Raw genomic sequence first — 56817 nt, 5'->3', positions numbered from 1 at the left:
ACTTCGGACATGCGCGTCAACGCGTGCTCGACGCTGCTGCGCTGCTCGCGCGTGAGCATCAGCACCGCGGCGCCGAAGCCGATTGAAATGACCAACACCTGAAGCAGCGAGCCGTTCGCGAACGCGCCGACAAAGTTGTCAGGAAACAGCGTGAGCATGAAGTGTTCGAGCGACACCGGCGCCGCCTTGCCGTACTGCGCATGAGCGGCCGCGGCATCGGCGGCGTTCTGCGTCAGATGCATGCCGACACCGACGTTCGACAGATTCGCGATCACCATGCTGAACGCGAGCGCGATGGTCGACACGATCTCGAAGTAGATCAGCGCGCGCAGTCCGATGCGCCCGACATTCTTCAGGTCGCCGGCCGCCGCGATGCCGAGCACGACGTTCAGGAACACCAGCGGCGCGACGATCATCTTGATCAGGCGCAAGAAGATATCGCCGAGGATCTTCATATCGACGGCCAGCTTCGGCGCGATAAAGCCGAGCGCAATGCCGGCCACGATCCCGACGACGATCTGCACGCCCAGGCGCGCGTACAGCGGCGGCCTTTTGCGCGCGGCCGCAGATGGCGCGTGCGGACTGCTGTGGTTGGCGGTGTCGGTATGGAAAGCCATGCTCGTCTCCGTTTGCGGCGCTCAGGTCGCTCACAGGTGCGGACTATCGTTAAAATAAGTCCGTACATTTAAAATATGTACGGACTATATTTGCAGTATATGAGACGGGTCAACCTCGGGTTTACCTGTAACGCATCGCAGCGGATGCGCGGCCGCCCCCGTCTGGCTTGGCAAGGCGCGACGCGCGGGCTAGCATTAGCGGCCCGCGGCGCTGCCGGACAATGCAGCGGGAATACACGCCAGGCTTTGCCCCGTTTTGAACACCATTTGCCCCGAACCGCGCTTTTGAAACCCGCTTTTCAACCTGCCTCATTCCGCGAAAGGACTGTCGTGATCAAACCCCGATACGCCGAACTGGCAGAACACCTGATCGAGGCGATCGGCAATGGGACCTTCGAGGTCGGCGCGGCACTGCCAAGCGAACTCGATCTTTCCGCTCAATACGGCGTAAGCCGCGCAACGGTGCGCTCGGCGCTCGAACGGGTGCAGGAACTCGGGCTGATCTCGCGGCGCAAGCGCGCGGGCATCCGCGTCGAAGCGAGCAAGCCGCGCGTCGCGTTCGAGCAGTCGATGTCGAATGTCGAAGACCTGATCCAGTTTGCGGCCGTGACCGAGCGACACGTGCAGGCGATCAGCGAAGTGTCGGCAAGTCCCGCGCTTGCCGAGCGGCTGGGTGTCGAGACCGGATCGCGCTGGCTGCGCGTCGAACTGCTGCGCGTCGATCCGGCGAAGCCCGATCAGCCGATCTGCTGGACCGATGTGTATCTGGAAGCGTCGGTTGGCGCCGGCATCCGGCGTGAATTGCGCAAGAGCTCAGGGTTGATCTGCGAGATGGTCGAAGAGCGCTTCGGGCGCTCGGTGCGCGAAGTGCGCCAGGAAATTCGCGCGACCGGCGTGCCCGCGCGAATCGCGGCGCCGCTCGCGGTAGAAGCAGACGGACATGCGCTGGAAATCACGCGCCATTACGTCGATCAGCACGGCGTCGTGTTCGAGGTCACCGTCAGTGTGTTTCCGGCGGATCGCTTCACGTACGCACTGCAATTGCGTCGGCAACGGTGAACAACCCGTTGAACGCCCCGTTGAACAACCCCGTAGCCAACCGCAAGCTGGCCTGCAATCAGGCGCTGAACTGCTCACCGACAAACGACAGATGCTGCGCCATCGCGTGCGCGGCGCCATCCGGCGCGCGTTCGCAAATCGCGCGATAGATGCTTTCGTGCTGCGCAAGCCGCGCGATCGAGCGCTCTTTCGCATGCGGCAAATCGAGCATCGCCGCGTACGTATTGCGCGTGATGTGGTCGCGCAACTGATCGATCACCGTCGTGTAAAAACGCGTCAGCATGAAGTTGTGCGCCATCGCGGCCAGCGTCAAATGAAAGTTCGCATCGCTGCGCGCTTCGGCCTCGACGTCACCGGTTGACACCGCGCGGTTCATATCGCGCAGCACGGCACCCAGCCGTTCGTGTTCGTCCGCGCTCGCGCGTTCCGCGGCGAAGCGCGCGACGCAGCATTCGAAGATCTCGCGAAACTCAAGCGTTTCCTTGCGCTGCGGAGCGCCCTCGGCGCCGCGCTGCAGCCATAGCGAATCGTGCATCATCTGCGGCGCGGCGCTGACGAACACACCGGCGCCACGCCGCGTCTCGAGCGTGCCGCGCGCGACGAGCCGCGCCACCGCTTCCCTGACTGTCGAGCGCGAGGCGCTGAACGCTTCCGCCATCGCGCGCTCGGACGGCAAGCGCGCGCCCGGCCGCAATGCCGGGTCGAGCAGCTGGCTTTCAATCTGCTTGATCACATGATTCAGCGCGCTGTCCGGCGCGCCCCGCTGTCCCATCGGGTGTCTCCTGTTTCGATGTGGTCCGACCAATTTGCGGCCATCGACGCCGCTTCGCATACTCGAACCACCCCACATGATGCACGACGTCACGCACACCTGCACAACGCATGCATCGACAAAACACTGGAGATGAACATGGCTGATGTCACGGCCGCTTCGGCGGTCATCAAACTGCATCCGGACGACGACGTCGCCATCGCGCGGCAACCGATCGCGCGCGGCACGACACTCGATGAGCTGGGCGGGCTAACCGTGCTGGCCGATATTCCGGAAGCGCACAAGGTGGCCGTGCGTTCCGTCGCATCGGGCAGCGCGGTGCGCCGCTATGGCCAGATCATCGGTTTCGCGACGCAGGCGATCGAGCCGGGCGAGCATGTGCACGTGCATAACGTCGCGATGGGCGATTTCGAGCGCGACTACGCGTTCGGCGCCGATATGAAGCCGGTGCAAAGCGCGGCCGAACCGCTGACGTTCATGGGCATCAAGCGCGCCGACGGCCGCGTCGCGACCCGCAACTATATCGGCATCATCAGCACGGTGAACTGTTCGGCGAGCGTGACGAAAATGGCCGCGCAGCATTTCGAGCGGTCCGGCACGCTCGACGCCTATCCGAACGTCGACGGCATCGTGCCGCTGTCGCATAGCTTCGGCTGCTGTATCGATCACAACGGCGAAGGCATCCAGCAATTGCGCCGCACGATCGGCGGCTTTGTGCGCCACGCGAATTTCGCCGGCATCGTCGTGGTCGGCCTCGGCTGCGAGGCGAATCAGATGGGCGCACTGTTCGTCGCCGAAGGCGTCGCGCCGGGGCCGATGATCGTGCCGCTGGTGATGCAGGAACTCGGCGGCACGCAGAAGACCGTCGACGCAGTAATCGAAGCGGTCGAGAAGATGCTGCCGGTCGCGAACCAGGTGAAGCGCGAGCCGCTGCCGGTCTCGCACCTGTGCGTCGCACTGCAATGCGGCGGCTCGGACGGACACTCCGGCATTACCGCAAACCCGGCGCTCGGCGCGGCTGTCGATCAGCTGGTCAAGCACGGCGGCACCGCGATCCTGACCGAAACGCCGGAAATCTATGGCGCCGAGCACCTGCTGACGCGCCGTGCGGTATCGCGTGAAGTCGGCGAAAAGGTGGTCGAACGGATTCGCTGGTGGGAAGGCTACGCGGAACGCGAAAAGGGCAGCATCGACAACAATCCGACGCCCGGCAACAAGGCCGGCGGCCTGACGACGATTCTCGAGAAGTCGCTGGGCGCGGTCGCGAAGAGCGGCTCGACACCGCTGGTCGACGTCTATAAGTACGCGGAGCCGATCGACAAGCACGGCCTCGTGTTCATGGATGCGCCAGGTTATGACCCGATGGGTGCGACCGGGCAGATCGCGAGCGGCGCGAACCTCGTCGTGTTCACCACAGGCCGCGGCTCGTGCTTCGGCGCGAAGCCCGCACCGTCGATCAAGGTGGCGACCAACTCGAAGATGTATGGCCGGATGCGCGACGACATGGATATCAACTGCGGCGAAATCATGGATGGCACCGCGACCGTCGAGCAGAAAGGCGAGGAAATCTTCCGCGCGATCGTGCGGATTGCTTCAGGCGAACAGTCGAAGAGCGAAGCGCTCGGGATCGGTAACGAAGAGTTCGTGCCCTGGATGATCGGCGCGCAGATGTGATCAGGCGCGCGGCGCTGTTGCGCGGCGCTGTTGCGTGCAGTAACTGAAACGCGTGCTGTGCGTGGCGGTGGCGACTATGCCGCCGCCATGCGCTTCAGCCGGCCGCAGGTCATCGCGGTCATCGGTGGCCGTTGCCGATGCGGCTCACCGTTGCCGCGTTATGGCGCCGGCCAACGCCGCTGGCTGGCCACATCATCTTTCATATCGCTTTCGAGCATAGAGAAGCGGAAGGTCCCTTTGCCCGCTTGCTTCGCATCGTATAGCGCAACGTCGGCGCGCCTGAGCAACTGCTCGATCGACTCGCCACGCGCCGCGAGCGCAATCCCGATGCTCGTGCCGATACTGATCGCCTCACCGGTCGACAGCATGTACGGCTTCGCAATCTCACGGATGATGCGCGGCGCGAGCGCTTCGCTCGCCGCAGAAGTGCCGTTTTCGACGACGACCGCGAATTCGTCGCCGCCCAGACGCGCGACGAATTCACCGGTCCACAGCAATTCCTTCAGACGGCCGGCCACCGCGGTCAGCACTTCGTCGCCGGCGTGGTGACCGAGCCGGTCGTTGACCTGCTTGAAGCCGTCGAGGTCGAGGTACATCAGCGCGACGTCCAGCGCGCGCCCGCTGGCCGGTCTCGCAAGTATCCGCTCGAGACGCTCATACAGGTCGCGCCGGTTCGGTAAACCGGTCAGCGGGTCATGCCGCGCGAGATGCAGGATCTTCGCTTCGGACTGGCGGCGCTCGGTCACGTCCTCGATGATGATCACTGCGCTGCCGTCCGGCACCGGGTTGCGGGTCATCTCGAGCTGACGCCCGTCGCCGAGTTCGAGATCGAGCGGCCGGCGTTCGCCGGACAGCCACGTCGTGCAGCGCTCGACGAGTTGCTTGCGCAACGTCTCGCCGAACTTCGCGACGCCGACCTCACCGATAAATTCCGGCAGCGGCACATTCAGCCGCAGCATCTCGACGGTGGCGCCAAACAGCTCCGCCGCACGCCGGTTCGCGATAATCACCTTGCCGTTGCCGTCGATCGTGCATAGACCGTGCGGCATATGCGAGAGCGCCGCGTCGAAGCGGGCGGCCAGTTCCGCGTGCCGCTCTTCGGCGGTCATCAGCGCGACGAGCCCTTCATAGTGACGCCGCACCACCGACACCATCGCGACGAGGTAAGCAAAGAGCGGCGGCACGAGAATCCACGAAGCGCTGCGCGGCGCGAGCAGTGCGCCGACGCCGATCGGTATCGTGCCGCAGAAGATCTGCGTGATCGCGAGGCGCGGCAACGCGGCGTTTCTCGACGCGATGCCGCCGAGGATGCCGGCCGTCACCATCAGCGCGAGTGAAGCAAGCTGCATATCGCCGGCGATGATCGACGCCATCGTACCGAGGCCGAACGTCAGGCAAGCGAGCAGCGACACCGGTGCATAACGCGCCGCCCATGGCTCAGGGTGAACTGGACGGACCCGGTTGCGGGCCACGTACAGCCGGGCAATGACCATCCGCGCGGTGAGCAGCACGACTTCCGCCACCAGCCACAGCACGGCCCAGAAATGATCGACGCGGTAACAGGCCACCGCCGCGACGAATGCGCTGGCGAGGCCCGACATCGCGAGTGGGCGGGTGTTCTCGAACAGCGTCGACAGCAGAGACGCGCGGATCGACGCGGTGACGTAACCGTTGCCCGATGCCGGCGTGTCGAGGAGAAAGTTGAACATAAACGGCCTGGCTGCCATGAGGTCACCGCGCTGTCCCGGCATTCGTCCCCGCCGCGCGCCCGACGGGTGATCGATGCGACCGATCTTCGCGTTGATCCTTGCGTTGATCCTTGCGTTGATCCTTGCGTTGATCCTTGCGTTGATCCTTATTAACGGCGCACTGAAAGGCTTTCTTGATAGCCGCAGACAGCGGATGCAAGTTGAAGCGGCTTCACTTGCATCGCATGTGAGCATCGCCGTTTCGTCTGTGGATTGTAGCGGGAACTGCGGTCACGCGACCGGCAATCGCGCATCGAGACACGCGACGTGTTGGATGCACGACGAGGAAACGATTGCGCAAACGAGTGCGCGACGCACATGGTCGGCTTGCTTGAACACGACTGCCGCGCCACCTATCGTTTAGAACGACCTACGTTCAGGAGCCAGCCATGTACGCCGATGCAGTCGACGTGCGCTTCGATAGCGCGCACTTATTTCTCGAGCTGGCCGATGGGCGAGCGATCGAATTTCCGCTGCGCTGGTTTCCGGTGCTGGAAGCGGCGACCACCGATGAGCGCGAGCACTTTGCGATTTCGCTGGACCGTCAGCAGTTGTACTGGCCTGAACTGGACGAGGATATGAGCGTACCGGCTTTGCTTCTTTCGCTGCCGGATACGCTGCATTGAGTTGGTTGAGTTGGCGAGAGCCGCGATTGCATTGCGCCAGGTGCGCGGCAGCGGTGTGTGCGCCGGCGCTTAGCCCGGCTTCGGCTCGCCCTTCAGATTGCGCCGGACCACTTTCCAGCTTCCTGCGTGCCCGCGCGCATCACGTCGCGCGCCGACCTGCTCGGCGCGATGCAGCAGCTTTAAAAGCCTGGCATACCGTAATGGCTTGCGCAGAAAACGGAACACACGTACGCGCGGCGGCAGTGCACCGTTGTAAGCGAGGATGACCGGCACTGAAGCTAATACAGGGTCCTTGCGCATCTCGCGCACGAGCGCGGCGCCGCTCAGACCCGGCGTGCGGGAATCGGAGATCAATACATCGGGACGGCTCGCGCGCGCGAGATCAAGCGCGTCGTTACCATTGGTGGCCGTGCGGACGACGTAACCCTCCGCGGCGATCAGCAGGCCGAGCGTGCTCAGCACGCCAGTGTCGGCATCGACAATAAGGATGTCTGCCATATTGCCCTCCGTACTACTGCAGATTTTAGCAAGTGCTATTCCATCCGCGAGCTTTTTCTTCATGGTTGCGCGGCTAAACGCACAGGGTTATGCGTGTTGCTTTGCACCATCGAAGGTCGACGTGGTAGGGCTTTGTTTTCGAGCGGTCAATTGAAGCTGTGCGATTGAAAGTCCGCGATACGACATATGCCGAAGGTGACAGCGCCGTCATTGAAATGCCTTTGCGTATCGCATCCGGCTTCGTGGCGCGACCGGTTTCAAAGTACGCCGGATTTCCAGATCATCTGCGCCGCGGCGACCAGCACGCAGACCAGCACGACCCCGCGGAACGCGAGCGGATGCAGACTATCGCGCAGCGGCCGAGCCAGCAGCATCCCGGCGATCGCGGGCAGGCTCGCGGCGGCCGAGATCGCGAGGTCGACGCCATTCGCGCGCGCCGCACCGCCACTGAATGTCGTGATCAACGTGATCACAGATACGACCAGGATAATCGCGATTCGCTTGGTAAACATGCGGCCCGTCGAGCCGGACGCGATCAGATACATCGCGAGCAGCGGGCCGGGCACCGATGCGATGCTTTCCATCAGCGCGGCGCCGAAACCGAGCACGAAACCCACCGGCTTGACGAGCGACGGCGCGAGCGTGAACTTCGGCGCCGCGAGCATCAGCGCGGCCGCGACTATCAGCGTCACGCCGGAAACGGCCTGCGCATCGTGTGCCTCGAGCGTAACCAGCACCGACACGCCAATCACATTGCCGATCACGGTGCCGACGAGCGGCGCGGCAATCTCTCGCGCGGTTTGCAGCACTTTGCCGCCTTCGAGCGCCTGCGGAATATTGCCAAGGATGATCGGCATCGACAGCAGCAACACCGCCTGCTTCACCGGCAGAAAATGCGTGAGTATCGGCATCGCGACAAGCGGCACGCCAATGCCGGTGACGCCCTTGACCATACCGCCCAGTACCAGTGCAATCACGATGCCCAGTAACTCACCGACACCGAGCGTCTGCAGTTGGGGGGACAGGAGTCCGCCGGAGAGATGGAGGTCGAGCATCGGCTATCGATGGATTGAACAGCAGAACGCGCAATGGAACAAACGGCGACCCCCGGTCGGGCGAATCGCGCGGCACGCGGTGTGATCGGGCAAGCGGGCCAGCGCAATGCGCGGCGTCACGCAACGCCCGATCGCGGATGTGACCGGACAAGGCGTCACGCCCCTGCGCCGGCGCCGCCGCACTTACTCGACCGTCACCGACTTCGCGAGATTGCGCGGCTTGTCGACGTCGGTGCCCCGCGCGCATGCCGTGTGATAAGCGAGCAATTGCAGCGGCACCACATGGAGAATCGGAGACAGCAGCCCGTAGTGCTCCGGCATCCGGATCACATGCAGACCTTCCGCATTGACGATGCGCGTGTCGGAATCCGCGAACACATACAACTGACCGCCACGCGCGCGCACTTCCTGAATATTCGACTTGAGCTTTTCCAGTAGCGCGTCGTTCGGCGCGACCGTCACCACCGGCATCGCTTCGGTGACGAGGGCAAGCGGACCATGCTTCAGTTCACCGGCCGGATACGCTTCCGCGTGGATATACGAGATTTCCTTCAGCTTCAGCGCGCCTTCCAGCGCGATCGGATAGTGCAGCCCACGCCCGAGGAACAGCGCGTTCTCCTTGCGCGAAAACTCCTCCGACCACGCGATGATCTGCGGTTCGAGCGCGAGCACGCTGTTCAGTGCCGCCGGCAGGTGGCGCAGCTGCTTCAGATAGTTGCTCTCCTGCGCGGCGCTCAGATGACCGCGCACCTTCGCAAGTGTCAGCGCCAGCACGAACAGCGCAACCAGTTGCGTAGTGAACGCCTTCGTCGACGCGACACCGATTTCACGCCCCGCATGCGTGAGGAACGTGAATTCGGTCTGCCGCACCATCGCGCTGGTGCCGACGTTACAGACCGAAAGCGTATGCTGGTGCCCAAGCGACTGCGCATGCTTAAGCGCAGCGAGCGTATCGGCGGTTTCGCCCGACTGCGAAATCACGACCACCAGCGCATTCGGATTCGGCACTGAATCTCGATACCGGTACTCGCTCGCAATCTCAACCTGCGTCGGAATCTTCGCGATCGATTCGAGCCAGTATTTCGCGGTCAGCCCGGAGTAGTAGCTCGTGCCGCACGCAAGAATGAGCAGGCTGTCGATTTTCCCGAATACCTTCGGCGCGGCTTCGCCGAACAGTGACGGATCGAAGCCGTCGGCTTGCGGAATCGTGTCGCTGATCGCACGCGGCTGCTCGAAAATTTCCTTCTGCATGAAATGGCGATACGGGCCGAGTTCGACCGCGCCGCCATACGCGGCCACCTGCCGCACATCTCGCTGCGCCGGCTGACCGTCGCGATCGGCGATGCGCACGCCGTCGAGCTTCAGTTCGCAGACATCGCCTTCCTCGAGGAAGATAAAGCGGTCGGTGCTACCGGCCAGCGCAAGCGCATCGGACGCAAGAAAGTTTTCGCCATCGCCAAGCCCGACGACGAGCGGCGAACCCTGCCGCGCGCCGACCACCGTATGCGGCTGATCCTTGTGCAACACCGCGATCGCATACGCGCCGTGCAGTTGCTGCACGGCTTCGCGCACCGCCGCGAACAGATCGCCGCGGTAGAGGCTATGAATCAGGTGCGCAATTACTTCGGTATCGGTCTGCGAAACGAATTCGTAACCTTTGCCGCGCAGCACTTCGCCCAGCGTCTCGTAGTTCTCGATGATGCCGTTATGCACGATCGCGAGCGTGTCGCGCGAGAAGATCGGATGCGCATTGTCAGTCACCGGCGCACCGTGCGTCGCCCAACGCGTATGCGCAATGCCGGTCGCACCCGCGAGCCTGGTGTCTCGAACCTGGTCGTCGAGATCGGCCACCCGGGCGACACTGCGCGCGCGGCGCGGCTCGCCGTTTGCAAGCACCGCGACACCGCACGAGTCATAGCCGCGGTATTCGAGCCGCCGCAACCCTTCGATCAAAACGGGAACGATGTTACGTTGCGCAACCGCGCCGACAATGCCGCACATAACTGAAAATCCTTTTGCAGAGTTGGGTTGCCAAGGTCGATTGCGCGTGAAGCACGGCGCACCAACCCCGTCAGCCTTTCTTTTTGGTCGGGCGAACGTAGCCTTGCTTGCCCGTTTGAGTCTTGTCGTTCATCACGAGAACGCCTTCCGCGACGTCCTTCCAGACAGTCGTGCCCGCCGCGATCGTCGCGCCGCGCCCGACGCGCACCGGCGCGACCAGTTGCGTATCGGAGCCGACGAACACGTCGTCTTCGATCACCGTGCGCAGCTTGTTCGCGCCATCGTAATTGCAGGTGATGGTTCCCGCGCCGATATTCACCCGCGTGCCAACCTCGGAATCGCCGACGTAGCTCAGATGGTTCGCCTTCGAGCCGCGGCCGATTACCGCGTTCTTCACTTCGACGAAGTTGCCGATATGCACTTCGTCCGCGAGCGCCGCGCCGGGCCGCAGCCGCGCATACGGGCCGACCACCGCCTGTGCGCCGACCTCGGCCCCTTCGATATGCGTGAATGCATCCACCCGCGTGCCTGCGCCGATCGTCGCGTTGCGGATCACGCAGTTCGGGCCGATCGATACGTTGTCGGCCAGCGTGACGCGGCCTTCGAATACGCAGTTGACGTCGACCGACACGTCGCGCCCGCATTCGAGCGACCCGCGCACGTCGATGCGCGCCGGGTCCGCGAGCGTCACGCCGGCCACGAGCAATGCATCCGCGACATTGCGCTGATGAATCCGCTCGAGTTCCGCGAGTTGCTGTTTGCTATTGACGCCAAGCGTTTCCCACTCGTCATCGGGCTGCGCGGTGAAGATGTCGATGCCCGCATCGATCGCCATTTCGACGACATCGGTCAGATAAAACTCACCCTGCGAATTGTTGTTCTTCAGCGCGGCGAGCCAGGCTTGCAGTCGCGCGGTCGGCATCGCGACGATGCCGGTGTTGATCTCGCGGATGGCCTGCTGCTCGGGCGTCGCGTCCTTCTGCTCGACGATCCGCTCGACCTTGCCCGCCGCGTCGCGCACGATGCGGCCGTAACCGGCGGGATTATCCAGCGTAACCGTCAGCACGCCGTAGCCATCGTGCCCGGCGCCTTCGCAAAGGCGCTGCAGCGTGCTCGCGCGCGTGAGCGGCACGTCGCCATAAAGCACGAGCGTCGGCACCGACGAATCGAGCAGCGGCAATGCCTGCTGCACCGCGTGACCGGTGCCCAGCTGCTGCTCCTGCACCGCGAACTGCAGATCGGGCGCTGCGACTGCTGTGCGTACCGCATCGGCGCCATGGCCGATCACGACGACAAGACGTGTCGGCTCAAGTGTGCGGGCAGTGTCGATGACGTGCGCGAGAAGCGGCCGACCGGCCAGAGGATGAAGCACTTTCGGCAGCGCGGAACGCATCCGCTTGCCTGTGCCTGCCGCCAGAATCACGATGTTCATGTCGTGGGCGTTGGGACGAGTTTCGGTGCGAAATTCTAACATGCGGCATTGCCGCAAATTGGCGCACGGCACGCGCGAAAACGCCGACATGTCTATCAGTTTTGTCAAAAATCGAGCTAACCAGGTCGCAAACGTTTAGCGGCACACAATCGTCGGAATAGAAGATTCGCGCCGAACGTTCTTCGGAATTGAACGGCTCCCGAACTTGACCGAGCTGAGCCGACCGACTGCACCGCCGACGGAGAAATCCCTTTGCAAGCGCCAGCGCGACCCGCGCCCACCTTCCCGTCCGACGCCGATCGGCGTGACGCTCCGCTATTCAGACCGCCGATGCCCGAATTGCCTGCCCGTCCAGTGTCGGCGGCCGGCTTTGTCCGCGCGATGACGCATAACGGTCTTCAATTGTGGACGAAGGAAGCGTACGAGGCGGACTACGTCGAGGAACGTCTCGTCCATCAGAAACGCGTGCTGCTCAACAAGCCCGATATGGTCCACCACGTGCTGGTCGAAAACAATGGCAACTACGCGCGCACCGAGTATGCGATCCGCCTGATCCGTCCGATCGGGCGCTACAGCCTGATGCTCGCGACCGGCGATCGATGGAAGCATCAACGCCGCACGATCAGCCCGACGCTTGCGCCAAAGATGATGCCGATCCTTGCGCAACACGTCGCGCACTGCATCGACGACGAAGTGCGCGACCTGGCCGCGCAGGATCGCGTGCTCGACTTGCTGCCGATCATGCAAACGCTCGCGCTGAAGATCGCCGCGCGCTCGATGTTTTCGGTGGAAATCCGCGAATACGGACCGGCCGTGCGCGCCGCGGTGCGGGAATTTATCCAGAAACATGCGCGCGCAAGCTTCGCCGATCTCGTGATGCCGTACTGGCTGCCAACACCGCGCGACTTCAGCCGCGGTGGCTTTCGCAAGCGTTGGCTCGCGCTGATCGAGCAGATCATCGAGGTGCGCGAGCAACAGCCGGCCACCGACGCTCCGCGCGATCTGTTCGACGCGCTCCTCGCCGCGCGCGAACCGGACACCGGCGCCGCGTTCAGCCGCGTCGAACTGGCCGACCAGATCGGCACGATGATCGTCGCGGGCCACGAGCCGAATGGTTTGACGCTGCTGTGGGCGTTGTACCTGCTGGCTAGCGCGCCCGACGCACAGGCCGCGGTTGCGGCCGAAGTGCGCGAGCTCGATCTGAGTCCCGAACGGGTCGGCGACGCATTCAAAGCGCTGCCGTACACGCGCGCGGTGGTCGACGAGACGTTGCGCCTCTATCCGCCGGCGTGGGTGATCTTGCGCCGTTGCGTCGCGCCCGACCAGTTCGAGGGGCTGTCCGTCGCGCGCGGCACGCAGATGATGATCAGTCCATGGGTGCTTCATCGTCATCGCGGCTACTGGCAAAACCCCGACGTGTTCGACCCGGCGCGCTTTCTGCCGGGTGCGCCGCCGCCGGCACGCTTTACCTACCTGCCGTTCGGCACGGGGCCGCGCGTGTGCGTCGGCGCACAGTTCACGCTCGCCGAAACGACACTGGCGGTCGCGAAGCTCGTCCAGGCATTCGACTTCCAGCTCGCGGACAACGCGCCCGTACGGCCGGTTGCCCGCGTGACGACGGTTCCCGATCGGCCTGTGCTATTCCGCCTGAAGCCGCGAAAGCCCTGACGTCGCGGTGCCTTGTATGCGGCGCGTGCATTGTGCCGACTCGCCACGCCGCGCAAAGCCGCACCGAGCCACACCGGGCCGCGCCGCCCAGCAGACCATCCGGCGCAGCCGACGCGTCCGGACGGAACATCGTTTGGTTGTATCATCGTGGCTTGATTCCACAAGCCGCCGCGCAATTTCCCGTTTTTACCGCCGCGCGGCGCGCCATTCGATCCCGTTGCAGCCCCGCCATGAAAGCGTCAAACAACTTTTTCCGCCTCGAAACCCGTCTGCAGTCGCAAGTCGGCAAGGCCATTCACGACTTCAACATGATCGAGGACGGCGACCGGATCCTCGCGTGCATGAGCGGCGGAAAAGACTCGTACACGATGCTGTCCGTGCTGCTCGCGCTGCAAAAGCGTGCACCGGTCAAGTTCGAGATCATCGCGATGAATCTCGACCAGAAGCACCCCGGTTTTCCGGAAGAAGTGCTGCCGGGCTATTTCGAATCGATCGGCGTCGAGTACCGCATCGTCGAAGCGGACACGCATTCGATCGTCAAGGAGAAGGTGCCGGAGGGCAAGACGACCTGCTCGCTGTGCTCGAGGCTGCGCCGCGGCGTGATCTATCGCACCGCGAAAGAACTCGGCGCGAACAAGATCGCGCTCGGTCACCATCGCGACGATATCGTCGAAACGTTCTTTCTGAACCTGTTCTTCGGCGGCAAGATGAAAGCGATGCCGCCGAAGCTCGCGACCGATGACGGCGCGCACGTCGTGATCCGGCCGTTAGCGTATTGCAAGGAAAGCGATATCGCGAGCTACGCGCGCGCGATGGAATACCCGATCATTCCGTGCGACCTGTGCGGTTCGCAGGAGAACCTGCAGCGCAAGAAGGTCAAGGACATGCTGCATCAATGGGAACGCGAAACGCCGGGGCGCGTCGACAACGTGTTTCGCGCGCTATCGGACGTAGTGCCGTCGCATCTGATGGATACCGGCCTGTTCGATTTCCGCGGGCTCGCAACCGGGCTTGCGAAGATCGACGAGGAGTCGCTGTTCGGCGATTCTTCATACGCTCAGACAGCGCTGGTGTTCTCGCATTCGAGCGAGCACCGCATCGAATTCGTTCGTCCGTCGGAGCGCGCCGTACGCTTGTAATGCGTGTGCGCACGAATGGTTAGGCATGTTTTATGTGACAACGTCGTGATGTTCGTACGGTCGATTTGTAACGCCTTCGTTACACCATCCATTCAGCAGGCTACAGTTTGCGCGCGGCGCAAGTGATAACGGCCGCACTAGCCTGCGATGCTCAAATCTGTGCTTCGGAATGCACACGCAAGATGTAAGCTTTGCGCGGCATGGCATCATTGTTATTGCTGATCGCATGCATTGAAAAAAATCGGTTCCCTTCCCGGTGCACGCTGCATACAGTAGGTCACTTAGCACTCGCGCCGTCCTGACTGCATTCATTACACCCTCGAATCGCCAGGCTTTGCCTGCCCGACCCGGGCGACCTTGACGCGAGCTTGTCCGGCGCGGTCCGCTTACCCCAGTTGAATTCGCGCCATTCGTAGTCGCTGATGGCGTCAAAGGATCTGAAAATGGGAAGCGGCCGGCCGAACTCGGCATTACAGGCATTACTGCCTGAATTATGGATATTTGCGTTGCGTCTTACGTCGACGCCTGTAGAAGCGGAAAAGCTGGTCGGTGGCGTGTATCGAAGCATGCTCGCCGGTAAGCACACCCACGCGCCTTACATGTCGCTGCGCGTGAACCTGATGTCGACGATGCTGCGTTGCTGGCAGCAGAAGAAGCCCCGCTCGAACGAATGCGCGCTACGCACGGCTGCATCGATCCAAGCCGATTCGGAAGCGAGCCGCCGTCTGCTGCAGATCATCGCGACGCTGCCCGACGAACAGCGGATCGCCATCCTGCTGATTGAAGCGGAGCGCCTCACACCGAACGAGGCGGCGTGGGCGTGGGGTTTGTCGACAGCGGAGCTCGAACGTCGATTCACGCGCGCGAATGCCGCAGTGACCCGCGCATTCGAGAACGGCGCGCTGCCGCCGTGCCCGTATCGCCACACGCGCTGGGCGCTCAGAGGCAAGTCGCTCGCGTAAGTGGCCGAGCTTACGCGTCCTTGATCCGGAACACCTCGACGCCAACTGCATCGCAATCCGGATAGACATCCGGCTTTTCGGTGGACACGCGCGCCGCGCGCACCTGCGGATGCGCGAGCATGATTTTGACGAGATCGTCGCACAGCGTTTCCTGCAGATGAATGTGCCCCTGCTCGACACGCCGTGCGATCGTCGCGCGCATGAAGTCGTAGTCGACCACTTCGCGCAGTTTGTCCTCGACTGGCGTCGACATCGCGAGCGGCACGAACAGATCGACGTTGATCACCACACGCTGCTCGCCGCGCTTTTCGAAGTCGTGCACGCCGATGTTGATAAACACCTCGTAGTTGCGCAAGAACAGCCGGCGACAGTCGGCGAGACTCGGGTGGATAAGAGCGGAGTGCATGTTCGATCCTGATTTGATAGTAAGCGTGCGAACACGCGAAAACTGGCGTGCGTCCGTACCGCGCGACCTGTTAGCTGCCGGCCAGAAACATCACATCGCGCGGCAGCGGCACGAGGTGCTGGCCGCCATCGACGATGAGCGTCGTGCCTGTCACGCCCGCCGCATCGGCTAGATACAGCGCCGCGGCAACCAGGTCTTCCGGACGCGACGCGCGGCCAAGCGGCGTCATCCGGTGCGCGGCGGCAAAGCTCGCCGGCGTCTGCTCCGCGGACTGCAGCGTTAAACCCGGCGCCAGCCCGACGACCCGCAACTTCGGCGCAAGCGCCTGCGCCAGCGCGACCGTCGCGGCGTCGAGCGCCGCTTTCGATAGCGTGTACGACAGGTAGTCCGGATTCATGTTGTACAGCTTCTGATCGAGCACGTTGATCACCACGCCGCGCTGCGTTTGGTCTTCGTGCGCGCTATCGGGCGTCGCATCGTGCAGCATGCGCGCGAGCACGAGCGGCGCGCCGAGGTTGATCGACATCATGCGCAGCAACTTGTCGTAACAGACGTCGTGCGCGGTGTCTTCGTCAAACAGCGACGCATTGTTGACGATGCATAGCGGGTGCCCGAGCGCCGCGGTGCAGTCTGGCAGCAGTCGCGCGACTTGCGCTTCGTCCGCGAGGTCCGCGTGCAACGCGACCGCACGGCGGCCGAGTGCTTCGATTTCGGCAATCAGTTCATTCGCTTCGCTACGCGATGTGCCGTAGTGCGCGGCCACGTCCCACCCGTGTGCGGCGAAACCGAGGGCGAGCGCGCGACCGATGCGGCGCGCGGCGCCGGTGATCAGCACGACGCGCGCCGACGCCGCTGACGGACGAGCACCATGGTCGCGTTGATCGTGAACAGCGGGGCCGCGATCGGTCGGGTCGGTCGAGCCGCGCTCAGCCGCTTCAGTCGAGGAGATGTCAGGACGGACGGTCATTTACAATGCGGGAATGAATCCGAAGGCTCACCAACCCGATAGTTTACCTGCTCCAGACGCCGCAGCACTCGCGCAGTCCAACGCGCTCGTCGAGCTGATTCGCGCGGAGATCGACGCGGCCGGCGGCTGGCTGCCGTTCGACCGCTACATGGACCGCGCACTCTATGCGCCGCGTCTGGGCTACTACAGCGGCGGCGCGATCAAATTCGGCCGGCGCGCCGACGACGGCAGCGATTTCATCACCGCGCCGGAACTGTCGCCGCTCTTCGCGGCCACGCTGGCGCGGCCCGTCGCGCAAGCGCTCGAAGCAAGCGGCACGCGCGACGTGATCGAGTTCGGCGCCGGCACCGGCCGTCTAGCCGCGGGCCTGCTCAACGCACTCGACGCGCACGGTGCACTGCTCGACAGCTATTCGATCGTCGATCTATCGGGCGAGTTGCGCGAGCGGCAACAAGCGCTGCTCGAACAACAAGCGCCCGCACTCGCTGCGCGCGTGCGCTGGCTCGATGCGCTGCCCGCCGAATTTGCCGGCGTCGTGATCGGCAACGAAGTACTCGACGCGATGCCGGTGCGCCTCTTCGCGCACGCGAATGGCGCGTGGCGCGAGCGCGGCGTCGTACATCGCGACGACGCGTTCGTGTTCGAAGACCGCGCGCTGCAGTCGACGCACGATGCCGCGTTTCTCGACGAAATCGAAGCCGGCGACGACTACGTGACCGAAACCCACGAAGCGGCATGCGCGTTCACGCGCACGATCTGCAGGATGCTCACACGCGGCGCCGCGTTCTTTATCGACTATGGCTTTCCGCGTCACGAGTACTACCACGGGCAACGCACGCAAGGCACGCTGATGTGCCACTACCGTCACCGCGCGCACGGCGACCCGTTTCTGTATCCCGGCTTGCAGGACATCACCGCGCATGTCGAATTCACCGGGATTGCAGAGGCAGGCGTCGATACCGGCGCCGATCTGCTCGGCTATACGTCGCAGGCGCGCTTCCTGATGAACGCCGGCATTACCGATGCACTCGCCGAATTCGATCCGGCCGATGCCGCGCGCTTTCTGCCCGCCGCGAACGCGGTGCAAAAGCTGTTATCGGAAGCGGAAATGGGCGAGTTGTTCAAGGTGATCGCCTTTTCCCGCGGCATCGACGTGACGCTCGACGCGTTCGCGCGCGGCGATCGTTCGCACACGCTGTGACCTGGAGCACGCGATGATCCGCTGGCTACTCACCACGTTTGTCGCCGTCGCGGTGCTTTCCGCGTGCTGGCCGTGGCTACGGAAGATTGGCATCGGGCGCATGCCCGGCGATGTCACGTTGCGGATCTTCGGCCGCGAGTACCCGTTTCCGTTTATGTCGACGCTGGTGCTGTCGATTCTGCTATCGCTGATCGCGCGGTTGCTGTGAGTGCGCGGCCGGCTCGCCGCTAGTCGTTCTCGCGCGGCTCCGCGCCCTGCTCGCGCTCCTGCTCGCCGAGCGCCTGTGCGACTGCCCGCACGCGCGCGCGATGCACCGCATCCTTGATCGCCGCCGGCTGGTTCGCATATTCGCCGGCTATCGCGCCCGCATCGACGCTGCGCGCCGCGACAAGCGCGTCGCGCAGACGCTCGGCCTGCGGATAGTCATGCGTTTCGAAACCGAGCCGCCCGCGGGCGTCCGCTTCGCACGCCTGCAGTGCCTCCGCGAAACGCGCGGGTTTGCGCAGCGCGTCACTGCGCTCGAACAGCCGCACCAGCGCGGCAGCCTTCATGTCCATCACGCGATGAATATTGCCGTGCTCGCGCGCGACCAGCACCGCGAGATCGCGACATTCGTTCGGCACACGCAGCCTGTCACACAGTGGCTTGAGCAGATCGACGCTGCGCCCTTCATGACCGATATGGCGCGGCAGCACATGCTCGGGCGTCGTCGCCTTGCCGAGATCGTGCGTGAGTGCCGCGAAACGCACCGGCAGCGAATAGCCGCGCTTCGCCGCGTAGTCGACCACCATCATCACGTGCACACCGGTGTCGACTTCCGGATGGTAGTCGGCGCGCTGCGGCACGCCGTATAACGCGTCGATCTCCGGCAGCACACGCGCAAGCGCGCCGCCTTCGCGCAGCAGATCGAACATCCGCGACGGTTGTTTCTCCATCAGTCCGCGCGATATTTCCTGCCACACGCGCTCCGGCACCAGTGCATCGACCTCGCCGGCCGACACCATCGTACGGATCAACGCGAGCGTCTGCGGCGCGAGCGTGAAATCGGCAAAGCGCGCGGCAAAACGCGCGACGCGCAGAATGCGCACCGGGTCTTCGATAAACGCGTCGCCGACGTGACGGAACACGCGCGCGTTCAGATCCGCCCGGCCGTTGAACGGATCGACGATCGGTCCGGTCAGTTCGCCATCCGGGCTGACTTCCTGCGCCATCGCGTTAACCGTCAGATCGCGGCGCGCGAGGTCTTCTTCGAGCGTCACGTCCGGCGAATAGTAGAACTGGAAGCCGTGATACCCCGCCGCCGTCTTGCGCTCGGTGCGCGCAAGCGCGTACTCCTCCTGCGTGGACGGATGCAGGAACACCGGGAAGTCCTTGCCGACCGGACGATAGCCCTGCGCGACCATCTGTTCCGGTGTCGCGCCGACCACTACGTAATCGCGATCCTTTACAGGCACGCCAAGCAACGTGTCGCGGACGGCGCCGCCGACTGCGTAGATCTTCATTCGCAAGCTTCGTAGTAGCCGATTGGGTGCGTCTCACGCATCGCGTCGGCAATCCACGCCTGCACCGCGGGCGCATCGGTCAGGCGCCGCGCGTACGCCGCCGCCGGTTCGGACAACGCCGGCTGCCACGTGTTGAAGCGCATCGCCACCGGCGCGTACATCGCATCGGCAATACCGAATTCGCCGAACAGGAAGGGCCCGCCGTACGTGTCAAGACAGTTGCGCCACAGCGCATCGATGCGCGCGATATCGGCGAGCGCGCCGGGCGTCGCGCCTTTGCCCGGAAACGACGCGTGGATGTTCATCCACATATTCGTGCGTAGCTCGCCGAAGCCCGCGTGCATTTCCGCGCAGATACTGCGCGCGTGCGCGCGCGCCGCTGCATCGCGCGGCCACATCGGCACTTGCGCGAAACGCTCGGCGAGCGTCTCCATGATCGCAACGGATTCCCAGACCGATGCGCCCTCGTCGGTGATCAGGCACGGCACCTTGCCGGTCGGCGAATGTTTGAGGATCGACTCGCGCGTGTCCGGCTCGGCGAGCCATACCTGGACTTCTTCGAATGGAATGCCGAAATGCTTCATCAGCACCCACGGACGCATCGACCACGACGAATAGTTCTTATCACCGATCACGAGTTTCATGCCTGGTTCCAGGAAGAGGCGGGTTCAGGTTTGGCGTTGTTGCCTGCTTGTCTGCGTACTGATCTGCGTACTTCTCTGCGTACTTCTCTGCGTCATTAGCGGCCGGCGCTCGCGCGGAACGCATTGAACCTTGAACGCAGTGACGTGCCGGTCAGGTACACCGGCGCGATCGACTCGATGCTCGCGGGCTCGATATCGAGTTCCGGCGCGAGGGGCCCGGACAGCACGTTGTCGACTTTCATCGAATCGAGATTGTCGCGTGAAATGACCGGCTCGCCCGGCGCCATTTCAAAGGTCAGCGCCTGCAGCCGCGCAAACGCATCGGGCAGCCGGATGATACGTCCCTGCCGGCCGATCACCGCGCCGCAGTATTCGACCAGTTGCTCGAGCGTGTAGACCGTAGGGCCGCCGAGCTCATACACGCGGCCGTTCGCCGCGTCGAGATCCAGCACGTTGACGATCGCCTTCGCGACATCGCCGACGAACACCGGCTGGAACTTCGCATCCGGCATCGCCAACGGAATGACCGGGAACACGCGCTGCAAAAACGCGAACTTGTTCAGAAACTCGTCTTCCGGTCCGAACACGACCGACGGTCGAAAGACGGTTGTGGCCAGCGTCGACGCGCGCACCGCTTTCTCACCGTCGCCTTTCGAACGCACATACATGCTCGGGCCGCGCGAATCGGCGCCCAGCGCGCTAATGTGAATCAGCCGATGCACGCCCTTGCCTTCGCACGCGGCGACGATCTTCGTCGGCAGCTCCACATGGATTTTCGCGAACTCGGGTCCATACGGATCGCCGCGCCGTCCATGCAATGTGCCGACCAGATTGATCACCGCATCGGCATTCTCGACAAAGCGCGCGAGTTGCACCGGATCGAACACATCGACTTCGAGCACGTCGATCGGCAACAGCGTCAGATGCCGCGCGTTAAAGCGGCGGCGCGTCGCGACACGCACCGTCTTGCCGAGCTCGACGAGCGCATTGATGAGATGACTGCCAATGAAACCGGAACCGCCGATCACCGCAATGGTTTGATGTCGCATTTCCGACTCCCTCGTGGGCCAGACGCCTGGCCCATAAGCTGGACAGAAGCCGCGACAATGGCTGAAACCGGAACCGCGCCGCGCGCTGCAATACGATGCAAGGCGCGCGGCGGGCGTGGCGCTGTTTACGGTGCGATGTAACCCAAACGCGCCTTCAGCGATTGCGGACGGCCTTCGAACAGCGCCGCATAGTAGACCGTGTTGGACAACACGTTTTTCACGTAGTCGCGTGTTTCCTGGAAGGGAATGGATTCCGCGAAGATCGCCCCTTCGACAGGATGCTGCAACGACTGCCGCCAGTTCCGCGGGCGGCCCGGACCCGCGTTATAACCGGCGGTGGCAAGCACCGCGGACCCGTCGAATTCATTGTAGATCATCGACAGATAGTTCGTGCCGAGCAGGATATTCGTGTTGATGTCGTTCATCTGCTCGCGCGACAGCGGGCCCAGGCCGATCTTCTTCGCGACCAGTTGCGCGGTGCCGGGCATCAGCTGCATCAGGCCGCTCGCGCCGACCTCGGAGCGTGCGTTAAGAATAAAACGCGACTCCTGCCGAATCAGACCGTAAGCCCATTCGACATCGAGTCCATTCGACTGCGCATCGCGTTCGACGATGTCGCGGAACGGCGACAGGTAACGCAACGAGAAGTCGTGTTCGGCCTTCGTGCGGTCCGCGGTGTTCACGGCGCGGTCGTATAGCTCGATACGGCGAGCGTATTCGGCCGCCGCGAGCAGTTGCCGGTCGGTCATCGTGCGCAGCGGCCAGTTCCATTCGCGATTGCCTTCGAGCCGCAGATTCAGCTGATAGAAACGCTGAGCCAGCGCAAAGCCCGGCGTGTTGGCTGCCTGCTGCACTTCAGCGTCGCTGACCGGGGTCTTCGCCGGCACCGTGATCTTCCGGCCGAGTTCTTCCGTCGCAAGCTGACCATAGAAATTGAAGTTCGGCGCGATCTGCTCGAGTTCTTCGTTTGCCTGCGCAGTATCGCCCGCCTGCTTTAACGCCCGCGCATGCCAGTACACCCACGCGGGCTGGCTGCGCAGCGCCGCGGGCATCTGCTCGATCGACCAGCGCACCATCGTCCAGTCGCCGGCGAGCAGCGCGGTGCGCGTGCGCCATTCGTAAGCCGGGTTCGACAGCGGCGCGTTCGCCGACAGCCGGTACCAGTCGACCGCGCTCGGCATCTGTTTCGCCGCGGCCTGATACGCGATCGTGCCCCAGCCGATCGCGCGCTCCGGCGTGGTCAGAGACGGCGCGATCGACGAGAAGGTCGCAGCGGCCATCGCCGGATCGTTACGCGCCATCCGCGTGATCGCGAGCAACGCGAGTTGATGCGATTGCGGGTCGGGGCCAACGCCGCGTGCAAGCAACAGCGGCGGCTTGCTCGCCGCCTGATTGAAGAGATCCGGGTCGGGCCGCTGGTTGCCGAGCGCATCGACCAGCTTCGCGCCGGTATTGGTCTGATTCTGTTCGTAAGCGAGACGGATCTGCTGCCATACGTCGTCGCTCGCGAACTGCTGGTTGATGGCAAGCGCGGTGATCAGGTCGACGCAGCCGTCGCCATAGTTGCGCGGATCGACGAGCAGCGCGCGTGCCGCATCCGAGACGTTCTCGCCGTGCGCCGCACGCGATTCGAGCGCGTAGCACTTGACCTGCGTATCGTCGTTCAACACGAAGCGCGCGTATTGATCGTCGAAGTTGCGCCAGTCATGACGTGCGCCGAGCACGACCAGATAGTCGTTACGCATCCGGTCTGCAATCGCCTGTCCATCGTACTTCTGCAGGAACGCGAGCACCGGCGCATCCGGCGCATCGATACGCGCATGCCCCTGCGAATCGAACAGTTGCGGCTTTAACTGAAAGTATTCGAGGTAGGACGGCGCGGGGTAATCCGGAATCATCGCGGCCAGTTGCGCAGCGCGGACCGGATCGTTATTGCGCGCGGCTTCGCGCAGTTGAACGAAAATCTGGTCGTCGTTGGTGAGCTGCGAAAGCGGGACCGGCTTCACGGCGGACGCCGTGCTGCATGCGACAAGCGCCGCAGCGGCAAGCGCCAGGCCAACCGCGCGATATACTCGAAAGAGGCGTGTGGACATCGTTGTTTCTGGAGCGCGAATTGAACGAAAGCATAGCATGCAACCCTGTGGCCAAATCATCGAAAAAGGCGCTGCGCAGCGCATTGTTCGACGTTCGGTTGCATGCGAGCCGCGATCCTTCCATTAGCGATGCATTGGGCCGGCGGCTACTCGATATGTTGAAGCGCCATGCGCCGCGGCGTGTCGGCTTCTATTGGCCACTTGAAGGCGAGTTCGATGCGCGTGGTGCGATTGCGACATGGCTCGCGCTCGATGACACACGCGAAGCCTGTCTGCCAGTCGTCATGCAACGGCACGCGGCGCTCGCGTTTCATGCATGGACGCCCGATATGCTGATGAAGGTCGGCGAACATCGTATTCCGGTGCCCGCGACGGCCCGCGATCTCGTGCCTGAACTGGTGTTTGTGCCGTGTGTCGGCTTCGATGAGGACGGCTATCGTCTCGGCTACGGCGGCGGCTATTACGATCGCACGCTCGCCGGCTGGCGCGTCGCCGGTGTTGCGCCGATTGCGATCGGCGTCGCTTTCGAAGCGTGCAAGAGCGCTGCGCTGCCGCGCGAACCGCACGATCTTCCGCTTGACGCGATCATCACCGACGCCGGCTGCTATCCGCTCGGCAGCCGCGCAGCGAGTGCCTGAAAGGTCTGCTCTTCGCCGTTTCTGTCTTCTTACAGTGAGGCCGCCGCACGCGCGGCCGTGTCATAGAGTCCGGACGCGTTGCGCATCAGTTGCGCGGCTTCGCCGATCTGCTGATTGGTCAAACCGCTTTCGCGCAGGGTTGCGATCAGGCAGCTTTCGCGCACCTCGCGATACTTGAGGCAAAGCTCGCGTCCGGTCTCGGTCGCCGAGAAGAACACTTCCTTGCCGGTCTTTTCGCTTTTTACATAACCTCTAGCTACGAGTTTTTTCAGCGCATAGGTGGCGACATGCGTGTCTTCGATGTTCAGCACGAAGCAGATGTCCGCCAACTTCTTGCGGCGCTCGCGATGACTCACGTGATGCAGCAACGACACCTCGATCGCGGTCATGTCCTTCGCGCCGGCTGCCGACATGCAGCGCACCATCCACCGGTTGAACGCGTTGCTCGCCATGATCAGCGCGTATTCGAGTTCCGAAAGCTCAGCGCATTCGTCAGAAACGAGGTGTTCCGATGACACGATTTTGGTGGGGTGACGAGCCATGTACAGGTTCTCGGGATGCGGCCGGAAAGGTCCCCAAGTGTACGACGCGGGTTTATTGGTGAAAGCCTGGCGAAAACGCTCATTGAGAATTTGTCGAGAATTTACTGACAATGTACGCTATCCAATCCGGATGAAGGCGCAGCAGGTTCCGCTGCATGTCCCACAGCGCGCCCGCAGCCGGCCCTGCCGTTTGCGCCCCTTCCGACACTGACCATCGACGCGACTCATGAGCCTACCGACGCGCCCACCAGCAAGCCTTCCGCGCATCTACGCGTTCGGCGATACGGCACTCGTCTGCGAATCGCCGCCGCCCGCGACGCTCGACTGCCAGCGGCGCGTCTGGGCCGCGGCGCAGGCGGCGCGCGCATGGCCGCACGTGCTCGAGGTGGTGCCCGGCATGAACAACCTGACGCTGGTGTTCGATCCCATCGAAGCGGACCGCGACGCGCTCGCGAACCAGTTGCGCGCCGCGTGGGACGCGGCTGACCACGCCGCGGCGCCCGATCGCGAGGTCGAGATACCGGTTCACTACGGTGGCGCGTTCGGGCCGGATCTCGAGCAGGTCGCCGCGCACACCGGCCTCACCGCGCAAGAGGTCGTGCGGCGTCATGCGCAAGCCGAATACGTGGTGTTCTTTCTCGGCTTTCAGCCCGGCTTCGCGTATCTGGGCGGACTCGACGCAGCGCTGCACACGCCGCGCCGGGCGGAGCCTCGGCTCGAAGTGCCGGCCGGCTCGGTCGGCATCGGCGGCGCGCAAACGGGCATCTATCCGTCGACATCGCCTGGCGGCTGGCAACTGATCGGCCGCACGATGCTGCCGCTGTTCGACCCGGCTCGCACACCGCCGACGCTGCTGCAACCGGGCGACCGCGTGCGCTTCACGATCGCGGGGACGCTCGCATGATCGACGTGATCCGCGCGGGTCTGCTGAGCTCGGTGCAGGACCTCGGGCGCCACGGTCAACGGCACCTGGGCATCGCGATGGGCGGCGCGCTCGACCGTCTGGCGCTCGAAGTCGGCAACCGGCTGGTCGGCAACCGTCCCGACGCGGCTGGCCTCGAAATCACGTTCGGTCCGACCGTGCTGCGCTTTCCCCGAGCAACACGCGTGGCGATTACCGGCTGCGAGTTCGGTGCGACGCTCGACGGCGTGCCGGTCCACTCATGGTGGAGCCTGCCGGTGCAGGCAGGCCAGCAACTTGCGCTGAATGCCGCGCGGCGCGGCATGCGCGGCTATGTGTGCGTCGCCGGCGGCATCGACGTGTTGCCGGTGCTCGGCTCGCGCAGTACCGACCTTGGCGCCGGCTTCGGCGGCCTCGGCGGACGCGCGCTGCGCGACGGCGACCGGCTGCCGGTCGGCGTGCCGGCCCCGCATGCGCGCGGCCTGGGCCCGGATGCGCCCGAGTTCGGCGTCAAAGCGCCCGAGTGGTGCAAGTTCAATCAGATCGACGAGCCGGCACGGCGCGGCCGGCATGCGTCGGGCGCCGCGTGGGCGCCGGCGGTGCGCGTGCTGCCCGGTCCCGAATACGACAGCTTCACCGCCGCCGCGCGCGACGCGTTCTGGTCCGGTCAGTGGCTCGTCACGCCGAACAGCAACCGGATGGGTTTCCGGCTGGCGGGCACCGCGCTCGAGCGCCAACAGAAAATCGATCTGCTGTCCCATGCGGTGATGCCTGGCACGATTCAGGTGCCGCCGAACGGCCAGCCGATCATCCTGATGAGCGATGCGCAAACGACCGGCGGCTATCCGAAGATCGGCTCGGTGATCCACGCGGATCTATGGAAGCTTGCACAGATCCGGCTCAATGGCGCGGTGCGCTTTATCGCGGCGACCGCGCATGAAGCGCGCGCCGCGCTGCTCGAAGAACGGCGATACCTGCGGCAAATCGATGCCGCAATCGCGATGCATGACGAACGCTGCGCGCGCGAGTTGCCGCTCACCGCGGTATGACGCGCACGGCGTGAAGACGTGAGGAACATGATGGAAATCGATCTGAACGCCGATCTCGGCGAAGGCTGTGGCTCCGACGAAGCACTGCTCGATCTGGTCAGCTCGGCGAATATCGCGTGCGGCTGGCACGCGGGCGGCGCCAACGCGATGCGCGAATGTGTGCGCTGGGCGGTGCAAAAAGGCGTATCGATCGGCGCGCATCCGAGCTTCAACGATCCGGAGAATTTCGGCCGCAAGGAAATGGACGTGCCGCCTGGCGAGATCTATGCGGGCGTGCTGTACCAGCTCGGCGCGCTGTCGGCGATCGCGCAGGCCGAAGGCGGCCGTATCGCGCACGTGAAACCGCATGGCGCGCTGTACAACCAGGCGGCGCGCGAAGCGCGCATCGCCGATGCGATCGCGTGCGCGGTGCACGACTTCGATCCGTCGGTCGCGGTGTTCGCGCTCGCGAACAGCGGGCTCGTCACGGCCGCGCGCGAAGCGGGGCTGGTGGCGATCGAAGAAGTGTTCGCGGACCGCGGCTATCGCGCGGACGGCTCGCTCGTGCCGCGCAAGGAACCGGGCGCGCTGCTCGATGACGAAGACGCGGTGCTCGAGCGCACGCTGACGATGGTGCGCGAGCGGCGGGTACGCGCGGTCGACGGCCAGTGGGTGCCGATCAACGCGCAGACCATCTGTCTGCACGGCGATGGGCCGCACGCGCTCGCGTTCGCAAGGCGCATCCGTCGTGCGCTGGAAGACGCGGGAATCGGCGTGCATGCGGCGACGGGCATGCGGGCGTGAGAATCGGCAGTTGCCGTAGGCCGCGAGCCATAAGCCACCATGCACGACACGTGACGTGACAGCGTGACGCGCGGTTTCGTCTCGCGTGCAGTTCGTGATTTCGCAGTGACAGCAACACCAGACAGCACCAGGCGGCACAAGACAACACCAAGCGGCCAGCAAGAGCCGCCTATCAAGCGACGGCGCAGCCGCCTCACATCGGCGGCGCCGGATCACATTGACGGCGCCCCCACGCAAGCGGCGCTCACGCTGTATTCATTTGGAGACTTTATGCAGTCAACAGTCAATTTATGGCCGCTGATTGGCGTAGCCGTGATCATCGTCGGCTTTTTATTGCGCTTCAATCCGATGCTGATTGTCGCGGCCGCCGCGATCGCCACCTCACTCGCCGCGCACTTCCCGCCCGACAAAATCCTCGCCGCGATCGGCACGGGCTTCATCAAGACCCGCAATATCCCGCTCATCATTCTGCTGCCGCTCGCGGTGATCGGCTTGCTCGAACGCCACGGCCTGCGCGAACGCGCACAGATGTGGATCGGCACGATCAAGGCGGCCACCGCCGGACGTCTTCTGATCGTCTATCTGCTGGTGCGCGAGCTGACCGCCGCAGTCGGACTCACCGGACTCGGCGGGCATCCGCAGATGGTGCGGCCGCTGCTCGCGCCGATGGCCGAAGGCGCCGCCGAAAGCCGCTTCGGCAAGCTAAGCGATGCCGTGCGTTACCGGTTGCGCGCGTTCAGCGCGGCCACCGATAACGTCGGGCTCTTTTTCGGTGAGGACATCTTCGTCGCGTTCGGCGCAATCGTGCTGATGGTCACGTTCCTGAAGGAAGCGGGCATCACCGTCGAACCGATGCACGTCGCGGTGTGGGGCATTCCGACCGCCGTGTGCGCATTTCTGATTCACGGTTTCCGGCTCTATCTGCTCGATCGCAGGCTCGAGCGCGAACTGACGCGCGCAACGAGTCGCGACGCCGCGCAGCCTGGGTCCGCACGCGGCTCACATGGCCAGCGCGCCGCTCAACCCGCCACCGGGGACGAAGCATGACGCTGACACTCAACTATCTGTTCTATCTGGTCGGCATCGTGCTGCTGGTGGTCGGCGGCATGATCGTCACCGATCGCGAGCATCCGCGCCGTTTCTCCTCAGGCGGCTTCTGGATTATCTATGCGCTGATCTTCCTTATCGGAGACCGCCTGCCACCTGAAGTGGTCGGCGTGCTCGTGATCGCGATGGCGTTGATCGCCGGCTTCGGCCGCGTGACCGCTGGCAAGTCGAACGTACTGCCCGACGACGTACGCAAAATCAGCGCGAAACGCCTCGGCAACCAGCTGTTTCTGCCCGCGCTGACGATTCCGCTCGTCACCGTTGCGCTCACGCTCGGTGCGAGTCATCTGGTGTTCGGCGGCACGCCGCTGATCGACCTGAAGAACGTTACGCTGATCGGCTTCGGCATCGGCTGCGTGATCGCGCTGGCTTATGCGTGCGTGGTCACGCGCGATACCGTCGGCCAGTCGATGAGGGAGACGCGCCGGCTGATCGACGCATTGTCGTGGGCCGCGGTGCTGCCGCAGATGCTCGGCATGCTTGGCCTCGTGTTCTCCGATGCGGGCGTCGGCAAAGCCGTCGCGCATCTGACGATCTCCTATATCAGCCTCGACTACCGGCTACTCGCGGTCGCCGTGTACTGCGTCGGCATGGCGCTCTTCACGATGGTGATGGGCAACGGCTTCGCGGCGTTTCCGGTGATGACGGGCGGCGTCGGCGTGCCGATTCTCGTCAACGTGTTCCACGGCAATCCGGCGGTGATGGTCGCGATCGGCATGTTCTCCGGCTACTGCGGCACGCTGATGACGCCGATGGCCGCGAACTTCAACATGGTGCCGGCCGCGCTGCTCGAACTGCCTGACAAGAACGCGGTGATCAAGGCGCAGATACCGACCGCGCTGAGCTTGCTGGTGGTGAACATCTTCCTGCTGAACTGGCTGATGTTCCTGTCGCGGTAGGCGTCGACAGCTTCCAATAGTGAGACACACGCGACCCGCGCGTGAATCGCGAAACAAGAAACGCGTCGATATTTAGGATATGTCCGATGCACCGCGAAACGCGCCGGACATAACCTTCTGGGCACCCAAAATCGACAACGCGGCGCGCGCGTAAGCGACGCGCCGTTTTCCAGGTCTCCCAGCCCAACTCCACGATGCCCCCTTCTGACGCGACTCCACGTGCCGATAGCACGCATCCCACGACGCAGACTCACCCCACTGCGCTTGCACTCGCGCTCGAAGCGCACCGCGCGAACCGCCTTGATGAAGCCGGGACGTTATACCGCGCAGCGCTCGCAAGCGTCCCCGACCATCCGGACGCGCTGCACTACTACGGCGTGCTTCTGTATCAGCGTGGCGACCATTGCGCCGCGGCGACGCTGCTCGATCGCTCGCTGACGCTCGATCCATCGAATGCCGAATGCTGGAGCAATCGCGGTCTCGTGGCTGCCGCAAGCGATCAGCATGAACTGTCGCTGCACTGCTACCGCAACGCGCTGCGCCTGAAGCCGGCGTTCGCCGACGCGCATAACAACCTTGCAGTCGCTCTCCAGTCACAAGGCGCGCTTGACGAAGCGGTCGACCACTATCGCCGTGCGCTTGCGATCGACCCTTCGCTCGTCGATGCGCACGTCAATCTCGGCTCCGCGCTCGGCAAGCTCGGCCGTCACGACGACGCGTATGCGCACTATGAAATCGCGTTGTCGCTCGATCCGCGTTCGGCGCAAGCGCACTTCAACGCCGGCAACGCGCGGCAAGCGCGCGGCGACTTCGCGGCTGCGGCCGATCATTTCCGGCAAGCGGTCGCCGCGGCCCCCACGTTCGCCGATGCGTACGTGAATCTCGGCACCGCGCTGGGCAAGCTCGGCGAGTACCCGGAAGCGGAGCGGCACTATCGGCAAGCCGTCGCGCTGAACGGAAATGCGACGAACCTCGTTTGTCTCGGTGCATCGCTCGGCGCGCAGGGCCGCCACGATGAAGAGGAACCGTTCTATCGGGCGGCTCTCGCGCTCGAACCGGACCAGCCGGACGCGCATCAGAACCTCGCATGGCTATATCTGAAGCGCGGCGATTACTTGCGTGGCTGGGCCGAGTACGCGAAGCGCTGGCGCGCGAGCGACTACGAAGCGATTGCGGTCGAAGGCATTGCCGAATGGCGCGGCGAGCCGATCGACGGCAAACGGATCCTGCTCGTGCGCGAGCAGGGCTTCGGCGACCAGTTCCAGTTTCTGCGCTATGCACAGGTGCTCGCCGGGCGCGGCGCAACGGTCGACGTCTGCACGCGCGCGCCGTTGCTCGAGCTCGCACAGCGCGTACCGGGCGTGCGCCGCGCATGGACCGGCACACCGGGCGGCGACTATGACTTCTGGGTCTCGCTGATGAGCGTGCCGGCATGCATCGGCACTGACCTGCATACGATCCCGGCCACGGTGCCGTATCTGTTTGCCGATCCGCTCAAGGCCGCGCACTGGCGCACGCGCTTGCGCGATACGGTCGGCGCGCAGCCCAAAGTCGGTCTCGTCTGGGCCGGCAGTCCAACCTTTGGTAACGATCGGTATCGTTCGATGCCGCTCGCGGCGCTCGCGCCACTATGCGAGTTGACCGGCGTCGCGTGGCTCAATCTGCAAAAAGGCGTCGCGCGTGAACAGTTGGCCGTACTGCCCGACGCGATCCGTCCGATCGACTTCACGGCCGAACTGAACGACTTCGCGGACACCGCCGCGCTGATCGACAACCTCGATCTCGTCATCACCGTCGATACCGCGGTCGCGCATCTGACTGGCGCAATGGGTAAGCCGGTGTGGGTGATGTTGCCGGCGAATTCCGACTGGCGCTGGCTCGAGCATCGCAGCGACTCGCCGTGGTATCCGACTGCGCGGCTGTTCCGGCAAACGATGCTTGGCGATTGGGCACCGGTAGTCGAGCGAATGCGCGATGCGTTAGTCAGCGGCGAATAACGATAAGTACCGGCGGCGGGAGTTCGCGCCCCCGCCGCTGCGTCAACTCGGCTCGACCACGAAGCCGCGCTGACGCAACAACTGCAGCACGCCATTCGGCCCACCCAGATGCAGCGCGCCGATCGCGACGAACACCGGCTTGTTCGGCGCCGCAATGGCGACCATTCGCGCAACAAACCGGCGATTGCGTTCATACACGATCTTGTTGTCGATCGACGCGGACACGCGCGGATCGCGCGCCAGCTTTTCTGACTTCGCGACTTCCCATGCCGCAATCGCATCGGCATCGCCGACGCGCCACAGCCGATGCAGCGTCTGCACGTCGGCAACGTTCTCCGCCGGCGTCTGCACGAGGTCCTGGGCGAGCATTTCGCGCTGCTGCGCAAGCGTGAGACTGGTGAACGCGCGCATCTGCTCGGCGAGCGTCTCCAGCCCGACGATCTTCCCGCGCTGGCGCAGGTAAACGTTCTGCAGTTGCGCCTCGGTGCCGTATTCGGTTTGCAGTCCGGCGCTCAGCGAATCGTAGGTCTCGACGAGCAGCGACGCGAGCCACGGTCGCATCTTCCTGATCTCGTCGAGCGCAGCGGGGTTGTCGCGCAAGCGCATCTCGAGCTTGCGCCATAGCGGATCGGGCAGCAGCCGCGGCAAGCACGGATACCGGCAGATGCCGTACTTCGACACATCGTCCTGTGAAACCAGCAGATCGTCCGGTGACAGTTCAAGCGCAAGTGTCGGGGACGCGGCAAGCGCCGCGAGGATCGCTCGCCGGAACGGTTGCGCGGGCGGATAGTCGACCGGATCGCCGACATGCAGCGTGCCGAGAATATAGATGGTCGTCGCGCCGCGCGTGGCGACGTAGAACGGCATGCGCGCCGGTTCGGGCCGCACCGGCCCGCCGGTGCTGGTGCCCGACGCCGCCGGCGGCGTGGCCGGCTGTGCCAGCGCCGGCGCCGGCGCGGCGGGCCGGGGCGGCGGCGCCGGCGGATGCGGTATCGGCAACGACGGGCGTCCGCCTTGCAGGTTCGTCGGCGCATCGCCGGCAGCGAACGCGGCCGACACCGGCGACCACGCTGCAAGCGACGCCGGCATCGGCAGATTGACGCTGCAGCATACGACGGTCAGCGTGGCGAGTAACCACCACCGCGACCAGCACAATGTGATCATCCGCGCGACCCAGTGCGTACGCGAGCGCAGCACGGAGCACACGCGATCTTCGTGGACAACGCAACCAGCGCAAACAGCAGCCACCGCGCATGCAACGCCGGCAACGCCGCGCAGCCCAACGCAGCGGCGCGCCGGGCAGCGCGCCGCGGCCGTTTCAGGCATCCGCGTCCCCCACCTCCTCGGCGCGGTGACACGATACCTGACGGCCATCCACTTCACGCAGCTTCGGTTCCTCCTGACGGCACCGGTCGATCGCATACGGGCAACGCTGATGGAAAGTACATCCTGACGGCGGATTCAGCGGCGACGGCATTTCGCCTTGCAGCTTGATCCGGATCCGTCGGTCGGCTTCGAAGATCGACGGCGTGGCCGACATCAGCGCCCGCGTATACGGATGCCGCGGCCGTTCGAAGATCGTCCTATTGTCGCCGAGTTCGGCAATCCCGCCGAAATACATCACCATCACATCGTCGGCGATATGCTCAACCACCGCCAGATTGTGTGAGATAAACACGTAGCTCGTCTTAAATTCCTCTTGCAAATCCATAAACAGATTAAGAATCTGCGCCTGAATCGACACGTCGAGCGCGGACACCGGCTCGTCGGCGACGACGATCTGCGGATCGAGGATCATCGCGCGCGCAATTGCGACACGCTGTCGCTGGCCGCCGGAGAACATGTGCGGGTAACGCTTCGCATGTTCGGGCCGCAAGCCGACGGTTCGCATCATGTGTGCGATCCGTTCGACACGCTCGGTGGCGGTCAACGATGTATTGATCGCAAGCGGCTCGCCGAGCGTCTGCTCGACTGTCTTGCGCGGATTCAGCGATGCAAACGGATTCTGGAACACCATCTGCACGCGGCGGCGCAGTGCGGCGATCTTCGCGTGATCGGCGCCGGCCACATCCTGGCCGTCGATCAGCAGACGTCCCGAGGTCGGCGCTTCGATCATCGTCAGCTGGCGCGCGAGCGTCGATTTGCCGCAACCGGACTCGCCGACCACCGCCAGCGTGCGCCCGCGCGTCAGCGAAAACGACACGCCGTTGAGCGCCTTCACGGTGCCGTGGCCGAACATGCCGCGCTTCACGTCGTAGTGCTTCGCCAGTTGATCGGCGACCAGCACCGCGTCGGCTCCGCTATGAGCTGCCGGGCGCCGCGTATCAGGTACTGCATTCATCGTGCGCCTCCGTGTTGAACCGCATCCGCGGCAAGGTTCAGCGGCTTGATGCAGCGAACCCGGGCCGCGTTGTCATGATCCGGCAGGCCGTCCAGCGACGGGCGCGCCTTCATGCAGTCGTCGACGACGTACTTGCAACGCGGCGCGAACAGACACCCCTTCGGCCGATCGTCGCGCCCCGGCACCATGCCGGGCAGTGCAGCGAGCCGCACCGCGCCGACGTTGTGCTCGGGAATCGCCGCAAGCAGCGCTTCGGTGTACGGATGATGAGGCGCGGAGAAGATATGGGGCACGCGGTTCGTTTCGATAATCTCGCCCGCGTACATCACCGCGACCCGCTGCGCGACTTCCGACACGACCGCGAGATCGTGCGAAATCAACACGAGCGCCATGCCGCGCTCCTTCTGCAACTGCACCAGCAGTTGCATGATCTGCGCCTGAATCGTCACATCGAGCGCGGTGGTCGGTTCGTCGGCAATCAGCAGCTTCGGATTGCAGGCGACTGCCATCGCGATCATCACGCGCTGGTTCATCCCACCGGACATCTGATGCGGAAACGACGCAATGCGGTTCTTCGCATCGGGAATGCCGACCTGATCGAGCAGTTCGAGCGCGCGCCGGTTCAGCGCGTCGCCACGCAGTCCCTCGTGCAGCTTCAACACTTCCTTGATCTGATAGCCGACCGTGTAACTAGGGTTCAGGCTCGTCAGTGCGTCCTGAAACACCATCGCGATGTCTTTGCCGATCACCTTCCGGCGTTCCTTCGGCGACGCGGCGAGCAGGTTCTTGCCGTCGAACGTGATTTCATCGGCGCTCACCTTGCCGGGTGCGTCGATCAGGCCCATCAGCGCCATCATCGTCACACTCTTGCCCGAGCCCGATTCGCCGACCACGCCGACCACTTCGCCGGGCGCGACACTCAGGTTGACGCGGTCTACCGCGGCGAGGCCGCCGAAGTCCACCGCGAGATTGCGGATGGTCAATAGATCGCTCATGTCAGGCCATCCGTTTCAGTTTGGGATCGAGTGCGTCGCGCAGCCCGTCGCCGAGCAGATTGATCGCGAGCACCGAGATCAGAATGGAAAGGCCGGGCATTGTGACGATCCACCATGCGCTGTCGATGTAGTCGCGCGCGGAGGCGAGCATCGCGCCCCACTCCGCGGAAGGCGGCTGCACGCCGAGACCGAGGAAGCCGAGCGCGGCCGCATCGAGAATCGCCGACGAGAAGCCCAGTGTGGCTTGCACGATCAGCGGCGCGGTGCAGTTCGGCAGCACTTGCGAGAACATCAGCCGCAACGTGCCGGCGCCCGCGACGCGCGACGCCATCACGTATTCCTTGTGCAGTTCGCCGAGCGCCGACGCGCGCGTCAAACGCACGTAGCCGGGCAATGCGACGATGGCGATCGCAAGCATCGTATTGAGCAGACCCGGACCGATGATCGCGACCACCGCGACGGCGAGCAGCAGCGACGGCAACGCGAGCAGCACGTCCATCACGCGCATGATCGGCGTGTCCGCCCATTTCTCGAAGAACGCGGCGATCAGGCCGAGCACGATGCCGGGAATCAGCGCGAGCACCACGGATACGCAGCCGATCCAGATCGACAGCCGCGCGCCGTACATCAACCGCGAAAGGATGTCGCGGCCGGCTTCGTCGGTGCCGAGGATGAACTTCCAGTTGCCGCCGTCGAGCCATGCGGGCGGAATCTTCACGAAGTCGCGATATTGCTCGATCGGACTATGCGGCGCGATCAGCGGCGCGAAGATCGCGACAAAGACAATCAGCAGCACGACGATACCGGCGCCGACCGCGCCACGGTTGCGCGAGAAGTTTGCCCAGAATTCGCGGGCGGCCAGTACGCGGCCGCTTGGCGGGGTGACCGCCTGGGGGACGGTGTTTTGGATGTCGGCCACGGTTTACCTCGTATGGCGAATGCGCGGATTCAACACGCCGTACAGCAAATCAACGACGAGGTTCACCACAATGACCAGCGTGGCGATCATCAAAATGCCGCCCTGCACGACCGGATAGTCGCGCCGGCTGATCGCGTCGATCAGCCACTTGCCGATGCCGGGCCACGAGAACAACGTCTCGGTCAGCACCGCGCCCGCGAGCAGCGTACCAACCTGCAGACCGATCACCGTGACGACCGGAATCAGCGCATTACGCAACGCATGCACGACAATCACCCGCGCCGGCGACAGTCCTTTCGCGCGCGCGGTGCGGATGTAGTCTTCGCGCAGCACTTCGAGCATCGACGAGCGCGTCATCCGCGCGACTACCGCCAGCGGAATCGTGCCGAGCACGATCGCCGGCAGGATCAGGTGGCTCAGCGCGGAGCGGAACGAACCTTCATCGGTGCCGGGCAACAGCGAGTCGATCAGCAGGAAGCCGGTCACGTGCGGAATGTCGTATTCGACTGCAATGCGGCCCGACACCGGCGTCCAGCCCAGCTTCGACGAAAACACCATGATGAGGATCAAGCCCCACCAGAAGATCGGCATCGAGTAGCCGGTCAGCGCGGTGCCCATCACGCCGTGATCGACCACCGTGCCGCGCCGCAACGCGGCGAACACGCCGGCCGGCAGGCCGACCACCAGCGCGAACAGCAGCGCGCAGATCGACAGTTCGACGGTCGCCGGAAAGCGCGCGAGGAACTCGTCCATCACGCTCGTATTGGTGATGATCGACGTGCCCAGGTTGCCGGACAGCGCGCGACCAACGTAATGCAGATATTGAACCGGCAACGGCTCGTCGAGCCCGAGGCGGTGCAGCGCCGCGGCGTGCATTGCCGGATCGACGCCGCGCTCGCCCATCATCACTTCGATAGGGTCGCCGGGGATCAGGTGGATGAGCGCGAACGCGAGGATCGTAATACCGATGAAAGTCGGTATCACCATCCCGATGCGGCGCAAAACGAATCGGAACATGGATCGTCCCTATAGTCTGGGTGGGGAAAAACGCAACCGGCGACAAGGGCTCGTGACCCCGTCGCCGGACAGTTTCGACCAGTCTTCTTAACCGTGCGAAAAACTTACTTCGGCTGGCTGCTTATCGACTTGCCTGACGCTTCGTTCAAGCGGCTTGATTCAAGCCTCGTACTTCAAGCCGTTTATTTCAAGCTAACGCCATCGAAACGTTGATAGCCGAGCGACTCGATGCGCATGTCGACAACCTTCTTGCTCATCGGCAGATAGACCGTCGAGTGTGCGATCGGCGAGAACGGCAGTTGTTCCGCGAAGATCTGTTGCGCCTGCACATAGATCTTGGTGCGGGCATCCTGGCCCATCGTCGTGCGGCCCTTCTGCACGAGTTCGTCGAACGGCTTGTAACACCACTTCGAGAAGTTGTTGCCGTTCACCGCTTCGCAGCCAAGCAGCGTGCCGAGCCAGTTGTCCGGATCGCCGTTGTCGCCGGTCCAGCCGATCAGCATCGAGTCATGTTCGCCCGCGTGCGCGCGCTTGATGTACTCGCCCCACTCATACGTGACGATCTTCGCCTTCACGCCGATCTTCGCCCAGTCCGCCTGGATCATTTCTGCCATCAAACGGCCATTCGGGTTGTACGGACGCTGCACCGGCATCGCCCACAGCGTGATCTCGAAGCCGTTCGCGAAACCGGCTTTCGCGAGCATCGCCTTCGCCTTTTCCGTATCGAACGGCGCGGCCTTCAACGACTTGTCGAACGACCATTGCGTCGGCGGCATCGGGTTGGTCGCGAGCTGGCCCGCGCCCTGGTACACCGAGTCGATGATCGCCTTCTTGTTGATCGCCATATCGAGCGCTTCGCGCACTTCGACCTTGTCGAGCGGCTTCTTCGTCACGTTGTACGCGAGGTAGCCGAGGTTGAAGCCTGCTTGCGACGGCATCTGCAGATTGTTGTCCGCCTTCAGCGGCGCGATATCGGCCGGGCGCGGATAGCTCATCACCTGGCATTCGTCGCGTTTAAGCTTCTGCACGCGCACGCCCGGATCAGGCGTAATCGAGAAGATCAGCTTCGAGATCTTCACCGCGTCCGGCTTCCAGTAGTCCGGATTACCGTCGAAGCGGATCGTCGCGTCCTTCGTGTAGCTGCGGAAAATGAACGGGCCCGTGCCGACCGGCTTCTGGTTGATATCGGCGGCCTTGCCTTCCTTGAGCAACTGGTCCGCGTATTCAGCCGACAGAATCGATGCGTACTCCATCGCGATGTTCTGGATAAACGGCGCGTTCGCTTCGGCCAGCGTGAATTTCACCGTGTACGGGTCGACCTTTTCGACCTTCTGGATCAGCTTGTCCAGACCCATGTCGGTGAAGTACGGAAACTGCACCGGGTAGGCCTTGCGGAACGGCTGGTTCGGATCGAGCATGCGCTCGAACGTAAAGACCACGTCGTCCGCGTTGAACTCACGCGTCGGCTTGAAATACGCGGTGGTCTGGAATTTGACGCCGTGACGCAGATGGAACGTCACCGTCTTGCCATCCGGCGACACTTCCCACTTCTCGGCGAGGCCCGGTTCGACCTTCGTACCGCCGCGCTCGAATTCGACGAGCCGGTTGTAAACGGTGAAGGTGTTCGCGGTAAAGTCCACGCCCGTCGTGTATTGCGCCGGATCAAAACCCGCGGGGCTGCCTTCTGAGCAGAAAACAAGAGTCTTGTTCGGAATATCGGCGGCGTTCGCCAGTTGGGTCCCCGCCATCGATGCCGCTGCGACCGCGCTCAGCGTCGTGAGCCGGAGCGCGTGCAACAGTCTGTTTTGTTTCATGTTTCCTCCAGATTTGTAACCGGCCAAAGCCAGCGTAGCGCGATATTACTGAGCTTTGCTGGCCCCCACAAGCGGACAAAAACGTGTGGCGCAAACGGGGAAACATGTGTAGGAAGCGCGGCGGGACAAGCCGCCTGGGACCTGCAGGACATCAGACGACGTCATGCGCGTGACCACGCATGACGTCGATAGGCATGATGAATATGCGCGGCGGATTACAGCCCGAGCCGTTCGCAGATGGTCCTGGTCGCCGCGGCGCCGTTGAGCGTGTAGAAATGCAGGCCCGGCACGCCCGCATCGACGAGCCGCCGGCACAACTGCGTAACCACATCGAGACCGAATGCGCGAATCGCCTCGCGGTCGTCGCCGAAACTCTCGAGGCGACGCGCGATCCAGCGCGGCACTTCCGCGCCACACATCTCCGAAAAGCGCATCAATTGCGAGAAGTTCGTGATCGGCATGATGCCGGGCACAATCGGTACATCGACGCCGAGCTTGCGTGCGTCGTCGACGAACTGGAAGTACGCATCCGCATTGAAGAAGTACTGCGTGATCGCGGAGTCCGCGCCCGCCTTCACCTTGCGCGCGAAGTTTTCGAGGTCTTGACGCGGCGAGCGCGACTGCGGATGGTATTCCGGATACGCGGCCACTTCGATGCGAAACCAGTCGCCAAACTCGGCACGAATAAAGCTGACCAGTTCCGACGCATAGCGCAGTTCGCCGACTTCGCCCATGCCCGACGGCAGATCGCCGCGCAGCGCGACGATATGGCGGATGCCATGCGAGCGGTATTGGTTCAGGATCGCGCGCAAGCTGTCTTTGGACGAGCCGATGCACGACAGGTGCGGCGCGGCTTCGACGCCGTCTTTCGCCATATCGATGACGGTGTCGAGCGTGCCTTGCTGCGTCGAGCCGCCGGCGCCGAATGTGACCGACACAAACTTGGGCTTGAGCGATGCGAGTTGCGCGCGCGTGGCGCGCAGCTTTTCGACGCCTTCCTGCGTTTTAGGCGGAAAGAATTCGAATGAAAGTTCGATGGGGTTCATGGTCCCGGTTCATGAAACGGGTTGTTGGACCGATCGGCAAAACGCGACGCGGGCCGCTCGCGTTTGCGGCGCTATCCGAAACTGCGATTGCCGAGAATAAGCGCGGACAGCAGCCACGAGACGATGCTGTACAGAATCGAGCCGAAGAACGCCGACCAGAAGCCGGACACCTCGAAGCCCTTCAACAGCGACGCACATAGCCAGAAGCACAGCGCATTGACCACCAGGATAAAGAGTCCGAGCGTGATGATCGTGACCGGCAACGTCAGCAGGATCAACACCGGCCGCAAGATCGTATTGATCAGCCCCAGCACGAGCGCGATGATCAACGCGGTCCCGAAACTGCGGATGTGTATCGACGGCACGATGTACGTGATGATCAACAACGCAAGCGCATTGATCAGCCAGGTCAACAGCACGCTCATATCAGGCTCCTTGGTGGCTTGCGATCCGCATTGAACGTGAATGCGCGCAGTGCGAACCGCTTGTGCAGTTCACTGCGGCAGTGCGCTGCGGCAGCGCACTGCGCGCATCCGGCAACGTGCCTAGTAGCGGTAGTGGTTCGGCTTGAACGGGCCGTTCTTGTCGACACCGATATAGCCGGCCTGCTCGGTCGACAGTTGCGTCAGGTTCGCGCCAATGCGCGCGAGATGCAGACGCGCGACCTTCTCGTCGAGCTGTTTCGGCAACACGTACACCTTGTTCTCGTACTTGCCGCCTTGCGTGAACAGTTCGATCTGCGCGAGCGTCTGGTTCGTGAACGAGTTCGACATCACGAACGACGGGTGGCCGGTCGCGCAACCGAGGTTCACCAGACGTCCTTCAGCCAGCAGAATCACGCGCTTGCCGTCCGGGAAAATGATGTGGTCGACTTGCGGCTTGATGTTTTCCCACGTGTACTGGCGCGTCGACGCGACATCGATTTCCGAATCGAAGTGGCCGATGTTGCAGACAATCGCGTTATGGCGCATCGCCTTCATGTGGTCGTGGTTGATCACATGGTAATTGCCGGTCGCGGTCACGAAGATGTCGGCCTTGTCCGCCGCATATTCCATCGTCACCACGCGATAGCCTTCCATCGCCGCCTGCAGCGCGCAGATCGGATCGATTTCCGTGACCCACACCGTCGCGCCAAGACCGCGCAGCGACTGCGCGCAGCCCTTGCCCACGTCGCCGTAACCGGCCACCACCGCGATCTTGCCGGCGATCATCACATCGGTCGCGCGCTTGATGCCGTCGACCAGCGACTCGCGGCAGCCATACAGGTTGTCGAACTTCGACTTCGTGACCGAATCGTTCACGTTGATCGCCGGGAACGGCAGACGGCCTTCCTTTTCCATCTGATACAGACGGTGCACGCCTGTCGTCGTTTCTTCGGTGACACCCTTGATATGCGCGAGGCGCTTCGAGTACCACGTCGCGTCAACATCCAGATGCTGCGCGATCGACTTGAACAGCGAGGTTTCTTCTTCGTTGGTCGGCTTCGCGATCACCGAGCGATCTTTTTCGGCCTTCGAACCCAGGATGAGCAGCAGCGTTGCATCGCCACCGTCGTCGAGAATCATGTTCGCGAACTCGCCGTTCGGCCATTCGAAGATGCGGTGCGTGAACTGCCAGTATTCGTCGAGCGATTCGCCCTTGAACGCGAACACCGGCGTGCCGCCTTGCGCGATCGCCGCGGCGGCGTGGTCCTGCGTCGAGAAGATATTGCACGAGGCCCAGCGTACGTCGGCGCCGAGCGCCTTCAGCGTCTCGATCAGCACGCCGGTCTGGATCGTCATGTGCAGCGAGCCGGCGATGCGCGCGCCCTTCAGCGGCTGCTGGGCTTTGTACTCGTCGCGGATTTGCACGAGGCCCGGCATTTCCGTTTCGGCGATGTTGAGTTCCTTGCGGCCCCAGCCTGCCAGCGACAGGTCGGCGACGACAAAATCTTTCGAGTCTTTGGAATCGTAAACTGCGGCGTTCATCACGCCCTCCTTTCTAAGAGAATTAGAAGATTGACGTGAGCGCCGTTCGATGCGAAGCGCAAGCTGCGTGGTACGCGTATGCCCTTCGAATTGACCACCTTCGAGCCTGGCGGGAAGAAACCCGTCGCAACGCTCCTCAAAGGCGAGCGCAGATTGTAGCAAATCAGGGTGACGCGTGCGACGGGCAATTTCGGCGACGCTTCGGGCGTTTCCGCACACGAAAATGCGGCGGGCAGCGGCGCGTGGCGCACGCGCACGAGCTCAAACCGGCAACAATGGCAGGAACGGCGCGAGCAGCACCATCGCGACACCGGCGATCATCATCGTGAGGCTCGCGATCACGCCCTCTTCCCTGCCGAGTTCGCGCGCTTTCGCGGTGCCGACGCCATGCGCGGCGGCGCCGAACAGCGCGCCACGCGCGAGCCGCGAACGCAACGGCAGCAGGGCAAGAACCAGTTCGCCGAACAGCATCCCGCACACGCCCGTTGCGATAACAAACAGCGCAGTCAGGTCCTTCGGCGCGTGAATCCTGTCACTGACCGCGAGCGCGAACGGCGTCGACACCGAACGCGTCATCAGGCTGCGCTGGAGCTCAGGCGACAGGTGCAGCAATTTCGCGAGCGCGAGCGACCCGCCGACCGCGACCACCATTCCGACCACCACGCCGACCGTCAGCGACAACCAGTGCCGTTTCATCAGCTCGCGATATTCGTAAATCGGCACGGCGAATGCGACGGTCGCGGGTCCGAGCAGCCACATCAGCCAGCGCGTGTCCTCGAAATAGACGCGATACGGAATGTGTGCGAATGCGACCACCGCGACCAGCACCGCGGGCACGGCGACAAGCGGCGTGAGCCAGATCGTCTTCACGCGCGCGTAGAGCGCCTTCGACAGGAAGTAGAGCACCACGGTCAGCGCGAAGCAGCCGGCCGCGATCAGTCGCGATGGGTTGTCGGCAAACAGAGAGGTGTAGGAAGTGGTCATCGGCAAACCTGTGGCCTCGCGGCTTGCTGCGATCAGTTGGGAGAAACGCACACACGCAGGTCAACGCGTGCACCGCGCATCACGGTCCGGGACGGCCCGGCCGTTGGTCGACCGGCATGCGCCGCGATCCAGGCAAGTGCCTGAAGCGCGAAAACATGCGTTCGCGCCTCGCGGCGATTACCGGCCTGGCCGGCGGTCGATCGGAATGCGGCGCAACGCGAGCCGGTGTTCGAAGCGCGATGTCTGTTCAACCGCGAACGCCACCGCGACCATCACCATCAGCGTGCCGCCAGCCACAACGAGCGCAAGGCGCCAGCCGTTCTCACGCAGCAACCCACCGTATTGGACCGCCGCCACCGCCGCGGGAATGAAGAACAGCAACAATTCCGACAGCAGCCAGTCCGCGCCGGCCTTGATCCAGCGCGGCGCGATGCCCCCGCACAGCAGCGCGGCGAGCAGTGCGAGCAGGCCGACCACTCCACCCGGCACCGGCAACCCGACGCGCCGCACCGCGAAGTCGGCGACCCACCACACGCCCGCGAGCACCGCACACTGCGCGGCCACCTGCAATGCACGCACGACCGGCGCGACCGCGCCCGAACGCCCGCTTGCAGTCCACTTCGTGACAGAGATGCTCATCGCGATACTCCCGTTGTGACCTTGTAAGTTCAGCGAGTATAGGGTTTCTACTGATATAAATATAATGACTTACACTCATTCAAACCATTCCAGATTGGAATTCGGCGAGTTAAATTGGTCGCTTACCCGCTATTGGGAGTCGGAACGTGGAACTGCGCGCGCTTCGCTATTTCATCGAGGTCGTCCGGCAGCAAAGCTTCACCGTCGCCGCCGAGCAGATGTTCGTCACGCAGCCCACCATCAGCAAAATGGTGAAGGCGCTCGAGGAAGAAACCGGCTCGCCACTGCTGCTGCGCGACGGCCGTCAGATGGTGCTCACCGACGCGGGCCGGATCGTCTACCAACGCGGTCAGGACGTGCTGGCGGCGCACGCTCAACTGCAAAAGGAACTCGACGACCTCGGCACGCTCGGTCGCGGCACGCTGACAATCGGCATTCCGCCGATGGGCGGCGCGCTGTTCAGTCCGGCGATCGCGGCGTTCCGGCAACGCTATCCAAAAGTCGAACTGAAGCTGATCGAGCAAGGTTCGCGTGCGGTCGAGGCGGCGCTGATCGGCGGCGAGCTCGAACTGGGTGGCGTGCTGCTGCCCGTGGACCCCGACACGATTGACGCGCTGCCGATGACGCGCCAGCGCCTGTGGCTGGTCGCGCGCACCGGTTCGCGCTGGGACGCGGCCAAAGACGTGCCGCTCGCGGACCTCGCGACCGAACCCTTCGTGTTCTACGGCGAAAGTCTCGCGCTCAACGACGTCGTGCTGCACGCATGCCGCAGTGCGGGCTTCGCACCGACTGTCGTGAGCCGCAGCGAGCATTGGGACTTCATGGTCGCGCTGGTGCTGGCCGGCGTCGGCATCGCGCTGTTGCCCGCACCCTATTGCCGCAGGCTCGATGCAACACAGTTCACGTGCCGGCCGGTCGTCGAGCCGGAAATCCCGTGGGAAATCGCGATCGGCTGGCGGCGCAACGGCTATCTGTCGCACGCGGCGCGCGCGTGGCTCGACGTCGCGCGCGACGCACTGCGCGGTCAGTCAGGCGATGACTTCATGAATGCGCCGGCGCTCGGCATCGTGATGAGCGGCGCGGCGGCAGTGCCGGCGGCGAGCGGGAATCCGCGGAAGTAAATGCGCGGGGCAGTGAGAACGTTCCCGCCCGCTGCTACCCGACTTCAACCCGATTGCGCCCACCTTCCTTCGCCCGGTACAGCGCAAGATCCGCCCGCTTGACGATTGCATCGACGTCGCGCTCGCCCTGCTTTTGCGCCGACACGCCGATGCTGACGTAAAAGGCACCGGCGTGCCGAGCCGCCAGTTGAACTGGAACTCCTGTCGTTCGATCGTCGCTCCCAGCTTGTCCGCGATCGATCTCGCTTCCTCCGCGCCCAGGCCCGGCAGCGCCGCAACGAACTCTTCCCCGCCCAATCCATGCATACGTGATTCACGTCGGTCATACGGAGGAAGCCTTCGTTACAGGCCTCGACGATCAGTTTTTTCGCATCGTCACGACTGATCACGGCGACGCTCGCCGCGATTCCGCGAATCAGTTCATGCGCCCTGGACCAATCGATCATTGCGACTGCCTGACGAAGGTTCCAACGGGAACCAGCAATCGAACGCGCGAGTCATGCACCGCGGATACTCCGGATGCCTACGGGTCAATCAGCAAAGCGCGATCACACTTCATACCATATCGCCCTCGTCTGACCGTGCGCAAAGGCGCGTTCCGTGTTGGCGGAGTGCGCAGCCTGAGGCCAGAAGAACAAAACTGGCCGCTGCCGCGCGCGTCGAGCGACAATGAACCCATCCCGCCCACGCCGCAGACGGAGACAGCAGATGGAAACGTTCGGCCCCGGCAACACGCATGAAGTGACCAATCAGGTCCCGCTACTCGCGGACTACAACCTGTTCACGAGCGACCCGGCGCTGGTCGCGGCCGTCGAGCGCGAAGGCGCCGGCTGGCATCGCGCGGCGCTCGAACGCGACGGCGCGGCGCTCACGACGCCCGACGTGCTCGCGCTCGCCGAACTGGCGAACCGTCACACGCCGGAACTGTCGACGCACAGCCCGCGCGGCGAACGCATCGACGCGCTGGAGTTTCATCCGGCCTGGCACAGGTTGCTTGCGCAACTGCGCGGCGCGGGCCTGCACGCATTGCCTTTCGCGAATCCGCGTCCTGGCGCGATGATCGCGCGTTGCGCCGCGTATCTGCTGCATGCGCAGATCGAATCGGGCGCGCTATGTCCAGTGACAATGACCTTCGCGAGTATCCCGGTGCTGCAACAGGAACCGGCACTGTTCGCCGCGCTGCGCGACAAGCTGTATGCGCGCGAGCACGATCCGCGCGACCTGCCGCTCGCGCAAAAGACATCGATGATGATCGGCATGGGCATGACCGAAAAACAGGGCGGCTCCGACGTGCGCAGTAATCGCACGCGCGCGTTTTCCGTCGCAAGCTCGGGCAGCACCGGGCGTGGTGGCGAGTATCGCCTCGTCGGTCATAAGTGGTTTTTCTCGGCGCCGCAGTGCGATGCGCATCTGGTCCTCGCGCGCACCGACGAGCACGAGGGTGTGTCGTGCTTTTTCGTACCGCGTTTCACGCCCGATGGCGCGAAGAACGCGGTGCGCATCCAGCGTTTGAAAAACAAGCTCGGCAATCGCTCGAACGCGAGCAGCGAAGTCGAGTTCTTCGATGCCTATGGCGTGATGGTCGGCGACGAAGGCCGCGGCGTACCGACGATCATCGAAATGGCGAACTACACGCGACTCGATTGCGCGCTCGGCAGCACCGCGCTAATGCGCGCGGCGCTCGTGCAGGCCGTTCATCACGCGCGACACCGCAGTGCCTTCGGCCGCGCGCTCGCCGAACAACCGCTGATGCGCAACGTACTGGCTGATCTCTCACTCGAATCCGAAGCGGCGACGCTGCTCGTGATGCGGCTGGCGCGCGCATTCGAGGACGCGACGGGCACGCTCGAAGAACGCGCGTGGCGGCGGCTCATCACGCCGGCCGCGAAGTACTGGATCTGCAAGCGCGCGCTCGAATTCACCGGCGAAGCGATGGAAGTGTGGGGCGGCAACGGTTATGTCGAAGAAGGCCCGATGGCGCGTTTCTACCGGGAAGCGCCGGTCAATTCGATCTGGGAAGGGTCGGGCAACGTGATGTGTCTCGACGTGCTGCGCGCACTCGAAAGAGAACCCGAGGCCGCACAGGCGTTACTCACCGGATGGCGGGATGTCGCACGGAATCACGCGGCGCTTGCGGGCGCGCTCGACCGGCTGCTCGCGACGCTCGCGGCATCGTCCGGGATGCGCGAGGCGTCGGCGCGCCGCATCGCGCAGCAGCTGGTGCTGATCGCGCAGGCGGTGCTGCTCGCGCAGCATGCACCGCCGCTGGTCGCCGACGCGTTTATCGCGACCCGCATCGCCGACGGTTGCGCCGACCATGGCCGCGTGTATGGCACGCTGCCGCCGGCATGCGATCACGCGGCGCTGGTCGAACGCGCGTTTGCAGCGTGACGCGCGCGAGCCGGACGCGCGGTGCTATTTCAACCAGCGCGTCGGCGGCACGTCGCCGCGCGGCAGACGCGCGGCAGCGGCATCGACGGCCGGATCGCCGTGCGTTTCCGGATTGATCGAGATGGAGGCGTCGTCGCTCTGCGCTTGCGTCGCGTCGGCTACGCCGCTTTCCAGACGATGCAGCCACGCAAGCAGTTCCGCGACCGCCTGGTAAAGCTGCGGCGGAATTCTCGAATCAAGATCGACCTGCATCAGCAGCGACACCATCTCCGGCGCCTCGTGCACATACAGCCCGGCCTCTTTCGCGCGCTGCACGATCATTTCCGCGACGAGCCCATAGCCCTTCGCGACGACGCGCGGCGCACCGCCCGGTCGTTGATCGTCGTAAGAGAGCGCCGCGGCGCTTTTGCGATGCGTGCGGCTCAAAGCAGTTCGTCTCCGTCGAAGAGATCGAATGGTGCCGCCGCAGGGTTGCCCGCTTGGGCGTCGCCTGCCGGATGGGACGCGCCGGCTGCCGCGGCGGACGCGGCAGCGGAACGCGCGTAGGCTTGCGCGGCCTGCGTCGCCGACGCGACGCTCGCCGCGCTGCCGAGCCCCTCGCTGGGCCCGCCACCGACAATCTCCCGGATCGCCAGCGCATTCAGCGCAATGCCGACTGCCGCCAGACGCTGCCTGAACGATTCGCCTTGCGCCGCGAGCCGAGCGGCGCCTGTCGGGCTTGCCTGCACACGTGCGGTCAGTTGCATGCCGACCAGAGTCAGATCGGCATCGACCGTGCCCAGCACCGGCAACGACAGCGTGAGCCGTGTGCGCCACGGGCGGATCTCATCGAGCTCGGACGCGTCGCCGTCGCCGCCGCGCGACCAGCGGTCGACGGCCTCCTCGATCGACCAGTCGAGCCGCGCACCCGGCCATGCTTCGCCGCTCCAGCGGAATTCGCCGGTCGCCAGCAGATCGAGTTGCTGACGCACAAGCGTGACGGTCGCCTGATGCACCGACGCGGCCATCGCCTGCGTCGGAAACGACGCCTGCGCCGCATTGCTTTGGCCGTTGTTGATGTTGCCCGGCTGCGCACCGTCGCGCGCGGACTGGGTCGACGGCCCGCTGCCGAACGCGTCTTCGGCAAATTCCTGTACGGCGGCCGCAAAACGCGCCGACATCGGCAGCGCAGTGCCCGACGCCTGATGCGCAGCCCCCGGGTTCGACGGGGCCGAGCCGCTTCCCGGCTGCGCGGACGAACCGCCATGCCACCACGACGCGAGACCCTCGCCGTCCGCCGCGGCATCGTCGGCGAGCGTCCACGGCAGCGGCATTTGCGAGGCTTCGGCGACCAGCCGGTTCTGCGGCTCATCGAACAGCGATGCGGGCGGGCGCTGCCCGCCCAGCCACTGCGCGAGATGGGATTCGTAGAAGAGCCCGCTTTCGTTGACTGTTTGACGCAACGCCGCGGCAAGCGCATCGACCGGCACCGTGCCGGCGCCCGGCGTCACGCCCGCCGCTCCTTGCGCGGCACCGGTCTGGGGTTGCGCCTGCGAAGTCTGGGAAGTCTGCGAAGGTGTGGCCGTTGCCGCGCCGTTGCCCGCGTTTGCCTCGGCAGCGGTACCGTCTGGCGTGGCGCCCGGCTGCGCGCCGATGCCCTCTTCGAGCGCCGGCACGACCGGCCAGATCGGCAACTGGCCGACCAGCGACGGCGTCGCATCGCCACCCGAGCGCATGATCGCGTCGAGCGTCAGCGCGATGCGCGACAGGATGGTTTGTGCAGAAGCCTGCGGCGGGTTATCGAGTAACGATACGGGCGCACCGCGCGCGGTCGGCGTATCGACTGTCAGCGCGGACGTGCCGGTTTGCGCGGTCGACGCATTGCTGCGCGACGCGATCGACAGCAGGCTGTCGACGCGGCTCGCGAGCAGCGCAGCAACGGCCGTGTCGATGTTGGTCATGCATCCTTCCTGTCGTCGCCTGGCAAAAAAGAAACTGGAAACAAGAGTCCGGAACCGGTCAGCGAGCGTAATAGCGCCATCGGCGCCCGCAGGCAAACCGCCGTCGGCGTACGTGCGCCGACGGCTGGCCTGTCTCACCGCGCCCCGTAGATCTCTTTCAACACCTTCGCCGTGCGGCCCGCGAACAGCGCGGACAGCTTCGCGAGACGCGGGTTCGCGAGTTCGCGAATCGCGGCGTCATTGGCAAGAATTTCGCGAATTAATTCGTACTTGCGGCCACGCTCGCCATCGTCGAGGTGCACGCCCACTTCGGCTTCTTTCAGACTGTCGACCAGATTGCGATATTCGTTCTGCATGTGCGCCAGTTCGCCCCATAGCGCATCGCGAGCGGCCGTCAACATCCGGCACGATATTGCCGCGATCGCCTCATAGCGGGCGAAGTACTCGTCATTCGCAGTCATCTGACCGCTTCCGCGGATCCCTGTGCCGCCATCCGCGCCACCTCCGGCCCAATACCCGTCCATGCTTCCTCGAGCGTTGCGAGCAGACCGTCGACTTCGATCAGCATCGCTTCGTTGCTTTTGATATTCGCTTCCAGCAGCCGTCTGGCCATGTAGCTATACAGCGCATTGAGCCGCTCGGCGATTTCACCGCCGGCCTTGCGGTCCAGCGATGCCTGCAGGCCGCTCTCGATAATCGAGATCGCCTTGCCGATGGTTTCGCCGCGCCGGCCGACTTCGCCCTGCTGCAGGTGAAAGCGTGCCTGGGCGATGGCCTTGCGCGCACCCTGATACAGCATCGCGGTCAGGCGATACGGACTCGCGCCCATCACCCCTGTCTCGTTGCCCACGCGTGCGTAAGCGTTGGCTCCGGCGTGCCCTGGGGAAAACATCGGCGCTCCTCCTGTGTGATGCGCGCTGCGGTTGGTCCAGACAAAACCAGTCCCACTGCTGCGCCGTAGCGCGCTGCGGTGACTGTGTCCGTGTTATCGGACGGTCAGGACAAAGCTTTAGGGTGCCGAAAGAGGGAATGCCGGGCGGGCTTCGCGCGGGCTACATCCTGCAGTTACACCTGCATCTGCATGATGTCGTTGTACGCGGTCACCAGCTTGTTGCGCACCTGCAGCGCGAACTGGAAGCCGATGCCGGCCTTCTGGCCGTCGATCATCACGTCGTTCAACGACACGTTCGGCGCACCGACTTCGAACGCCTTCGCCTCGTTGTCGGCGGCCATCTGGTCATTGCTGACCTTGTCGAGCGACGCCTTCAGCGCGGCGCCGAAGCTGCCGGCATACGTGGCGCCGGCTTGCGCGCCGGGCGTGGACGGGCTGCCGGCCGCTTCCGACGCCATCGACTGGATCTGCTGCAGCGCGGAAGTGAGCGGGTTCACGACGGTCATGATTGCTCCACGGAAGAAGAACCGGCGCTGCGCGAACCGACCTCGGGCGCCATGCCGGATTGACGGGAAGCATAAACGCGGGCGTACCGCCGACAGCCGCGAAACTGGGGGGAAAACCCTGCTCTATTCGGCCAATCGCGTTGCATCGGGCCGTGGAAAATGCCCATCGTGAAAGTCTCTGTCCGCGCGCCCGCTGCATTTGCCGCGGCCCCCGCGGACCGAGCCCTGGCATCCCCGGAGAACCCCGACGCATGGATTCGTCAGCCAATTCTTTGATCAACCCCGAAAGCCGCAGCATGGGCCTCGCCAATGCGCAGCCCGCCGCCGCGGGCGCCGCGGGCGCCGCTGCCGGTCAGGCCGCCGGCGCGGCCGACCTCGGCTTGGGCGGCGGCAATTTCGCGCAACGGCTGTCGTCGTTTCCGTCGTCGATTTCGCAAATGCGCGGCAACCCGCGCGCGCCGTTGATTGTCGCCGTCGCACTGCTGATCGCGATCGTCGTCGGACTCGTGATGTGGTCGCGCGCGCCCGACTACAAGGTGCTGTACAGCAACCTCACCGACCGCGACGGCGGTGCCATCGTCGCCGCGCTGCAGCAGGCGAACATTCCGTACAAGCTGTCCGACGGCGGCGGCGCGATCATGGTGCCGGCCGACCAGGTGCATGAGATGCGCATGCGGCTCGCGCAACAAGGCCTGCCGAAAAGCGGCTCGGTCGGCTTCGAATTGCTCGACAACCAGAAATTCGGCATCAGCCAGTTCGCCGAACAGGTGAACTACCAGCGCGCGCTCGAAGGCGAGCTCGAACGCACGATCCAGTCGATTTCGACCGTGCAGTCCGCGCGCGTGCATCTGGCGATTCCGAAGCAGTCGGTGTTCGTGCGCGATGCGGAGCCGCCATCCGCGTCGGTAATGGTGAACCTGTACCCGGGCCGCATCCTCGATGAAGGCCAGGTGAACGCGATCACGCATATGGTCGCGTCGGCGGTGCCGCAACTGTCGCCGCGCAACGTGACGATCGTCGACCAGGACGGCAACCTGCTCACGCAGCCGAGCGCCGGCACCGGCCTCGACGCGACGCAGCTCAAATACGTGAAGCAGGTCGAGCGCGATACGCAGCAGCGCATCGACGCGATCCTCGCGCCGCTGTTCGGCGCCGGCAACGCGCACTCGCAGGTCAGCGCGGATATCGACTTCTCGAAGACCGAGCAGACCGCCGAGACCTATCAGCCGAACGGCGGCAATCCGGGGCAAGCGGCGATCCGCAGCCAGCAGTCGAGCAGCGACGTGCAGACGCAGCAGGCCGGCGCATCGGGCGTGCCGGGCGCGCTGACGAACCAGCCGCCGCAGACCACGCAAGCGCCGATCGACGCGCCGAACGGCGCGAGCGGCGCGGCGCCGGCGACGCCGATCAGCGATCACAAGGATTCGACCACCAACTACGAGCTCGACAAGACCGTGCGCCACCTGCAGCAAGGCGGCGGTGGCATCCGCCGGCTGTCGGTCGCGGTGGTGGTCAACTACACGCCGCACGTCGACGCGAAGGGCCACACGACGATGCAGGCGCTACCGGCCGATAAGCTCGCGCAGGTCGAACAGCTGGTGAAGGACGCGATGGGCTTCGACGCGAAGCGCGGCGACTCGGTGAACGTTGTGAACAGCCCGTTCACGCTACCGGTCGACCCGAACGCGAACCTGCCGTGGTGGCGCCAGCCGGACATGATCGCGCTGGCCAGGCAGATCGCGACGTATCTCGGCATCGCCGCGGTCGCACTGTTCCTGTACTTCGTGATGGTGAAGCCGGCGCTGCGCCGCGCGTTCCCGCCGCCGGTCGAGGCGACGGCGACCGCCGCGCTGCCGTCGGCCGACGAACCGGTGCTGCTCGACGGTATCGCAATCACCGACAAGGGCGAAGAAGGAGGCTCGGACGCCGCGCTGCTCGCGTTCGAAAACGAGAAGCATCGCTTCGAGAAGAACCTTGAGTACGCGCGCCAGATCGCGCGCCAGGATCCGAAGATCGTCGCAACCGTCGTCAAGAACTGGGTGTCCGATGAACGCTGAAGGCATAACCAAAAGCGCGCTGCTGCTGATGTCGATCGGCGAGGAAGAGGCGGCGCAGGTATTCAAGTTCCTCGGTCCGCGCGAGGTGCAAAAGATCGGCGTCGCGATGGCCGCGCTGCGCAACGTGACGCGCGAGCAGGTCGACGAAGTGCTGCAGGAATTCGCGCGCGAAGCCGAACAGCACACCGCGCTGTCGCTCGATTCGAGTGACTACATCCGCTCGGTGCTGACCAAGGCGCTCGGTGAAGACAAGGCCGGTGCGATTATCGACCGCATTCTGCAAGGCAGCGACACGAGCGGCATCGAAGGCCTGAAATGGATGGATTCGGCGGCGGTTGCCGAACTGATCAAGAACGAACACCCGCAGATCATCGCGACGATTCTCGTGCACCTCGACCGCGACCAGGCATCGGAAATCTCCGCGTGTTTCACGGAACGCCTGCGTAACGACGTGCTGCTGCGAATCGCGACGCTCGACGGCATCCAGCCGGCCGCGCTGCGCGAACTCGACGATGTGCTGACTGGCCTGCTGTCGGGCAGCGACAACCTGAAACGCAGCCCGATGGGCGGCATCCGCACCGCGGCGGAAATCCTCAACTTCATGCCGAGCAACCACGAAGAGTCGGTGCTCGAAAACGTGCGCCAGTACGACGCGGAGCTCGCGCAGAAGATCATCGACCAGATGTTCGTGTTCGAGAACCTGCTCGACCTCGAGGACCGCGCGATCCAGCTGCTGCTGAAGGAAGTCGAATCGGAAGCGCTGATCATCTCGCTGAAAGGCGCGCAGCCGGCGCTTCGCCAGAAATTCCTGTCGAACATGTCGCAGCGCGCAGCCGAACTGCTTGCCGAAGACCTCGACGCGCGCGGTCCGGTGCGCGTGTCCGAAGTCGAGACGCAGCAGCGGCGCATCCTGCAGATCGTGCGCAACCTGGCCGAGAGCGGCCAGATCGTGATCGGCGGCAAGGCGGAAGACGCATATGTCTAACCGTGAGCCCGTGCGCAGCGACACCTTGTCGGCGTATCAGCGCTGGGAGATGGCATCGTTCGACCCGGTGCCGGAACCCGAACCCGAAGTCGATGAACGCGACATCGAAGCCGAGCTGCAACAGCTGCGCGATGCCGCGCACGCGGAAGGCGTCGCATCCGGCCATGTGGCCGGACAGGCGCTCGGCTATCAGGCGGGCTACGAGCAGGGACACAAGAAAGGTGTCGAGCAGGGACGCGCCGAAGCGCGCAAGGAAGCGGAGCGCGTGATCGCGATCGCCGATGCGTTCAAAGGCGCGCTGGGCGCCGCGCAAAGCGAAGTCTCTGAAACGCTGGTCGCACTTGCACTGGATATCGCGCAACAGGTCGTGCGCCAGCACGTGCAGCACGATCCGACCGCGCTGGTCGCGGCGGCGCGTGAAGTGATCGCCGCCGAGCCGGCGCTGTCCGGCGCGCCGCATCTGATCGTGAGCCCGGCGGATCTGCCGATCGTCGAAGCGTATCTGATGGAAGAATTGCGCGCGCGCGGCTGGAACGTGCGCACCGATCCGGCCATCGAACGCGGCGGCTGCCGCGCGCAGGCCGCGACCGGCGAAGTGGACGCGACGCTCGGCACGCGCTGGGAGCGCGTGGCCGCCGCGCTCGGCAAGGTCAGCACATGGTAAGCCCACCGACCCTCGACGAAATCGCCGCGAGCGACCTCACGCCGCTCGAGCGCGAACTCGCGCTCGCGTCGTTCGGGTCGAACCCGCCGCACGCGCAAGCCGCCGTCACGGCGGACAATCCGCATTTGCAGGCATGGCGCGCCCGGCTTGACGGGCTGCGCGCACGCAATGCGATCGCGAAGCCATTGCGTCCGTGCGGCAGGCTGACCCGCGCCGCCGGTCTCGTGCTTGAAGCGGTCGGCCTGCGGCTGTCGGTCGGCTCCGAAGTGATGATCGAACTGCCGCCCGGCAGCACGCTCACGATGGCCGAAGCGGAAGTGGTCGGCTTTGCCGGCGACCGTCTGTTTCTGATGCCGACTACCGAAGTGCACGGACTGCTGCCCGGCGCTCGCGTATTTGCGCTCGAAAGCGCGCCGGTCGAAGACCCGATGACGGGCGCCAAGCGCCTGCCGGTCGGCTGGGGACTGCTAGGACGCGTGCTCGACGCGTCCGGCAAGCCGCTCGACGATCTCGGCCCGCTCGCGGCCGTCGACGATGCGCCGCTGACCGCGCCGACCATCAATCCGTTGCACCGCGAGCCGATCCATAAAGTGCTCGACGTCGGCGTGCGCGCGATCAATGCGCTGCTAACCGTCGGACGCGGCCAGCGGATGGGCCTGTTCGCGGGCTCGGGCGTCGGCAAGTCGGTGCTGCTCGGCACGATGGCGCGCTACACCAGCGCCGAAGTGATCGTGATCGGCCTGATCGGCGAACGCGGCCGCGAAGTGAAGGAATTTATCGAGCAGATTCTCGGCAAGGACGGCCTCGCGCGCTCGGTGGTCGTCGCGGCGCCGGCCGACGTGTCGCCGCTATTGCGGATGCAGGCTGCCGCGTACACGACCTCGCTCGCCGAATATTTCCGCGATCAGGGCAAGCACGTGCTGCTGCTGATGGATTCGCTGACCCGCTATGCGATGGCGCAGCGCGAAATCGCGCTCGCCGTCGGCGAGCCGCCGGCCACCAAGGGCTACCCGCCATCGGTGTTCGCGAAGCTGCCCGCGCTGGTCGAGCGCACCGGCAACGGCCCGGAAGGCGGCGGTTCGATCACCGCGTTCTACACGGTGCTCACCGAAGGCGACGACCAGCAGGACCCGATCGCCGATTCGGCGCGCGCGATTCTCGACGGCCATATCGTACTGTCGCGCGCGCTCGCCGAAGCAGGGCACTACCCGGCGATCGACATCGAAGCATCGATCAGTCGCGCGATGACCGCGCTGATCGACGACAAGCACCTCGAAAAAACCCGCGTGTTCAAGCAGATGCTGTCGCGCTATCAGCGCAACCGCGACCTGATCAACGTGGGCGCCTACACGAGCGGGCGCGATGCGCTGCTCGACCGGGCGATCGCCCTTTATCCGCGCATCGAAGCGTTCCTGCAGCAGGGGTTCCGCGAATGTGCGCCGTTTGACGCGAGCCTGAACGCACTCGGCTCGCTGTTCACCGAAGGAGGCTGACGATGCCGGATTCCTCGCCGCTGCAGATGCTGATCGAGCTTGCGCAAGACGAACTCGATGCCGCCGCGCAGCGCCTTGGCCGCGCCCAGCGCGAACGCAACGACGTCGAAGCGCAGCTCAACGCGCTGATCCAGTACCGCAACGAGTACTACACGCGCTTCACGACGTCCGCGCAGCTCGGCATGGCGGCCGGCAACATGCGCAACTTCCAGGCGTTTATCGATACGCTCGATGCGGCGATCGAGCAGCAGCGCAGACAGCTCGCGAATGCGACCGCCCGCGTCGAGGCTGCGAAGCCGGAGTGGCAAAAGCAGAAACAGAAGCTCGGTTCGTACGAAGTGCTGCAGGCGCGCGGCGAGGCTGTCGAAGCTCGTAAAACCGCGCGCCGCGAACAGCGGGACGCCGACGAGTTCGGCGCACGGATTTTGAGAATGCGTACCGGCAACGCGTGACGCTTGTCATGCGGCCGGGTTTTCTGGAACAGGGTTGAGTAACGGCTTTGACCGACGGGAAACATCATGTCGAGAATTTCGATGATCGATTCGCTGCTGAGCTCGCAAGGCACGGCGGTGAGCAATGCGTCCGGCGCCAATAGCGCCGCGCTGTTCGCGCAGACGCTGCAGCAAACCATCAGCGCACAGAACAAAGCGGCGAATACGGCGGCCACGCCCGCGCCGGCGCCAGCCGCGCAACAGCCGTCGGCGACGACCGGTGCATCCGGTTCACAGCCGCAGCAGAACAACGGCACCGACAGTGCGAGCGCGTCGAACAATGGCGGCACCGTGCACCCCGGTGACAGCACACAGGCAGCGTCACAGCCGGCCCAGCCGGGCTCGGCGCAAGACGCTGCTTCGACCAAGCCGTCGTCCACGTCGTCGTCGACGGACGACAGCACGCAGCAGGCCGGCAAAACGGACAGCGACAAGACCGGCGACACGGATTCGAAGTCGCACGACGCACAGGCGTCGAACAGCGCGGACGCATCGGCTTCAGCGGCGGCCGCCGCCGCTGAAGCGGCCGCACAGGCGCAGGCACGCGCCAACACAGCAGCCGACGCGACCAGGAACGCCAGCACCACGGCCAGCGATGCGGCCGCGGACGATGCGGCCACGACGCTCGCGGGCGGCGTAAAAGCCGGCGACGGCGTCGGCGGTCACAAAGGTGTCGGCGGTGACGGGAAATCGATGCATCAGAAGTTCGATTCGGTCCTGGCCGCGCTCAACGGGCGCCAGGATCTGGCCGCGCTGCCGATGCAAAACCTCGCGGCAGGCGTATCCAACGCCGCCGCTAGCGACAGGGCGAACACCGATCTGAGCAGCGACGGCCACGGCACGTCGCAGAACAAGGGTTTCGGGCTTGGGCCGATGCTTGGCGACAGCAAGGGGGCTGCGGACAACGGCGCGAAGAACATGGCGCCGATGGACAACGCGTCCGCTGCCACGACTGCAGCGACGCAGACGAATCAGGCAGCAGCCCAGGCCAGCGCGACGAGCGCCAGCGCGGCTGCGGCAGCCGCGGCGGCGAACGCGGATGCGACGGCGGCTGCGAGCAGCCTGCCCACGGCGACGGGCAGTGGCGACGCGCTGAACGCGGCGCTTGCCGCAACGCAAGCAGGCGCGGCAGGGGCCGCAACCGGCACCAGCGCAACCGGCGGCGCATCGCAATCGGCGAGACCGGGCTCCGCGGCCGATGCGCTCGCGCCGCAAGTCGGCACGACGGACTGGGACGAAGCGCTCAGCCAGAAGGTCGTGTTCCTGTCGAACGTGCGGCAGCAAAGCGCGGAGCTGACGTTGAACCCGGCCAATCTCGGGCCGCTGCAAGTCGTGCTGCAAGTGGCGGACAACCATGCGCACGCGCTCTTCATGTCGCAGCACCAGCAGGTGCGCGACGCGGTGGAAGCGGCGCTGCCGAAGTTGCGGGAGGCGATGGAGCAGAACGGCATTAGCCTCGGCAGCACCAGCGTCAGCGACGGCTTTGCACGGCAGAGCGGGCAGCAGGCGCAGGACGGCAGCAGGAG

54 protein-coding genes and 1 riboswitch (2 of these 55 only partly in view) are annotated in these 56817 nt (G+C 64.5%); of the genes, 23 read left to right on the top strand and 31 right to left on the bottom strand.

The features are described from left to right. On the bottom strand, positions 1–617 hold the beginning of the coding sequence (locus BX592_RS10645; protein WP_134191723.1) for a cation:dicarboxylate symporter family transporter. 730 nt of this gene lie to the left of the window's left edge; only the first 617 of its 1347 coding nucleotides appear in the window; it begins with the start codon at positions 615–617; its stop codon lies beyond the left edge, outside the window. Positions 618–947: 330 nt separating this feature from the next. Here BX592_RS10645 and BX592_RS10640 point away from each other — a divergent pair, with 330 nt between their 5' ends. Beyond that, positions 948–1676: a GntR family transcriptional regulator gene (locus tag BX592_RS10640; protein ID WP_166676332.1), complete on the top strand. Its 729-nt coding sequence runs from the start codon at positions 948–950 to the stop codon at positions 1674–1676. A 58-nt stretch (positions 1677–1734) separates the two neighbouring features. Here BX592_RS10640 and BX592_RS10635 read toward each other — a convergent pair whose 3' ends face one another. After that, complete coding sequence (locus tag BX592_RS10635) at positions 1735–2448, bottom strand: FadR/GntR family transcriptional regulator (protein ID WP_134191721.1); 714 nt, start codon at positions 2446–2448, stop codon at positions 1735–1737. Positions 2449–2586: 138 nt separating this feature from the next. On the opposite strand from BX592_RS10635, the gene BX592_RS10630 reads away from it, so the two are divergent. Next, positions 2587–4122 carry a UxaA family hydrolase gene (locus BX592_RS10630; protein ID WP_134191720.1) on the top strand — a complete coding sequence of 512 codons (1536 nt, stop codon included), beginning with the start codon at positions 2587–2589 and terminating at the stop codon, positions 4120–4122. A 158-nt stretch (positions 4123–4280) separates the two neighbouring features. Here BX592_RS10630 and BX592_RS10625 read toward each other — a convergent pair whose 3' ends face one another. Further along, entirely contained in the window at positions 4281–5849 is a 1569-nt protein-coding gene (locus BX592_RS10625) for a diguanylate cyclase domain-containing protein (protein WP_208327883.1), read from the bottom strand. A gap of 410 nt (positions 5850–6259) precedes the next feature. Between BX592_RS10625 and BX592_RS10620 the strand changes: the two genes are divergently transcribed. Continuing rightward, positions 6260–6496 carry a DUF2442 domain-containing protein gene (locus BX592_RS10620; protein ID WP_134191718.1) on the top strand — a complete coding sequence of 79 codons (237 nt, stop codon included), beginning with the start codon at positions 6260–6262 and terminating at the stop codon, positions 6494–6496. 69 nt (positions 6497–6565) lie between these two features. Here the strand turns inward: BX592_RS10620 and BX592_RS10615 are convergent, their stop codons facing one another. The 4 genes from BX592_RS10615 to glmU form a co-directional block, all read right to left on the bottom strand. Beyond that, positions 6566–6994: a response regulator gene (locus BX592_RS10615; RefSeq protein WP_166676331.1), complete on the bottom strand. Its 429-nt coding sequence runs from the start codon at positions 6992–6994 to the stop codon at positions 6566–6568. A 257-nt stretch (positions 6995–7251) separates the two neighbouring features. After that, positions 7252–8049 (bottom strand): sulfite exporter TauE/SafE family protein, encoded by a 798-nt coding sequence (locus BX592_RS10610; protein WP_134191716.1) that lies wholly within the window; start codon positions 8047–8049, stop codon positions 7252–7254. Between the two features lie 183 nt (positions 8050–8232). Then, on the bottom strand, positions 8233–10050 hold the full coding sequence (gene glmS / locus BX592_RS10605) for a glutamine--fructose-6-phosphate transaminase (isomerizing) (RefSeq protein ID WP_134191715.1): 1818 nt from the start codon (positions 10048–10050) through the stop codon (positions 8233–8235). A 70-nt stretch (positions 10051–10120) separates the two neighbouring features. Beyond that, a complete protein-coding gene (gene glmU / locus BX592_RS10600) occupies positions 10121–11482 on the bottom strand; it encodes a bifunctional UDP-N-acetylglucosamine diphosphorylase/glucosamine-1-phosphate N-acetyltransferase GlmU (protein WP_134191714.1) in 1362 nt (453 codons plus the stop codon). A 330-nt stretch (positions 11483–11812) separates the two neighbouring features. Here glmU and BX592_RS10595 point away from each other — a divergent pair, with 330 nt between their 5' ends. The 3 genes from BX592_RS10595 (at position 11813) to BX592_RS10585 (ending at position 15251) form a co-directional block, all read left to right on the top strand. After that, the gene (locus BX592_RS10595) at positions 11813–13150 is read left to right on the top strand and encodes a cytochrome P450 (protein WP_134191713.1); all 1338 of its coding nucleotides are present in this window, start codon (positions 11813–11815) and stop codon (positions 13148–13150) included. Positions 13151–13380: 230 nt separating this feature from the next. Next, the gene (gene ttcA / locus BX592_RS10590) at positions 13381–14289 is read left to right on the top strand and encodes a tRNA 2-thiocytidine(32) synthetase TtcA (RefSeq protein ID WP_134191712.1); all 909 of its coding nucleotides are present in this window, start codon (positions 13381–13383) and stop codon (positions 14287–14289) included. A 443-nt stretch (positions 14290–14732) separates the two neighbouring features. Further along, positions 14733–15251, top strand: coding sequence for a hypothetical protein (locus BX592_RS10585; protein WP_134191711.1), 519 nt, complete (start codon positions 14733–14735; stop codon positions 15249–15251). 10 nt (positions 15252–15261) lie between these two features. Here BX592_RS10585 and BX592_RS10580 read toward each other — a convergent pair whose 3' ends face one another. Further along, positions 15262–15657 carry a dihydroneopterin aldolase gene (locus BX592_RS10580; protein ID WP_134191710.1) on the bottom strand — a complete coding sequence of 132 codons (396 nt, stop codon included), beginning with the start codon at positions 15655–15657 and terminating at the stop codon, positions 15262–15264. A gap of 70 nt (positions 15658–15727) precedes the next feature. Further along, positions 15728–16624: an SDR family oxidoreductase gene (locus BX592_RS10575; RefSeq protein WP_134191709.1), complete on the bottom strand. Its 897-nt coding sequence runs from the start codon at positions 16622–16624 to the stop codon at positions 15728–15730. 13 nt (positions 16625–16637) lie between these two features. On the opposite strand from BX592_RS10575, the gene BX592_RS10570 reads away from it, so the two are divergent. Continuing rightward, entirely contained in the window at positions 16638–17825 is a 1188-nt protein-coding gene (locus BX592_RS10570) for a class I SAM-dependent methyltransferase (protein ID WP_134191708.1), read from the top strand. Positions 17826–17838: 13 nt separating this feature from the next. Beyond that, positions 17839–18033 (top strand): DUF2905 domain-containing protein, encoded by a 195-nt coding sequence (locus tag BX592_RS10565; RefSeq protein WP_134191707.1) that lies wholly within the window; start codon positions 17839–17841, stop codon positions 18031–18033. Positions 18034–18052: 19 nt separating this feature from the next. On the opposite strand, the gene BX592_RS10560 is transcribed toward BX592_RS10565, so the two are convergent. From BX592_RS10560 to BX592_RS10545, 4 genes are all read right to left on the bottom strand, one after another. Beyond that, positions 18053–19327 carry a multifunctional CCA addition/repair protein gene (locus BX592_RS10560; protein ID WP_134191706.1) on the bottom strand — a complete coding sequence of 425 codons (1275 nt, stop codon included), beginning with the start codon at positions 19325–19327 and terminating at the stop codon, positions 18053–18055. Then, positions 19324–19971 (bottom strand): glutathione S-transferase family protein, encoded by a 648-nt coding sequence (locus BX592_RS10555; protein WP_134191705.1) that lies wholly within the window; start codon positions 19969–19971, stop codon positions 19324–19326. The genes BX592_RS10560 and BX592_RS10555 overlap by 4 nt, the downstream gene beginning before the upstream one ends. A gap of 95 nt (positions 19972–20066) precedes the next feature. Continuing rightward, positions 20067–21020, bottom strand: coding sequence for a complex I NDUFA9 subunit family protein (locus BX592_RS10550; protein ID WP_134191704.1), 954 nt, complete (start codon positions 21018–21020; stop codon positions 20067–20069). Positions 21021–21145: 125 nt separating this feature from the next. Continuing rightward, positions 21146–23113, bottom strand: a complete 1968-nt coding sequence (locus BX592_RS10545) for a lytic transglycosylase domain-containing protein (protein ID WP_134191703.1) — start codon at positions 23111–23113, stop codon at positions 21146–21148. Between the two features lie 20 nt (positions 23114–23133). On the opposite strand from BX592_RS10545, the gene BX592_RS10540 reads away from it, so the two are divergent. Beyond that, positions 23134–23751 (top strand): 5-formyltetrahydrofolate cyclo-ligase, encoded by a 618-nt coding sequence (locus tag BX592_RS10540; RefSeq protein WP_134191702.1) that lies wholly within the window; start codon positions 23134–23136, stop codon positions 23749–23751. A gap of 29 nt (positions 23752–23780) precedes the next feature. Here the strand turns inward: BX592_RS10540 and BX592_RS10535 are convergent, their stop codons facing one another. Further along, positions 23781–24293, bottom strand: coding sequence for a winged helix DNA-binding protein (locus tag BX592_RS10535; RefSeq protein ID WP_134191701.1), 513 nt, complete (start codon positions 24291–24293; stop codon positions 23781–23783). Positions 24294–24519: 226 nt separating this feature from the next. Here BX592_RS10535 and pxpB point away from each other — a divergent pair, with 226 nt between their 5' ends. From pxpB to BX592_RS10505, 6 genes are all read left to right on the top strand, one after another. After that, positions 24520–25197: a 5-oxoprolinase subunit PxpB gene (gene pxpB, locus BX592_RS10530; RefSeq protein ID WP_134191700.1), complete on the top strand. Its 678-nt coding sequence runs from the start codon at positions 24520–24522 to the stop codon at positions 25195–25197. Beyond that, the gene (locus tag BX592_RS10525) at positions 25194–26243 is read left to right on the top strand and encodes a 5-oxoprolinase subunit C family protein (RefSeq protein ID WP_134191699.1); all 1050 of its coding nucleotides are present in this window, start codon (positions 25194–25196) and stop codon (positions 26241–26243) included. Before pxpB ends, BX592_RS10525 begins: the two co-directional genes overlap by 4 nt. 30 nt (positions 26244–26273) lie before the next feature. Next, the gene (pxpA, locus tag BX592_RS10520; RefSeq protein WP_134191781.1) at positions 26274–27026 is read left to right on the top strand and encodes a 5-oxoprolinase subunit PxpA; all 753 of its coding nucleotides are present in this window, start codon (positions 26274–26276) and stop codon (positions 27024–27026) included. A 270-nt stretch (positions 27027–27296) separates the two neighbouring features. Next, a complete protein-coding gene (locus BX592_RS10515) occupies positions 27297–28073 on the top strand; it encodes a DUF969 domain-containing protein (protein ID WP_134191698.1) in 777 nt (258 codons plus the stop codon). Then, positions 28070–29032 (top strand): DUF979 domain-containing protein, encoded by a 963-nt coding sequence (locus BX592_RS10510; protein ID WP_134191697.1) that lies wholly within the window; start codon positions 28070–28072, stop codon positions 29030–29032. Before BX592_RS10515 ends, BX592_RS10510 begins: the two co-directional genes overlap by 4 nt. Before the next feature lie 194 nt (positions 29033–29226). Then, on the top strand, positions 29227–31029 hold the full coding sequence (locus tag BX592_RS10505) for a tetratricopeptide repeat protein (protein ID WP_134191696.1): 1803 nt from the start codon (positions 29227–29229) through the stop codon (positions 31027–31029). A 42-nt stretch (positions 31030–31071) separates the two neighbouring features. On the opposite strand, the gene BX592_RS10500 is transcribed toward BX592_RS10505, so the two are convergent. From BX592_RS10500 to BX592_RS10450, 11 genes are all read right to left on the bottom strand, one after another. Beyond that, positions 31072–32355: a TraB/GumN family protein gene (locus BX592_RS10500; protein ID WP_377681657.1), complete on the bottom strand. Its 1284-nt coding sequence runs from the start codon at positions 32353–32355 to the stop codon at positions 31072–31074. After that, positions 32348–33370, bottom strand: coding sequence for a peptide ABC transporter ATP-binding protein (locus BX592_RS10495; RefSeq protein WP_134191695.1), 1023 nt, complete (start codon positions 33368–33370; stop codon positions 32348–32350). The genes BX592_RS10500 and BX592_RS10495 overlap by 8 nt, the downstream gene beginning before the upstream one ends. Further along, on the bottom strand, positions 33367–34365 hold the full coding sequence (locus BX592_RS10490) for an ABC transporter ATP-binding protein (protein ID WP_134191694.1): 999 nt from the start codon (positions 34363–34365) through the stop codon (positions 33367–33369). The genes BX592_RS10495 and BX592_RS10490 overlap by 4 nt, the downstream gene beginning before the upstream one ends. A 1-nt stretch (position 34366) precedes the next feature. Then, complete coding sequence (locus BX592_RS10485; RefSeq protein ID WP_134191693.1) at positions 34367–35284, bottom strand: ABC transporter permease subunit; 918 nt, start codon at positions 35282–35284, stop codon at positions 34367–34369. Between the two features lie 3 nt (positions 35285–35287). Further along, positions 35288–36301, bottom strand: coding sequence for an ABC transporter permease subunit (locus BX592_RS10480; protein ID WP_134191692.1), 1014 nt, complete (start codon positions 36299–36301; stop codon positions 35288–35290). 182 nt (positions 36302–36483) lie between these two features. Then, positions 36484–38115, bottom strand: coding sequence for an ABC transporter substrate-binding protein (locus tag BX592_RS10475; protein ID WP_134191691.1), 1632 nt, complete (start codon positions 38113–38115; stop codon positions 36484–36486). 215 nt (positions 38116–38330) lie between these two features. After that, a complete protein-coding gene (metF, locus tag BX592_RS10470) occupies positions 38331–39161 on the bottom strand; it encodes a methylenetetrahydrofolate reductase [NAD(P)H] (RefSeq protein ID WP_134191690.1) in 831 nt (276 codons plus the stop codon). Between the two features lie 71 nt (positions 39162–39232). Next, positions 39233–39586 (bottom strand): phage holin family protein, encoded by a 354-nt coding sequence (locus BX592_RS10465; RefSeq protein ID WP_134191689.1) that lies wholly within the window; start codon positions 39584–39586, stop codon positions 39233–39235. Between the two features lie 120 nt (positions 39587–39706). Next, positions 39707–41128: an adenosylhomocysteinase gene (gene ahcY, locus BX592_RS10460; RefSeq protein WP_134191688.1), complete on the bottom strand. Its 1422-nt coding sequence runs from the start codon at positions 41126–41128 to the stop codon at positions 39707–39709. 30 nt (positions 41129–41158) lie between these two features. Beyond that, positions 41159–41272: riboswitch (S-adenosyl-L-homocysteine riboswitch) on the bottom strand. Positions 41273–41389: 117 nt separating this feature from the next. Beyond that, positions 41390–42112 (bottom strand): LrgB family protein, encoded by a 723-nt coding sequence (locus BX592_RS10455; RefSeq protein WP_134191687.1) that lies wholly within the window; start codon positions 42110–42112, stop codon positions 41390–41392. A 177-nt stretch (positions 42113–42289) separates the two neighbouring features. After that, positions 42290–42751, bottom strand: a complete 462-nt coding sequence (locus BX592_RS10450; protein ID WP_134191686.1) for a CidA/LrgA family protein — start codon at positions 42749–42751, stop codon at positions 42290–42292. A gap of 146 nt (positions 42752–42897) precedes the next feature. Here BX592_RS10450 and BX592_RS10445 point away from each other — a divergent pair, with 146 nt between their 5' ends. Beyond that, positions 42898–43872, top strand: a complete 975-nt coding sequence (locus tag BX592_RS10445; protein WP_134191685.1) for a LysR family transcriptional regulator — start codon at positions 42898–42900, stop codon at positions 43870–43872. A gap of 34 nt (positions 43873–43906) precedes the next feature. Here the strand turns inward: BX592_RS10445 and BX592_RS35000 are convergent, their stop codons facing one another. Next, the gene (locus BX592_RS35000; RefSeq protein ID WP_341803894.1) at positions 43907–44017 is read right to left on the bottom strand and encodes a hypothetical protein; all 111 of its coding nucleotides are present in this window, start codon (positions 44015–44017) and stop codon (positions 43907–43909) included. Between the two features lie 563 nt (positions 44018–44580). Here BX592_RS35000 and BX592_RS10435 point away from each other — a divergent pair. Continuing rightward, entirely contained in the window at positions 44581–46263 is a 1683-nt protein-coding gene (locus tag BX592_RS10435; RefSeq protein WP_134191684.1) for an isovaleryl-CoA dehydrogenase, read from the top strand. 24 nt (positions 46264–46287) lie between these two features. On the opposite strand, the gene BX592_RS10430 is transcribed toward BX592_RS10435, so the two are convergent. The 5 genes from BX592_RS10430 to fliE form a co-directional block, all read right to left on the bottom strand. Further along, complete coding sequence (locus tag BX592_RS10430; protein WP_134191683.1) at positions 46288–46689, bottom strand: EscU/YscU/HrcU family type III secretion system export apparatus switch protein; 402 nt, start codon at positions 46687–46689, stop codon at positions 46288–46290. After that, positions 46686–48203, bottom strand: coding sequence for a flagellar hook-length control protein FliK (fliK, locus tag BX592_RS10425; RefSeq protein WP_134191682.1), 1518 nt, complete (start codon positions 48201–48203; stop codon positions 46686–46688). Before fliK ends, BX592_RS10430 begins: the two co-directional genes overlap by 4 nt. A gap of 134 nt (positions 48204–48337) precedes the next feature. After that, complete coding sequence (locus BX592_RS10420; RefSeq protein ID WP_134191681.1) at positions 48338–48664, bottom strand: flagellar protein FliT; 327 nt, start codon at positions 48662–48664, stop codon at positions 48338–48340. Then, on the bottom strand, positions 48661–49095 hold the full coding sequence (gene fliS, locus BX592_RS10415; RefSeq protein WP_134191680.1) for a flagellar export chaperone FliS: 435 nt from the start codon (positions 49093–49095) through the stop codon (positions 48661–48663). Before fliS ends, BX592_RS10420 begins: the two co-directional genes overlap by 4 nt. Positions 49096–49268: 173 nt before the next feature. Further along, a complete protein-coding gene (gene fliE / locus BX592_RS10410; protein WP_134191679.1) occupies positions 49269–49601 on the bottom strand; it encodes a flagellar hook-basal body complex protein FliE in 333 nt (110 codons plus the stop codon). Positions 49602–49852: 251 nt separating this feature from the next. Between fliE and fliF the strand changes: the two genes are divergently transcribed. From fliF to BX592_RS10380, 6 genes are all read left to right on the top strand, one after another. After that, positions 49853–51658, top strand: a complete 1806-nt coding sequence (gene fliF, locus BX592_RS10405; RefSeq protein ID WP_134191678.1) for a flagellar basal-body MS-ring/collar protein FliF — start codon at positions 49853–49855, stop codon at positions 51656–51658. Beyond that, positions 51648–52643, top strand: coding sequence for a flagellar motor switch protein FliG (gene fliG / locus BX592_RS10400; protein WP_134191677.1), 996 nt, complete (start codon positions 51648–51650; stop codon positions 52641–52643). Before fliF ends, fliG begins: the two co-directional genes overlap by 11 nt. Then, positions 52636–53307, top strand: a complete 672-nt coding sequence (gene fliH, locus BX592_RS10395; RefSeq protein ID WP_134191676.1) for a flagellar assembly protein FliH — start codon at positions 52636–52638, stop codon at positions 53305–53307. Before fliG ends, fliH begins: the two co-directional genes overlap by 8 nt. After that, positions 53301–54800, top strand: coding sequence for a flagellar protein export ATPase FliI (gene fliI, locus BX592_RS10390; protein ID WP_134191675.1), 1500 nt, complete (start codon positions 53301–53303; stop codon positions 54798–54800). The genes fliH and fliI overlap by 7 nt, the downstream gene beginning before the upstream one ends. A 2-nt stretch (positions 54801–54802) precedes the next feature. Then, complete coding sequence (gene fliJ, locus BX592_RS10385) at positions 54803–55252, top strand: flagellar export protein FliJ (protein WP_134191674.1); 450 nt, start codon at positions 54803–54805, stop codon at positions 55250–55252. A gap of 66 nt (positions 55253–55318) precedes the next feature. Then, positions 55319–56817: the 5' portion of a flagellar hook-length control protein FliK gene (locus BX592_RS10380; protein WP_134191673.1), read on the top strand. It continues 115 nt past the right edge of the window; the window shows 1499 of its 1614 coding nt (coding positions 1–1499); the start codon lies at positions 55319–55321; its stop codon lies off the right edge, out of view.

The organism is Paraburkholderia rhizosphaerae (assembly GCF_004366595.1).
Taxonomy (GTDB): Bacteria; Pseudomonadota; Gammaproteobacteria; order Burkholderiales; family Burkholderiaceae; genus Paraburkholderia; species Paraburkholderia rhizosphaerae.
The sequence above is the reverse complement of the archived record's forward strand: the minus strand, read 5'-3'. Positions and strand labels throughout refer to the sequence as shown.

Bases quoted from the DNA above. Each gene is read 5' to 3' on its own strand.
- BX592_RS10525 (WP_134191699.1), top strand. From the start codon at position 25,194: ATGATCGACGTGATCCGCGCGGGTCTGCTGAGCTCGGTGCAGGACCTC.
- glmU (WP_134191714.1), bottom strand. From the start codon at position 11,482: ATGAACATCGTGATTCTGGCGGCAGGCACAGGCAAGCGGATGCGTTCC.
- BX592_RS10450 (WP_134191686.1), bottom strand. From the start codon at position 42,751: ATGAGCATCTCTGTCACGAAGTGGACTGCAAGCGGGCGTTCGGGCGCG.
- BX592_RS10585 (WP_134191711.1), top strand. From the start codon at position 14,733: ATGGGAAGCGGCCGGCCGAACTCGGCATTACAGGCATTACTGCCTGAA.
- BX592_RS10465 (WP_134191689.1), bottom strand. From the start codon at position 39,586: ATGAGCGTGCTGTTGACCTGGCTGATCAATGCGCTTGCGTTGTTGATC.
- BX592_RS10610 (WP_134191716.1), bottom strand. From the start codon at position 8,049: ATGCTCGACCTCCATCTCTCCGGCGGACTCCTGTCCCCCCAACTGCAG.
- metF (WP_134191690.1), bottom strand. From the start codon at position 39,161: ATGAACCCCATCGAACTTTCATTCGAATTCTTTCCGCCTAAAACGCAG.
- BX592_RS10515 (WP_134191698.1), top strand. From the start codon at position 27,297: ATGCAGTCAACAGTCAATTTATGGCCGCTGATTGGCGTAGCCGTGATC.
- BX592_RS10635 (WP_134191721.1), bottom strand. From the start codon at position 2,448: ATGGGACAGCGGGGCGCGCCGGACAGCGCGCTGAATCATGTGATCAAG.
- BX592_RS10535 (WP_134191701.1), bottom strand. From the start codon at position 24,293: ATGGCTCGTCACCCCACCAAAATCGTGTCATCGGAACACCTCGTTTCT.
- BX592_RS10565 (WP_134191707.1), top strand. From the start codon at position 17,839: ATGATCCGCTGGCTACTCACCACGTTTGTCGCCGTCGCGGTGCTTTCC.
- BX592_RS10595 (WP_134191713.1), top strand. From the start codon at position 11,813: ATGCCCGAATTGCCTGCCCGTCCAGTGTCGGCGGCCGGCTTTGTCCGC.
- BX592_RS10550 (WP_134191704.1), bottom strand. From the start codon at position 21,020: ATGCGACATCAAACCATTGCGGTGATCGGCGGTTCCGGTTTCATTGGC.
- pxpA (WP_134191781.1), top strand. From the start codon at position 26,274: ATGGAAATCGATCTGAACGCCGATCTCGGCGAAGGCTGTGGCTCCGAC.
- fliH (WP_134191676.1), top strand. From the start codon at position 52,636: ATGTCTAACCGTGAGCCCGTGCGCAGCGACACCTTGTCGGCGTATCAG.
- BX592_RS10505 (WP_134191696.1), top strand. From the start codon at position 29,227: ATGCCCCCTTCTGACGCGACTCCACGTGCCGATAGCACGCATCCCACG.
- ttcA (WP_134191712.1), top strand. From the start codon at position 13,381: ATGAAAGCGTCAAACAACTTTTTCCGCCTCGAAACCCGTCTGCAGTCG.
- BX592_RS10500 (WP_377681657.1), bottom strand. From the start codon at position 32,355: ATGCCTGAAACGGCCGCGGCGCGCTGCCCGGCGCGCCGCTGCGTTGGG.
- BX592_RS10480 (WP_134191692.1), bottom strand. From the start codon at position 36,301: ATGTTCCGATTCGTTTTGCGCCGCATCGGGATGGTGATACCGACTTTC.
- fliS (WP_134191680.1), bottom strand. From the start codon at position 49,095: ATGTTTTCCCCAGGGCACGCCGGAGCCAACGCTTACGCACGCGTGGGC.
- BX592_RS10625 (WP_208327883.1), bottom strand. From the start codon at position 5,849: ATGGCAGCCAGGCCGTTTATGTTCAACTTTCTCCTCGACACGCCGGCA.
- BX592_RS10575 (WP_134191709.1), bottom strand. From the start codon at position 16,624: ATGACCGTCCGTCCTGACATCTCCTCGACTGAAGCGGCTGAGCGCGGC.
- BX592_RS10495 (WP_134191695.1), bottom strand. From the start codon at position 33,370: ATGAATGCAGTACCTGATACGCGGCGCCCGGCAGCTCATAGCGGAGCC.
- BX592_RS10560 (WP_134191706.1), bottom strand. From the start codon at position 19,327: ATGAAGATCTACGCAGTCGGCGGCGCCGTCCGCGACACGTTGCTTGGC.
- fliE (WP_134191679.1), bottom strand. From the start codon at position 49,601: ATGACCGTCGTGAACCCGCTCACTTCCGCGCTGCAGCAGATCCAGTCG.
- BX592_RS10545 (WP_134191703.1), bottom strand. From the start codon at position 23,113: ATGTCCACACGCCTCTTTCGAGTATATCGCGCGGTTGGCCTGGCGCTT.
- fliI (WP_134191675.1), top strand. From the start codon at position 53,301: ATGGTAAGCCCACCGACCCTCGACGAAATCGCCGCGAGCGACCTCACG.
- ahcY (WP_134191688.1), bottom strand. From the start codon at position 41,128: ATGAACGCCGCAGTTTACGATTCCAAAGACTCGAAAGATTTTGTCGTC.
- BX592_RS10620 (WP_134191718.1), top strand. From the start codon at position 6,260: ATGTACGCCGATGCAGTCGACGTGCGCTTCGATAGCGCGCACTTATTT.
- BX592_RS10475 (WP_134191691.1), bottom strand. From the start codon at position 38,115: ATGAAACAAAACAGACTGTTGCACGCGCTCCGGCTCACGACGCTGAGC.
- BX592_RS10570 (WP_134191708.1), top strand. From the start codon at position 16,638: ATGAATCCGAAGGCTCACCAACCCGATAGTTTACCTGCTCCAGACGCC.
- fliJ (WP_134191674.1), top strand. From the start codon at position 54,803: ATGCCGGATTCCTCGCCGCTGCAGATGCTGATCGAGCTTGCGCAAGAC.
- fliK (WP_134191682.1), bottom strand. From the start codon at position 48,203: ATGACCAACATCGACACGGCCGTTGCTGCGCTGCTCGCGAGCCGCGTC.
- glmS (WP_134191715.1), bottom strand. From the start codon at position 10,050: ATGTGCGGCATTGTCGGCGCGGTTGCGCAACGTAACATCGTTCCCGTT.
- BX592_RS10435 (WP_134191684.1), top strand. From the start codon at position 44,581: ATGGAAACGTTCGGCCCCGGCAACACGCATGAAGTGACCAATCAGGTC.
- BX592_RS10455 (WP_134191687.1), bottom strand. From the start codon at position 42,112: ATGACCACTTCCTACACCTCTCTGTTTGCCGACAACCCATCGCGACTG.
- BX592_RS10510 (WP_134191697.1), top strand. From the start codon at position 28,070: ATGACGCTGACACTCAACTATCTGTTCTATCTGGTCGGCATCGTGCTG.
- pxpB (WP_134191700.1), top strand. From the start codon at position 24,520: ATGAGCCTACCGACGCGCCCACCAGCAAGCCTTCCGCGCATCTACGCG.
- BX592_RS10420 (WP_134191681.1), bottom strand. From the start codon at position 48,664: ATGACTGCGAATGACGAGTACTTCGCCCGCTATGAGGCGATCGCGGCA.
- BX592_RS10580 (WP_134191710.1), bottom strand. From the start codon at position 15,657: ATGCACTCCGCTCTTATCCACCCGAGTCTCGCCGACTGTCGCCGGCTG.
- fliF (WP_134191678.1), top strand. From the start codon at position 49,853: ATGGATTCGTCAGCCAATTCTTTGATCAACCCCGAAAGCCGCAGCATG.
- BX592_RS10615 (WP_166676331.1), bottom strand. From the start codon at position 6,994: ATGGCAGACATCCTTATTGTCGATGCCGACACTGGCGTGCTGAGCACG.
- BX592_RS10490 (WP_134191694.1), bottom strand. From the start codon at position 34,365: ATGAGCGATCTATTGACCATCCGCAATCTCGCGGTGGACTTCGGCGGC.
- BX592_RS10555 (WP_134191705.1), bottom strand. From the start codon at position 19,971: ATGAAACTCGTGATCGGTGATAAGAACTATTCGTCGTGGTCGATGCGT.
- BX592_RS10630 (WP_134191720.1), top strand. From the start codon at position 2,587: ATGGCTGATGTCACGGCCGCTTCGGCGGTCATCAAACTGCATCCGGAC.
- fliG (WP_134191677.1), top strand. From the start codon at position 51,648: ATGAACGCTGAAGGCATAACCAAAAGCGCGCTGCTGCTGATGTCGATC.